Source organism: Streptomyces aurantiacus, from assembly GCF_001418335.1.
In the GTDB taxonomy this organism is placed as follows: domain Bacteria; phylum Actinomycetota; class Actinomycetes; order Streptomycetales; family Streptomycetaceae; genus Streptomyces; species Streptomyces aurantiacus.
In genome coordinates this window covers 489-58,159 of record NZ_LIPP01000110.1, presented here as the reverse complement: position 1 = coordinate 58,159, position 57,671 = coordinate 489, and the positions used below count along the sequence as shown (strand labels likewise).

The 57,671-nt window shown below is 69.9% G+C and carries 45 protein-coding genes, 1 tRNA gene and 1 pseudogene (1 of these 47 only partly in view); 34 read left to right on the top strand and 13 right to left on the bottom strand.

The annotated features are described in order from the left end of the window. From AOK01_RS15940 to AOK01_RS15855, 18 genes and pseudogenes are all read left to right on the top strand, one after another. On the top strand, positions 1 to 767 hold the 3' portion of the coding sequence (locus AOK01_RS15940; RefSeq protein ID WP_055512075.1) for a beta-ketoacyl-ACP synthase III. 172 nt of this gene lie to the left of the window's left edge; the window shows 767 of its 939 coding nt (coding positions 173-939); the start codon falls outside the window, past its left edge; it ends in the stop codon at positions 765 to 767. Positions 768 to 905: 138 nt separating this feature from the next. Next, entirely contained in the window at positions 906 to 1,583 is a 678-nt protein-coding gene (locus AOK01_RS15935) for a GntR family transcriptional regulator (RefSeq protein ID WP_055512073.1), read from the top strand. A 293-nt stretch (positions 1,584 to 1,876) separates the two neighbouring features. Continuing rightward, positions 1,877 to 3,058: an ROK family protein gene (locus AOK01_RS15930; RefSeq protein WP_055512071.1), complete on the top strand. Its 1,182-nt coding sequence runs from the start codon at positions 1,877 to 1,879 to the stop codon at positions 3,056 to 3,058. A gap of 210 nt (positions 3,059 to 3,268) precedes the next feature. Beyond that, the gene (locus AOK01_RS15925; RefSeq protein WP_055512069.1) at positions 3,269 to 4,786 is read left to right on the top strand and encodes a sugar ABC transporter ATP-binding protein; all 1,518 of its coding nucleotides are present in this window, start codon (positions 3,269 to 3,271) and stop codon (positions 4,784 to 4,786) included. Then, positions 4,783 to 5,802, top strand: a complete 1,020-nt coding sequence (locus AOK01_RS15920) for an ABC transporter permease (RefSeq protein WP_055512067.1) — start codon at positions 4,783 to 4,785, stop codon at positions 5,800 to 5,802. Before AOK01_RS15925 ends, AOK01_RS15920 begins: the two co-directional genes overlap by 4 nt. Positions 5,803 to 5,901: 99 nt before the next feature. Continuing rightward, a complete protein-coding gene (locus AOK01_RS15915) occupies positions 5,902 to 6,942 on the top strand; it encodes a substrate-binding domain-containing protein (protein WP_055512065.1) in 1,041 nt (346 codons plus the stop codon). A 144-nt stretch (positions 6,943 to 7,086) separates the two neighbouring features. Continuing rightward, positions 7,087 to 8,319, top strand: a complete 1,233-nt coding sequence (locus tag AOK01_RS15910) for a Gfo/Idh/MocA family protein (protein ID WP_055512063.1) — start codon at positions 7,087 to 7,089, stop codon at positions 8,317 to 8,319. A gap of 14 nt (positions 8,320 to 8,333) precedes the next feature. Further along, on the top strand, positions 8,334 to 9,338 hold the full coding sequence (locus AOK01_RS15905) for a sugar phosphate isomerase/epimerase family protein (RefSeq protein WP_055512061.1): 1,005 nt from the start codon (positions 8,334 to 8,336) through the stop codon (positions 9,336 to 9,338). A 162-nt stretch (positions 9,339 to 9,500) separates the two neighbouring features. Continuing rightward, positions 9,501 to 12,017 carry a PQQ-dependent sugar dehydrogenase gene (locus AOK01_RS15900; RefSeq protein ID WP_055512060.1) on the top strand — a complete coding sequence of 839 codons (2,517 nt, stop codon included), beginning with the start codon at positions 9,501 to 9,503 and terminating at the stop codon, positions 12,015 to 12,017. 141 nt (positions 12,018 to 12,158) lie between these two features. Then, positions 12,159 to 12,776 (top strand): annotated as a pseudogene (locus tag AOK01_RS45110) (3-keto-disaccharide hydrolase); the annotation flags it as partial. 176 nt (positions 12,777 to 12,952) lie between these two features. Next, complete coding sequence (locus AOK01_RS15890; RefSeq protein ID WP_055512058.1) at positions 12,953 to 14,149, top strand: inositol-3-phosphate synthase; 1,197 nt, start codon at positions 12,953 to 12,955, stop codon at positions 14,147 to 14,149. Between the two features lie 290 nt (positions 14,150 to 14,439). Next, the gene (locus AOK01_RS15885) at positions 14,440 to 15,420 is read left to right on the top strand and encodes an SCO3242 family prenyltransferase (protein ID WP_055512056.1); all 981 of its coding nucleotides are present in this window, start codon (positions 14,440 to 14,442) and stop codon (positions 15,418 to 15,420) included. Continuing rightward, a complete protein-coding gene (locus AOK01_RS15880) occupies positions 15,417 to 16,376 on the top strand; it encodes a sugar phosphate isomerase/epimerase family protein (RefSeq protein ID WP_055512054.1) in 960 nt (319 codons plus the stop codon). Before AOK01_RS15885 ends, AOK01_RS15880 begins: the two co-directional genes overlap by 4 nt. Further along, positions 16,373 to 17,098 (top strand): EboA domain-containing protein, encoded by a 726-nt coding sequence (locus AOK01_RS15875; protein ID WP_055512052.1) that lies wholly within the window; start codon positions 16,373 to 16,375, stop codon positions 17,096 to 17,098. The genes AOK01_RS15880 and AOK01_RS15875 overlap by 4 nt, the downstream gene beginning before the upstream one ends. Continuing rightward, on the top strand, positions 17,098 to 18,036 hold the full coding sequence (locus tag AOK01_RS15870; RefSeq protein ID WP_055512050.1) for a TatD family hydrolase: 939 nt from the start codon (positions 17,098 to 17,100) through the stop codon (positions 18,034 to 18,036). The genes AOK01_RS15875 and AOK01_RS15870 overlap by 1 nt, the downstream gene beginning before the upstream one ends. A 3-nt stretch (positions 18,037 to 18,039) precedes the next feature. After that, entirely contained in the window at positions 18,040 to 19,209 is a 1,170-nt protein-coding gene (gene eboE, locus AOK01_RS15865) for a metabolite traffic protein EboE (protein WP_055512048.1), read from the top strand. Then, entirely contained in the window at positions 19,206 to 20,645 is a 1,440-nt protein-coding gene (locus AOK01_RS15860; protein ID WP_055512046.1) for an alkaline phosphatase family protein, read from the top strand. Before eboE ends, AOK01_RS15860 begins: the two co-directional genes overlap by 4 nt. A 152-nt stretch (positions 20,646 to 20,797) precedes the next feature. Further along, a complete protein-coding gene (locus tag AOK01_RS15855; protein ID WP_055512044.1) occupies positions 20,798 to 21,982 on the top strand; it encodes a sugar phosphate isomerase/epimerase family protein in 1,185 nt (394 codons plus the stop codon). A 200-nt stretch (positions 21,983 to 22,182) separates the two neighbouring features. On the opposite strand, the gene AOK01_RS15850 is transcribed toward AOK01_RS15855, so the two are convergent. From AOK01_RS15850 to AOK01_RS15835, 4 genes are all read right to left on the bottom strand, one after another. Continuing rightward, on the bottom strand, positions 22,183 to 23,571 hold the full coding sequence (locus AOK01_RS15850) for an OFA family MFS transporter (RefSeq protein ID WP_055512042.1): 1,389 nt from the start codon (positions 23,569 to 23,571) through the stop codon (positions 22,183 to 22,185). 122 nt (positions 23,572 to 23,693) lie between these two features. Beyond that, positions 23,694 to 25,838, bottom strand: a complete 2,145-nt coding sequence (locus AOK01_RS15845; protein WP_055512176.1) for an acetate--CoA ligase family protein — start codon at positions 25,836 to 25,838, stop codon at positions 23,694 to 23,696. Positions 25,839 to 25,841: 3 nt separating this feature from the next. Next, entirely contained in the window at positions 25,842 to 27,113 is a 1,272-nt protein-coding gene (gene frc / locus AOK01_RS15840; protein ID WP_055512040.1) for a formyl-CoA transferase, read from the bottom strand. 10 nt (positions 27,114 to 27,123) lie between these two features. After that, the gene (locus tag AOK01_RS15835; protein ID WP_055512038.1) at positions 27,124 to 28,809 is read right to left on the bottom strand and encodes a thiamine pyrophosphate-binding protein; all 1,686 of its coding nucleotides are present in this window, start codon (positions 28,807 to 28,809) and stop codon (positions 27,124 to 27,126) included. A gap of 226 nt (positions 28,810 to 29,035) precedes the next feature. On the opposite strand from AOK01_RS15835, the gene sucC reads away from it, so the two are divergent. From sucC to AOK01_RS15810, 5 genes are all read left to right on the top strand, one after another. Beyond that, positions 29,036 to 30,166, top strand: coding sequence for an ADP-forming succinate--CoA ligase subunit beta (sucC, locus tag AOK01_RS15830; protein ID WP_055512036.1), 1,131 nt, complete (start codon positions 29,036 to 29,038; stop codon positions 30,164 to 30,166). An 11-nt stretch (positions 30,167 to 30,177) separates the two neighbouring features. Beyond that, positions 30,178 to 31,077, top strand: a complete 900-nt coding sequence (gene sucD / locus AOK01_RS15825) for a succinate--CoA ligase subunit alpha (protein WP_055512035.1) — start codon at positions 30,178 to 30,180, stop codon at positions 31,075 to 31,077. 88 nt (positions 31,078 to 31,165) lie between these two features. Further along, on the top strand, positions 31,166 to 32,755 hold the full coding sequence (locus AOK01_RS15820) for an aldehyde dehydrogenase family protein (protein WP_055512033.1): 1,590 nt from the start codon (positions 31,166 to 31,168) through the stop codon (positions 32,753 to 32,755). Positions 32,756 to 32,981: 226 nt separating this feature from the next. Continuing rightward, a tRNA-Leu gene (locus AOK01_RS15815) sits at positions 32,982 to 33,066 on the top strand. Between the two features lie 762 nt (positions 33,067 to 33,828). Beyond that, the gene (locus AOK01_RS15810) at positions 33,829 to 35,004 is read left to right on the top strand and encodes a DNA-binding protein (RefSeq protein ID WP_245702274.1); all 1,176 of its coding nucleotides are present in this window, start codon (positions 33,829 to 33,831) and stop codon (positions 35,002 to 35,004) included. Between the two features lie 86 nt (positions 35,005 to 35,090). Here the strand turns inward: AOK01_RS15810 and AOK01_RS15805 are convergent, their stop codons facing one another. From AOK01_RS15805 to pqqB, 5 genes are all read right to left on the bottom strand, one after another. Further along, positions 35,091 to 35,639, bottom strand: a complete 549-nt coding sequence (locus tag AOK01_RS15805; RefSeq protein WP_055512031.1) for a manganese efflux pump MntP — start codon at positions 35,637 to 35,639, stop codon at positions 35,091 to 35,093. Between the two features lie 101 nt (positions 35,640 to 35,740). After that, on the bottom strand, positions 35,741 to 36,838 hold the full coding sequence (pqqE, locus tag AOK01_RS15800) for a pyrroloquinoline quinone biosynthesis protein PqqE (protein ID WP_055512028.1): 1,098 nt from the start codon (positions 36,836 to 36,838) through the stop codon (positions 35,741 to 35,743). Beyond that, positions 36,831 to 37,160 carry a pyrroloquinoline quinone biosynthesis peptide chaperone PqqD gene (gene pqqD / locus AOK01_RS15795; RefSeq protein WP_055512026.1) on the bottom strand — a complete coding sequence of 110 codons (330 nt, stop codon included), beginning with the start codon at positions 37,158 to 37,160 and terminating at the stop codon, positions 36,831 to 36,833. The genes pqqE and pqqD overlap by 8 nt, the downstream gene beginning before the upstream one ends. Next, entirely contained in the window at positions 37,132 to 37,851 is a 720-nt protein-coding gene (gene pqqC, locus AOK01_RS15790) for a pyrroloquinoline-quinone synthase PqqC (protein WP_055512024.1), read from the bottom strand. The genes pqqD and pqqC overlap by 29 nt, the downstream gene beginning before the upstream one ends. A gap of 7 nt (positions 37,852 to 37,858) precedes the next feature. Then, positions 37,859 to 38,740, bottom strand: a complete 882-nt coding sequence (pqqB, locus tag AOK01_RS15785; protein ID WP_245702278.1) for a pyrroloquinoline quinone biosynthesis protein PqqB — start codon at positions 38,738 to 38,740, stop codon at positions 37,859 to 37,861. Between pqqB and AOK01_RS45105 the strand changes: the two genes are divergently transcribed. Continuing rightward, entirely contained in the window at positions 38,628 to 38,912 is a 285-nt protein-coding gene (locus AOK01_RS45105) for a hypothetical protein (RefSeq protein ID WP_055512019.1), read from the top strand. The two genes, pqqB and AOK01_RS45105, sit on opposite strands and share 113 nt — an antisense overlap. Before the next feature lie 4 nt (positions 38,913 to 38,916). Here AOK01_RS45105 and pqqA read toward each other — a convergent pair whose 3' ends face one another. Then, entirely contained in the window at positions 38,917 to 39,003 is an 87-nt protein-coding gene (gene pqqA / locus AOK01_RS46555; protein WP_063792805.1) for a pyrroloquinoline quinone precursor peptide PqqA, read from the bottom strand. Positions 39,004 to 39,795: 792 nt separating this feature from the next. Here pqqA and AOK01_RS15775 point away from each other — a divergent pair. From AOK01_RS15775 to AOK01_RS15760, 4 genes are all read left to right on the top strand, one after another. Next, positions 39,796 to 40,449 (top strand): MBL fold metallo-hydrolase, encoded by a 654-nt coding sequence (locus AOK01_RS15775; RefSeq protein WP_055512016.1) that lies wholly within the window; start codon positions 39,796 to 39,798, stop codon positions 40,447 to 40,449. 127 nt (positions 40,450 to 40,576) lie between these two features. Beyond that, positions 40,577 to 42,820 carry a catalase/peroxidase HPI gene (katG, locus tag AOK01_RS15770; RefSeq protein WP_079103452.1) on the top strand — a complete coding sequence of 748 codons (2,244 nt, stop codon included), beginning with the start codon at positions 40,577 to 40,579 and terminating at the stop codon, positions 42,818 to 42,820. Between the two features lie 328 nt (positions 42,821 to 43,148). After that, positions 43,149 to 43,610 (top strand): MSMEG_3727 family PQQ-associated protein, encoded by a 462-nt coding sequence (locus AOK01_RS15765; RefSeq protein WP_055512013.1) that lies wholly within the window; start codon positions 43,149 to 43,151, stop codon positions 43,608 to 43,610. A 30-nt stretch (positions 43,611 to 43,640) separates the two neighbouring features. Further along, a complete protein-coding gene (locus AOK01_RS15760; RefSeq protein ID WP_055512010.1) occupies positions 43,641 to 45,326 on the top strand; it encodes a PQQ-dependent dehydrogenase, methanol/ethanol family in 1,686 nt (561 codons plus the stop codon). 75 nt (positions 45,327 to 45,401) lie between these two features. On the opposite strand, the gene AOK01_RS15755 is transcribed toward AOK01_RS15760, so the two are convergent. The 3 genes from AOK01_RS15755 to AOK01_RS15745 are packed head-to-tail and all read right to left on the bottom strand — an operon-like array spanning position 45,402 to position 47,640. After that, entirely contained in the window at positions 45,402 to 46,517 is a 1,116-nt protein-coding gene (locus tag AOK01_RS15755) for a DUF5954 family protein (RefSeq protein ID WP_213862103.1), read from the bottom strand. Between the two features lie 59 nt (positions 46,518 to 46,576). Continuing rightward, the gene (locus AOK01_RS15750) at positions 46,577 to 46,780 is read right to left on the bottom strand and encodes a DUF397 domain-containing protein (RefSeq protein ID WP_055512007.1); all 204 of its coding nucleotides are present in this window, start codon (positions 46,778 to 46,780) and stop codon (positions 46,577 to 46,579) included. Next, positions 46,777 to 47,640: a helix-turn-helix domain-containing protein gene (locus AOK01_RS15745; protein WP_055512004.1), complete on the bottom strand. Its 864-nt coding sequence runs from the start codon at positions 47,638 to 47,640 to the stop codon at positions 46,777 to 46,779. Before AOK01_RS15745 ends, AOK01_RS15750 begins: the two co-directional genes overlap by 4 nt. A gap of 192 nt (positions 47,641 to 47,832) precedes the next feature. Here AOK01_RS15745 and AOK01_RS15740 point away from each other — a divergent pair, with 192 nt between their 5' ends. The 6 genes from AOK01_RS15740 to AOK01_RS45100 form a co-directional block, all read left to right on the top strand. Further along, a complete protein-coding gene (locus AOK01_RS15740) occupies positions 47,833 to 48,294 on the top strand; it encodes an ATP-binding protein (RefSeq protein ID WP_055512002.1) in 462 nt (153 codons plus the stop codon). 199 nt (positions 48,295 to 48,493) lie between these two features. Next, positions 48,494 to 50,080: a serine/threonine-protein kinase gene (locus AOK01_RS15735; RefSeq protein ID WP_055512000.1), complete on the top strand. Its 1,587-nt coding sequence runs from the start codon at positions 48,494 to 48,496 to the stop codon at positions 50,078 to 50,080. Further along, positions 50,081 to 50,884 carry an N-formylglutamate amidohydrolase gene (locus tag AOK01_RS15730; RefSeq protein WP_055511997.1) on the top strand — a complete coding sequence of 268 codons (804 nt, stop codon included), beginning with the start codon at positions 50,081 to 50,083 and terminating at the stop codon, positions 50,882 to 50,884. It begins immediately after the preceding gene. 379 nt (positions 50,885 to 51,263) lie between these two features. After that, the gene (fusA, locus tag AOK01_RS15725) at positions 51,264 to 53,465 is read left to right on the top strand and encodes an elongation factor G (RefSeq protein WP_079103461.1); all 2,202 of its coding nucleotides are present in this window, start codon (positions 51,264 to 51,266) and stop codon (positions 53,463 to 53,465) included. A gap of 1,429 nt (positions 53,466 to 54,894) precedes the next feature. Beyond that, positions 54,895 to 56,901 (top strand): bifunctional polysaccharide deacetylase/glycosyltransferase family 2 protein, encoded by a 2,007-nt coding sequence (locus AOK01_RS15715; protein ID WP_079103460.1) that lies wholly within the window; start codon positions 54,895 to 54,897, stop codon positions 56,899 to 56,901. A 64-nt stretch (positions 56,902 to 56,965) separates the two neighbouring features. Then, on the top strand, positions 56,966 to 57,671 hold a 706-nt coding region (locus AOK01_RS45100; RefSeq protein ID WP_245702276.1), incomplete at its 3' end, for an LCP family protein.

Below are 57,671 nucleotides of genomic sequence, written 5' to 3'. Positions count from 1 at the left end.
ACGCCGCCGCCAAGGCCCTCGCGGCGGCCGGCCTCGTCCCCGAGGACATCGACCTCGTCCTGGTGGCCACCTCCACCGCCGTCGACAAGTCGCCGAACATGGCGGCCCGGGTGGCGGCCCGCCTCGGCATCCCGTCACCGGCCGCCATGGACATCAACGTGGTCTGCGCGGGTTTCACCCACGCGCTGGCCACCGCCGACCACGCCGTACGGGCCGGCGGCGCGACCCGGGTACTGGTGATCGGCGCCGACAAGATGTCCGACGTGGCCGACTGGACGGACCGTACGACCTGCGTACTCGTCGGGGACGGGGCGGGGGCCGCCGTCGTCGAGGCCGCCGAGGAGTCCGCCATCGGGCCCGTGCTCTGGGGCTCGGTGCCCGAGATGGGGAACGCGGTACGCATCGAGGGCACCCCCTCGCGGTTCTCCCAGGAGGGCCAGAGCGTCTACCGGTGGGCGACCACGAAACTGCCGGCCATCGCGCGCAAGGCCTGCGAGCGCGCCGGGCTCACCCCCGAGGACCTCGCCGCCGTCGTGCTGCACCAGGCGAACCTGCGCATCATCGAACCCCTCGCCGGGAAGATCGGCGCCGTGAACGCCGTCGTCGCACGCGACGTCGTCGAATCCGGCAACACCTCCGCCGCCAGCATCCCGATCGCCCTCTCCAAGCTCGTCGAACGAGGCGAGATCTCCACCGGCGACCGCGTCCTCCTCTTCGGCTTCGGCGGCAATCTCTCGTACGCGGGCCAGGTCATCCACTGCCCGTGACCTGCGCGTTCGCCTGATGTGACAAGGCCAACTCCCTCTCGGCCTGGTCACTGTGCGCCGTAGACTGTAGACGAAAGACAATTGATACTGGCTTGGGAGGCTGCCGTCACGGCGCCGCTGCCCAGGAGGGGGACCGCGATGTTGTCGACCGGACTGCCGCAGGGGTCGGTGCCGAAGCTCGAACGGCCGGGTCCGCTCAGGGACCGCGTCTACGAGGCCCTGCTCGAACTGATCACGACGCGCGCCCTCCAGCCCGGCCAGCACCTGGTCGAGAGCGAACTGGCCGGGCACCTCGGGGTCTCCCGGCAGCCCGTGCGCGAGGCGCTGCAGCGGCTCAACACCGAGGGCTGGGTGGACCTGCGGCCCGCGCAGGGTGCTTTCGTGCACGAGCCGACCGAGGCGGAGGCGGACCAACTCCTCACGGTGCGTACGCTGCTGGAGGCCGAGGCCGCCCGGCTCGCGGCGGCCAACACGGGCACGTCGGGCATCGCCGCCCTGGAGAAGCTGTGCGCCGAGGGCGAGGAGGCGGTCGCCGCCGACGACGTGGACGCCGCGGTCGCGACGAACGCCCGCTTCCACGCCAAGGTCATGGCCCTCGCGGGCAACACGGTCCTGGCCGAACTGGCCGCACAGGTCGACCGCCGCGTGCGCTGGTACTACACACCGGTCGCCCGCCAGCGCGGCCGGCAGTCCTGGATCGAACACCGCGACCTGATCGCCGCGATCGCGGCCCGCGACGAACAACGCGCGACGGACGTGATGCGCGCCCACACGGAACACACCCGTCGGACGTACCACGCGCGGCCGCGGGACTGACACCCCCGGGGCTGCCGCTGCCTCCGGGGGTGCGGCCCTTGTGGGTTCGGTGACGGTCGGTGGGGGTTGAGCGCGCAGTTCCCCGCGCCCCTGAAAGACGAAAGCCCGCGCAGTTCCCCGTGCTCCCTGACACTCGCTCCCCGGTACTCCTGCGCCACTCTTTGTCCTCTGAGTGGAAGAAGTCGTAGGTAATTCGTGCGCAACTTCTTCCCAGGTTCGGCAGCCACTGCTACGTTCCACTCGAAAGACAACGACGGCGGTGCCGATGAGGCGGGGAGGGGCTCGTGAGACGTATGACAGCGCGACCCGGGAACGCCCACCAGGCGCGGCTGCTCACGCTGCTGCGTGACGGAGGCCCCAACTCGCGGGCGCAGCTGGGGGACCAGGTCGATCTCTCGCGGTCCAAGCTGGCCGTGGAGGTCGAACGGCTCCTGGAGACGGGCCTCGTCGTGGCCGACGGACTCGCCGCCTCCCGCGGTGGACGCCGGTCCCACAACATCCGGCTCGCCCCCGCGCTGCGCTTCCTGGGCGTCGACATCGGGGCCACCTCGATAGACGTAGCCGTCACCAACGCGGAGCTGGAGGTGCTGGGGCACATCAACCAGCCCATGGACGTACGCGAGGGCCCGGTCGCGGTCTTCGAGCAAGTGCTGTCCATGGCCGCGAAGTTGAAGGCATCGGGGCTCGCGGAGGGGTTCGACGGCGCCGGCATCGGCGTCCCCGGGCCCGTCCGCTTCCCCGAGGGTGTTCCGGTCGCCCCGCCGATCATGCCGGGCTGGGACGGATTCCCGGTGCGCGAGGCGCTGAGTCAGGACCTCGGCTGCCCCGTCATGGTCGACAACGACGTGAACCTGATGGCGATGGGGGAGCAGCACGCGGGCGTGGCCCGTTCCGTGGGCGACTTCCTCTGCGTCAAGATCGGTACCGGTATCGGCTGCGGGATCGTCGTCGGCGGAGAGGTCTACCGCGGTACGACGGGCAGCGCGGGCGACATCGGCCACATCCAGGCCGTACCGGACGGCCGCCCGTGCGCGTGCGGTAACCGGGGCTGCCTGGAGGCCCACTTCAGCGGGGCCGCGCTGGCCCGCGACGCCACGGAGGCCGCCCAGCAGGGGCTCTCCGAGGAACTCGCGGCACGTCTGGAGGCGGCGGGCGCACTCAGCGCCGTCGACGTCGCCGCCGCGGCCGCCGCGGGCGACGCCACCGCGCTCGATCTGATCCGCGAGGGCGGCAACCGTACCGGCCAGGTCATCGCGGGACTCGTCAGCTTCTTCAATCCGGGCCTGGTGGTGATCGGCGGCGGAGTGACCGGCCTCGGCCACACCCTGCTCGCCGCGATCCGCACCCAGGTCTACCGCCAGTCGCTGCCTCTCGCGACCGGCAACCTACCCATCGTGCTGGGGGAGTTGGGCCCCACCGCCGGAGTCATCGGCGCGGCCCGGCTCATCAGCGACCACCTGTTCTCACCCGCGTAACGCCTGCTTCCGAGCCGCACCGACGCCACATCTCTCAGAGCCGCCACACCACGTCACGCACCAGCCTCATCACAGCAAGCCACAGGTAAATCACGCGGCGTCACTGTCCGCCGTGCCGCGCCACATCAGCCCACCTGACACCACGCCCTGCTCCGCCCTGCCTCACTCAGCCCTGCCCTCAGACCGGCCCGTACGCCGAGGGGAACCGTCATGGCACCCGAACCACCCCTTCTCACGATGTCCGGCATCACCAAGTCGTTCCCCGGTGTCCGGGCCCTCGACGGCGTCGACCTCGACGTCCAGACCGGTGAAGTGCACTGCCTCCTCGGCCAGAACGGCGCCGGAAAGTCCACGCTCATCAAGGTCCTGGCCGGCGCCCACCAGCCGGACGACGGCACCATCGGCTGGCGCGGCGAACAGGTCACGCTCCGCTCGCCCATCGCCGCCATGCGCCTCGGCATCGCCACCATCTACCAGGAACTCGACCTGGTGGAAGGCCTGTCGGTGGCCGAGAACGTCTACCTCGGCCACGAACCGACCTCCGCCGGATTCGTCGTACGCGGCAAGGACGCCCGAGCGTCAACAGCCGCCCTGCTCAAGCGACTCGGCCACTCCGAGATCGACCCGTCGCGCCTCGTGGGCGAGTTGTCCGCCGCCCACCGGCAGATCGTCTCCATGGCACGGGCCCTCTCCCACGACGTACGCCTCATCGTCATGGACGAACCGTCCGCCGCCCTGGACCCGGACGAGGTCGACAACCTCTTCCGCACCGTCGGGGACCTCACCGCCGAAGGCGTCGCCGTCGTCTACATCTCGCACCGCCTGGAGGAGATCCGCCGCATCGGCGACCGGGTCACGGTGCTCAAGGACGGCCGGGCGGTGGCCAACGGCCTGCCCGCGAAGTCGACACCGACCCGCGAGGTCGTCGCGCTGATGACCGGACGCAACGTCGAGTACGTCTTCCCCGAGCGGCCCACGCACCAGTCGCTGCCCGACCCGGTGCTCGAAGTCCGGGGCCTCGCCCGGGACGGCGAGTTCGAGCCGCTCGACCTCACCCTGCGCCCCGGCGAGATCGTCGGCCTCGCGGGACTCGTCGGCTCCGGACGCTCCGAGATCCTGGAGACCATCTACGGCGCCCGCAAACCCAGCGCGGGCCAGGTCCACGTCGGCGGAAAGCAGTTGCGGCCGGGCAGCGTCCGGGCCGCCGTCAACGCCGGACTCGGCCTCGCACCCGAGGAGCGCAAGGCACAGGCCCTGCTGATGCTGGAGTCCGTCACCCGCAACGTCTCCGTGTCCTCCATGTCCCGCTTCTCGTACGGAGGCTGGCTGGACAGGACCGCCGAGCGGGACGCGGCGCGCAAGGCGACGCGCGAGCTGTCGCTGCGCCCCGACAACCCGGCCGCCCTCATCCGGACCCTCTCCGGCGGCAACCAGCAGAAGGCGGTCCTCGCCCGCTGGCTGCTGCGCGGCTGCCGGGTCCTGCTGCTCGACGAACCGACCCGCGGAGTCGACGTGGGCGCCCGCGCCGAGCTGTACGCCGTCATCCGCCGCCTCGCCGACGAAGGCCTGGCCGTCCTCATGGTCTCCAGCGAAGTACCCGAGGTCCTCGGCCTCGCCGACCGCGTCCTGGTGCTCCGAGAGGGCCGCGTCGTCCATACGGCGCCGGCCCAGGAGCTCGACGAACACCGCGTACTCGACCTCGTCATGGAAGGAAGCCCGGCGTCATGACGCAGCCCGTGTCCCCGCCCAGGGACGACACCCCGAAGCTGTCACCGCAGGTGGAACCCAGTCCGTGGCGGGCGGTCGTGGCCCGCGCCGACGTCCGCACCCTGTCACTGCTCGGTGTCCTCGCCGCCCTGATCCTCATCGGAGGCATCACCAAACCCGACGAGTTCCTCGACACCCGCAACCTCCAACTCGTCCTCACCCAGGCCTCGGTGATCGGTGTCGTCACCGTCGGGATGACCTTCGTCATCACCTCCGGCGGCATCGACCTGTCCGTCGGCGCGATCGTCGCGCTCGCCTCGGTGTGGGCGACCACCGTCGCCACCCAGGAGTACGGCTTCGCCGGCATCTTCTTCACGGCGGTCGTCGTCGGAGTCGGCTGCGGCCTCGTCAACGGGCTGCTGATCGCGTACGGCGCCATGGTGCCGTTCATCGCAACGCTCGCCATGCTCGCCTCGGCCCGCGGCCTCGCACTCCAGATCACCGACGGCAACACCCAGGTCGTCTCGGTCGAGGGCGTCCTCGACCTCGGCGAGCGGGACTCCTACGTCCTGGGCATCCCGCCGCTCGTCATGATGTTCGCGGTCGTGACGGTCATCGGCTGGCTCGTGCTCAACCGCACCACCTTCGGGCGGCGCACGGTGGCCGTCGGCGGCAACGCGGAGGCGACCCGGCTCGCCGGCATCGACGTACGCCGCCAGCGGCTCTACCTCTACCTGCTCTCCGGACTGTGCTGCGGCATCGCGGCCTTCATGCTGATCATCCTGTCCGGCTCGGGCCAGAACACCAACGGCAACCTGTACGAACTGGACGCGATCGCCGCCGCCATCATCGGCGGCACCCTCCTCAGCGGAGGGCGCGGCACCATCACCGGCTCGGTGCTCGGGGTCCTGATCTTCACCACGATCACGAACATCTTCGCCCTGAACAACCTGCAGAGCGACGTCCAGCAGATCGCCAAGGGCGCGATCATCGTCGCCGCCGTGCTCGTCCAGCGCCGCACCGCGAACACCACGTAGCGCCTCACGCATCACACCTCACGCCTTACGCGTCACGCGCTTGTACAGCATCACCCTGCACGACCCGAGGGACACGCCTTGAGGAAAGGGACCACCGCCATGCCAGAGCTCACGAGCCGCAGAGGACTGCTCTTCGGTACCGCCGCCGTCTCGGCCGGTGTTCTGCTCGCCGGTTGCACCAGCAACGACACCGACGACGAGCCGGCCGCCAGCAACCAGCCCGCCGGCGCCGACGACAAGCCCGGCAAGCAGGTCACCATCGGCTTCGCGGGCCCGCAGGCCGACCACGGCTGGCTCAACGCGATCAACGACAACGCCAAGAGCCGCGCCAAGAAGTACCAGGACGTGACGCTGGAGATCACCGAGGGCTCCAACGACACCGCCGCCCAGATCGGCCAGATAGAAACGCTGATCAACAAGAAGGTCGACGTCCTGGTGGTGCTGCCCGCCGACGGCAAGGCCCTGACCCAGGTCGGCCTGCAGGCCATGCGCGCCGGCATCCCGGTGGTCAACCTCGACCGGATCTTCAACTCCCCGCAGGCGTACCGCTGCTGGATCGGCGGCGACAACTTCGGCATGGGCCTCAACGCCGGTCACTACATCGGCGAGCAGCTCAAGGACAAGAAGAACGCCAAGGTCATCGAACTGGCCGGACTCGACAACCTGGAACTCACCAAGCAGCGCACGGCGGGCTTCGACGCGGCCCTCAAGAACTACCCGAACATCAAGAAGGTGGCCCGCCAGGCCGCCGACTTCACCGTCGAGTCGGGACAGGCCAAGATGTCCCAGCTCCTCCAGGCCCAGTCGAAGTTCGACGCGCTGTGGAACCACGACGACGACCAGGGAGTCGGCGCCCTGCGCGCCATCGAGCAGGCCGGACGCGACGACTTCCTGATGGTCGGCGGAGCCGGCGCGCTGTCGGCCATGCAGGCCATCGAGTCGGACAACAGCGTCCTCAAGGCCACCGTTCTCTACCCGCCGACCATGGCCGCGTCGGCGATCGACCTCGCCCGCGCGCTCGGCCAGGCCAAGGGCGTCAGCGGCCTCGCGGAGTTCGAGATTCCCACGTCCCTGACGCTCTACTCGGCCGTCGTCGACAAGGAGAACGTCAAGACGTACCTGCCGACGGGCTTCAAGTAGGCCGTGACCTTGCCGGGGGCGCCTCTCAGGGGCGCGGGGAACTGCGCGGCCGGCCACAACGGACCCGCAGTCTCCGGACCGCCGCGACCCGGCGGAGCGCCCCCACACCCCCCACCGCGCCACGACGAAGAGGAGGACCTCCGCATGGCACAGCCGCAGCAGCCCGACGAGGCACAGGCCGGGGCCCAGGCCGAGGCACAGGCCGGCCGGCCCCCGCTGGGCGTGGGCATGGTCGGATACGCGTTCATGGGTGCCGCCCACTCCCAGGGCTGGCGCACCGCGGGACACGTCTTCGACCTCCCGCGCCGACCCGTCCTCGCCGCCGTCTGCGGCCGTGACCCAGGCGCCGTGAGAGCGGCGGCCGACCGGCTCGGCTGGGCGGCCACCGAGACCGACTGGCGGGCCCTGATCGCCCGCGACGACGTCGACCTCGTCGACATCTGCACCCCAGGCGACAGCCACGCCGAGATCGCCGTCGCCGCGCTCGCCGCCGGCAAGCACGTGCTGTGCGAGAAGCCCCTCGCCAACACGGTCGAGGAGGCCGAGGCGATGGCCGAGGCCGCCGAGGCCGCCGCCGCACGCGGCCAGGTGGCGATGGTCGGCTTCAACTACCGCCGGGTGCCCGCGGCGGCACTCGCCCGGAAGATGGTCGCCGAGGGCCGCCTCGGCGCCCTGCGCCACGTCCGGGTGACATACCTTCAGGACTGGCTGGTCGACCGGGAGTTCCCGCTGACCTGGCGGCTGCGCAAGGAGACGGCGGGCTCGGGCGCGCTCGGCGACCTGGGCGCCCACATCGTCGACCTCGCGCAGTACCTCGCGGGAGAGCCGGTGACCGGGGTGTCCGCCATGACCGAGACGTTCGTACGGGAGCGGCCACTGCTCGCCGGAGCGTCCAGCGGCCTCTCGGCGGCCGGCGGCGGCGAACTCGGGGCCGTCACGGTCGACGACGCCGCCCTGTTCACCGGACGGTTCGCCTCCGGAGCCCTGGCGTCCTTCGAGGCCACCCGGTTCGCGACCGGCCGCAAGAACTCCCTGCGCATCGAACTCAACGGCGAGAACGGCTCGTTGGCCTTCGACCTGGAGCGCCTCAACGAACTCTCGTACCACGACGGCACGGAGCCCGCCGCGCACGCCGGCTTCCGCCGCATCCTCGTCACCGAGCCCGACCACCCGTACCTGGAGGCCTGGTGGCCGCCGGGCCACGGCCTGGGCTACGAGCACACCTTCGTGCACCAGGCCCGCGACCTGGTCCACGCGATCGCGGACGGCGGACAGCCACTGCCGTCCTTCGCCGACGGGCTGCAGGTGCAGCGCGTCCTGGCGGCGGTCGAGGAGAGCGCCGAGAAGAACTCCGTCTTCACCCCCATAGCGAGCTGAGGAGGGCCAGTCACATGCCGCGCACCTTCACCCTGTTCACCGGCCAGTGGGCCGACCTGCCGCTCGAAGAGGTCTGCCGCCTCGCCCGCGACTTCGGCTACGACGGCCTCGAACTCGCTTGCTGGGGAGATCACTTCGAGGTCGACAAGGCTCTCGCGGACCCCGCGTACCTGGACTCCCGGCGCGAACTCCTCGACAAGTACGGCCTCAAGTGCTGGGCCATCTCCAACCACCTGGTCGGCCAGGCCGTCTGCGACGCCATCATCGACGAACGCCACCAGGCGATCCTCCCCGCCCGCATCTGGGGCGACGGCGAGGCCGAGGGCGTACGGCAGCGGGCGGCGGCCGAGATCGCCGACACCGCGCGCGCCGCGGCGGCCTTCGGCGTCGACACCGTCATCGGCTTCACCGGCTCCGCGATCTGGCACCTGGTCGCGATGTTCCCGCCGGCCCCCGAGTCGATGATCGAGCGCGGCTACGAGGACTTCGCCATGCGCTGGAACCCCATCCTCGACGTCTTCGACACCGAGGGCGTGCGGTTCGCGCACGAGGTCCACCCCAGCGAGATCGCGTACGACTACTGGACGACCCAGGCGGCGCTCAAGGCGGTCGGCCACCGGCCCGCCTTCGGGCTGAACTTCGACCCGTCGCATTTCGTGTGGCAGGACCTCGACCCGGTCGGCTTCCTGTGGGACTTCCGCGACCGGATCTACCACGTCGACTGCAAGGAGGCGCGCAAGCGTCTCGACGGCCGCAACGGCCGTCTCGGCTCGCACCTTCCGTGGGGCGACCCCCGCCGCGGCTGGGACTTCGTGTCCGCGGGCCACGGCGACGTCCCCTGGGAGGACGTGTTCCGGATGCTGCGCTCCATCGACTACACGGGACCGATCTCGGTCGAGTGGGAGGACGCGGGCATGGACCGCCTCCAGGGCGCACCCGAGGCACTCACCCGGCTCAAGGCCTTCGACTTCGAACCGCCGACGGCCTCGTTCGACGCGGCGTTCGGCGGCAACGACTAGCCGCCACACCACCAACAGGCCGCCACACCACCACCAACAACCGCCACGCCACCCAGCCGTTCCACGACCAGCCACCCCCCTCGCAGAGTTCACTCCGGGATGACGGCGCACCCCGGCGTATCGCACCCGCATGTACCACCAGCCCCAACTCTGGAGGCACCCGTGCACGCGAACGACCCCACCAGCACCACCAGAACCGGAAGCCGCGGTCGACGCCCGCGGTTGCGACTGCGCAAGTCGCTCGCCCTGCTCACCGGCGCACTCCTCGCCGGTGCCTCGCTCACCCTCGCCACGCCCTCGGCGGGCGCCGCCGTCGCGGAACCGGACGCCGCCCCCGCCGCGGCAGCCGCCGCCGAGGACTTCCAGCAGGTCACCCTCGCCAAGGGCGAACCCGAGGTCGGCGAGCCCATGTCGCTGGCCGTCCTCCCGGACCGCTCGGTGCTGCACACCTCACGCGACGGCGAGCTGCGGCTCACCGACAGCGCCGGCAACACCGAACTGGCGGGCAAGCTCGACGTCTACTCGCACGACGAAGAGGGCTTGCAGGGCGTCGGTGTCGACCCCGGCTTCGCCGACAACCGCTTCATCTACCTCTACTACGCCCCGCCGCTCGACACCCCGGCGGGCGACGCACCCGAAACGGGCACCGCAGCCGACTTCGCGCCCTTCGACGGCGTCAACCGGCTCTCCCGCTTCGTCCTGAAGGCCGACGGCACCCTCGACAACGCCAGCGAGAAGAAGATCCTCGACGTCAAGGCGACCCGCGGCATCTGCTGCCACGTCGGCGGCGACATCGACTTCGACGCGGCCGGCAACCTCTACCTGTCGACCGGTGACGACTCCAACCCGTTCCAGTCGGACGGCTACGCGCCCATCGACGAGCGTGCGAACCGCAACCCGGTCTTCGACGCCCAGCGCACCTCCGGCAACACCAACGACCTGCGCGGCAAGATCCTGCGCGTCAAGGTGAACGCCGACGGCTCGTACGCGATCCCCGAGGGCAACCTGTTCGCGCCCGGCACGGACAAGACGCGCCCCGAGATCTACGCGATGGGCTTCCGCAACCCGTTCCGCTTCAGCGTCGACAAGAAGACCGGCATCCTCTACATCGGCGACTACGGCCCGGACGCCGGCGCCGCCGACCCCAAGCGCGGCCCGGCCGGACAGGTCGAGTTCGCCCGCGTGACCAAGCCCGGCAACTTCGGCTGGCCGTACTGCACCGGCGACAACGACGCCTACGTGGACTACGACTTCGCGACGGGTACCTCGGGCGAGTCCTTCGACTGCTCCGCGCCCAAGAACACCTCGCCGAACAACACCGGTCTGACGGACCTGCCCCCGGCCCAGGCCGCGTGGATCCCCTACGACGGCGCGTCCGTGCCCGAGTTCGGCACCGGCTCCGAGTCCCCGATGGGCGGCCCGGTCTACGACTACGACGCCTCGCTCGACTCGCCGGTCAAGTTCCCCGAGGCGTACGACGGGGACTTCTTCGCCGGCGAGTTCGGCCGCCAGTGGATCAAGCGGATCTCGTCGGACGACACCGGCACCGTGCAGTCCATCAGCGACGTGCCGTGGACCGGCACCCAGATCATGGACATGGCCTTCGGCCCGGACGGCGCGCTCTACGTCCTCGACTACGGCCTCGCGTGGTTCGGCGGCGACGAGAACTCCGCCCTGTACCGCATCGAGAACGCGACCGACGGTCACTCGCCCGTGGCGCAGGCCGCGGCCGACCGTACGTCGGGTCAGGCGAAGCTCAAGGTGAAGTTCTCCTCCGCCGGCTCGACCGACGCGGACGGTGACGCCCTCACGTACAGCTGGGACTTCGGTGACGGCGGCACGTCGGCCTCGGCCAACCCGACGCACACGTACAAGAAGAACGGCACCTACACGGCGACACTGACGGCCAAGGACCCGGACGGCCGCACCGGCAGTTCGAGCGTGCAGATCGTCGTCGGCAACACCGCGCCCAAGGTGACGCTCCAACTCCCCGGAGATGGCCAGCTGTTCAGCTTCGGTGACGCCGTGCCCTTCACGGTGAGGGTGACCGACCCGGAGGACCGCACCATCGACTGCGCCAAGGTGAAGGTCACCTTCGTCCTCGGCCACGACAGCCACGGCCACCCGGTGACCACGGCGAACGGCTGCTCCGGCACCATCCAGACCAGCGCCGACGGCGGTCACGACGAGGACGCGAACATCTTCGGTGTCTTCGACGCGGAGTACACCGACGGCGGAGGCGGCGGCCAGCAGGCACTCACCACGCACGACCAGGCCGTCGTGCAGCCCAAGCACCGGCAGGCCGAGCACTTCGGCAAGTCCGAGGGCGTCACGATCATGACGAAGGCCACCGCACACGGCGGAAGGACCGTCGGTGACATCAACAACGGCGACTGGATCTCCTTCGAGCCGTACGTCCTGAGCAACGCCAAGAAGCTCACGGCCCGCATCTCCTCCGGCGGCACGGGCGGCAAGCTTGAGGTCCGCGCCGGCTCGCCCACCGGACGTGTGCTGGGCAGCGCGACCGTCCCGGTGACCGGCGGCTGGGAGACCTTCCAGGACGTCAACGCCTCCCTGTCCAAGGCACCGCGCGGCACGACCACGCTCTACCTCGTCTTCAAGGGAACCGGCACCGGAGCCCTGTACGACGTGGACGACTTCACCATCACCACCGGCTGAGGAAGGTTTGCCATGCGAGTAACAGGTCGCACGGCGACCGCTGTTCTCGGCGCCGCCCTCCTCATCGGGGGCGCGTCGGGACCGGCCGCCGCGAAGGGATCCTCCGATACGGCGTCGGGTTCGTCGGCGTCTTCCGCGTACGCCGATGCCCACTGCCGTCCGGGTCCGGAGAAGGGGTACAAGCCGCTCTTCGACGGGACCGCCAAGTCGCTGGCCCGCTGGAAGCAGGCGGGACCGGGCTCGTTCTCGCTCTCGGACGACGGAACACTCACGTCGTCCGGTGGCCTGGGCCTGCTCTGGTACTCCGCCAAGCAGTTCGGCTCGTACTCCCTGAAGCTCGACTGGAAGATGTCGAGCGCCGGCGGTGACGACAACTCCGGTGTCTTCGTGGGCTTCCCGGCCTCCGACGACCCCTGGTCGGCCGTCGACAACGGCTACGAGGTCCAGATCGACGCGTCCGACGCCCCCGACCGCACCACCGGGGCCGTGTACAGCTTCCAGTCCGCCGACCTGGAGAAGCGCGACCGTGCGCTGAACCCGCCGGGGGAGTGGAACAGGTACGAGATCCGCGTGGAGGGCGAACGACTCCGCGTCCGGCTCAACGGCGTGCAGATCAACGACTACACCAACACCGATCCGGCGCGGAGCCTGCGGGACGGTCACGTCGGCCTCCAGAACCACGGAGCCGAGGACCAGGTCACCTTCCGCGACGTCCGGATCAAGCAACTGCCGGTGAGATCCACCGCGCAGGGCCATTGAGCGGCGGCGGGCGGGGGACGCCGGACCCCCGCCCGCCGTCTTGACCCCTCCGACACTCCGGCACCGTCGTTCCCCACATTCTCATCCCCCACATTTTCCGTCCCCCGCATCTTTCTTGGATTTCCCGGACCGCGTACGACCGCGCCTCCGGTTCGCACACGAGAGGGAGGCTGCTCATGCCCGCCGAACCGTCCGTTTCCCCTTCTCGGGTCGGAGTGTGGCTGATCGGAGCGAGGGGCTCCGTCGCCACGACCGCCGTCGCGGGCTGCGCGGCCGTCACAGCCGGGCTCCATCCACCGACCGGCATGGTGACCGAGACCGGCGTCTTCCACGAGGCGGGCCTGCCCGCCTTGTCCTCGCTCGTCTTCGGCGGCCACGACGTGGTGGACTGCCCGCTGCCGAAACGGGCGGAGTCGCTCGCCGCCGGCGGTGTCCTGCCGCACGACCTGCCGTCGGCCGTGACCGCCGAACTGGCCGCCGCCGACCGGGAGATCAGGATCGGCGGCCCGCTGCGCGGCGACACACGCAGCGAGGAAGAACTGGTCGAGGACCTCGCCCGCGACATCCGCGACTTCGTCCGCCGGTCCGGTCTGGCCAGGGCCGTCGTGGTGAACGTGGCGTCCACGGAGCCCGTCCCCGAGGGCGACGCGCTCCCCGCCAGCTCGCTGTACGCGGCAGCCGCGCTGCGGGCCGGCTGCCCGTACGTCAACTTCACACCCTCCATGGGCCTGCACCACCCGCGCCTCGCGTCGGCGGCGGCCTCGTCGGGACTGCCGTACGCGGGCCGGGACGGCAAAACCGGCCAGACCCTGTTGCGGTCGGTCATCGGCCCGATGTTCGCGCAGCGCGCCCTGGCGGTCCGGGCCTGGTCCGGTACGAACCTGCTGGGCGGCGGCGACGGCGCGGCCCTCGCCGACCCGGCCGCCGCGGCGGCGAAGAACGCGGGCAAGGAACGCGTCCTCGCCGACACCCTCGGCACGGTCCCCGAGGGCGAGACCCACATCGACGACGTACCGTCCCTCGGCGACTGGAAGACAGCCTGGGACCACATCGCCTTCGACGGCTTCCTCGGCACCCGGATGGTCCTCCAGACGACCTGGCAGGGCTGTGACTCGTCCCTCGCCGCGCCGCTGATCCTGGACCTGGCCCGGCTGGTCGCCCGCGCCCACGAGGTCGGCCTTTCGGGCCCGGTGGGCGAGCTCGGCTTCTACTTCAAGGACCCGGTGGGGGAGGGGCCCGCCGCCCTGGGAGAGCAGTACGCGGACCTGGTGGCCTTCGCCGGCCGCCTGCGGCAACTCGCACAACCGCCGGGCTCCGTCGAACCCCGAGCGGAACGCGGCGACCCGGAAGACCTCCCGGGGGAAGACCGGTGAGCGGCCTGCGCGGGTCGAACAGGCCGAGCGCGCTGGGCGTACTGGGCGTGCTGGGTGCGCTCGGCGTGCTGAGCGGGCTGGGTGTGCTGAGCGGGCTGGGTGTGCTGAGCGGGCGGATACGGCGTCCCGGTACCGGAGCACCGCGACAGCCCGGCACCGGGACCTCGCCGCAATCCGATGCGACAGCACCGCGGCTGCCCGACACGACAGCACCGCGCCCACTCGACGCGAAGCCGGAGTTGAAGCCGACGCCAACGCCGACGCCGACGCCGACGCCGAGTGCTCCCGCGGTGGGTGCGCGCGCCGCGGGTGCGGGACTGCGTGCCTGGGTGGAACTCCTGCGCCTGCCCGCCCTGTTCACGGTTCCCGGCGACGCGCTCGCGGGCGCCGCCGCGGCCGGGGCCCGCCCGAACCCCCGAACCCTGTTGGCCATCGGCTCCTCCCTCTGCCTGTACGAGGCCGGTATGGCCCTCAACGACTGGGCCGACCAGGCCGAGGACGCCGTGGACCGCCCGCACCGCCCCCTGCCGTCCGGCCGCATCAGGCCGGCCGCCGCGCTGGCGGCGGCCGGGGGCCTGACGGTGGCCGGTCTGGCCCTGGCGTCCCGTGCGGGCCGTCGGCCGCTCGCGGTCGCCGGCGCCCTGGCGGCCATGGTCTGGTCGTACGACCTGGTCCTCAAGCGCACTCCCGCGGGCCCCTTGGCGATGGCCGCGACCAGGGGCCTGGACCTCCTCCTCGGCGGGGTGACCTCGGGCGGCGACACCCGCAAGGTGGTGCCGTCCGCCCTGACCCTGGCCGCCCACACCCTGGCCGTCACCACGGTCTCCCGCCACGAGACACAGGGCGGCTCCCCGTGGGCCCCACTGACCGCCCTGGCCACGACAACGGCCCTGACCTGGTCCCTGACACGTGACAACGACACGAGCAAGGTCCACACGAGCGAGATCCACACGAGCGAGATCCATACGAGCGACGTCCACCCGAGTGGTGGCCGTACGAGTGTCGACCCCAAAGACGCCGCCCCGAACACCGCGCCCCTGGTCGGAGCGCTCGCCGCCCTGTACGCCGCGACATCGGCCCGCCCCCTCCTGCATGCCGCCCTCAATCCGTCACCTCCGCTCACGCAAAGAGCCGTCGGCGGCGGTATCGGAGCCATGATTCCGCTCCAAGCGGCACTCGCCGCCCGCTCCGGAGCCCCCGTCACGGCCCTGCTGACGGCCGCCCTCGCTCCGGCCGCGCGCAGGTTCAGCCGAAAGGTGAGCGTGACATGACCCCTCAGTCGAGCCCTCACCCCGCCGGCCGTCCTGCCCTCCACCCCCTCCGCTTCTCGTACGGCACCAACGGCCTGACCGACCTGCGCCTGGACGACGCCCTCTCCCTTCTCGCCGACCTCGGCTACGACGGCGTGGGCCTGACCCTCGACCACATGCACCTCGACCCGCTCGCCCCCGACCTCGCGGCCCGCACCCGTCGGCTCGCCCGCAGGCTGGACGAACTCGGCCTGGGCGTCACCCTCGAAACCGGCGCCCGCTACGTGCTCGACCCGAGGCGCAAGCACGGCCCGTCCCTGCTCGACCCGGACCCGGACCGACGAGCCCGGCGCGTCGACCTCCTCATCCGTGCCGTCCGGATCGCGGGCGACCTCGGTGCCCACGCGGTGCACTGCTTCAGCGGCATCCTCCCGAAGGAAGAGGCGGGCCGGCCGGATGCCTCGGATGCCTCGGGCGACGCCGCCTGGAAGCGGCTGGCCGAAGCCCTCACCCCCGTCCTGGACGCCGCCACCGACGCCGGAATCCCGCTCGCCGTCGAACCCGAGCCCGGTCACCTCCTCGCCACACTCGACGACTTCCACCGCCTGCGCACCACGCTCGGCAGCCCGGACGCCCTTGGACTCACCCTCGACATCGGCCACTGCCAGTGCCTCGAAGAGCAGTCACCCGCCGACTGCGTACGGGCCGCCGCACCCTGGCTGCGGCACGTCCAGATCGAGGACATGCGCCGCGGTGTCCACGAACACCTTCCCTTCGGCGACGGGGAGATCGACTTCCCGCCCGTACTCGAAGCCCTCGCCGCCACCGGCTACCGGGGACTGGTCTCCGTCGAACTGCCCCGCCACTCCCACGCCGGTCCTCAACTCGCCCAGCAGTCCCTCCCGTTCCTCCAGCGCGCCGCCCGGCCGACCGTCCCCGGTGGGGGCCCCACCGCCTCCGAGGGGAGAACCCCGTGAACGACCTCCACGACGCCCCCGGCACCGGCCCGGCACAGACCCCGCCCGTCCTCACCCTCCTGCACACCCGCCTGAACTCCGCTCTCGGCGGCGCCGCCCGGGCCTGGCTGGACCAGGCCCTCGACGAGGCAGCCGCCGCCCCGGGCACCCACGGCCCCATCTCCGTGTGGGAGCTGCGGATCGCCGAGGCGGGCCGGCGCTGCGGACCCGAGCACGCGGAGGCGGCCCGCGTCCTGCTCCTGCACGCGGCCCGGGCCGACGCACCGACCCTCGCCCGTGTCTACCGCCAGGGCACCGCCGACGAACGCCGCGCCGTCCTGGAGGCCCTGCCCCACCTCGTGGCAGGACCCGAGGCGCTGCCGGTCGTCGAGGACGCCCTGCGCACCAACGACACCCGGCTGGTGGCCGCCGCCGTCGGCCCGTACGCCGCCCGGCACCTGGACGCCCACAACTGGCGGCACGCCGTCCTGAAGTGCCTGTTCACCGGCGTCCCCGTGGACGCGGTGGCCGACCTTCCCCGCCGAGCCGGCGCCGACGCCGAACTGGCCCGCATGCTCGGCGACTACGCCGACGAACGCCGGGCCGCCGACCGCCCCGTCCCCGACGACCTGTACCGCGTCCTGGCCCTCACCGGGCACCCGGCCACCCCCACCGGAACCGACGCGTCGAAGGGCCCGACCGCCCCCGACGGCACGTACGGCCCCGACGGCAAGGAGTCCTGATGCGCATCTTCGACCCCCACATCCACATGACGTCACGGACCACCGACGACTACGAGGCCATGCACGCCGCCGGTGTCCGCGCCGTCGTCGAACCCGCCTTCTGGCTCGGCCAGCCCCGCACATCCCCCGCCTCCTTCTTCGACTACTTCGACGCCCTCCTCGGCTGGGAGCCCTTCCGGGCGGCCCAGTACGGCATCGCCCACCACTGCACCATCGCCCTCAACCCCAAGGAGGCGAACGACCCCCGCTGCGTGCCCGTCCTCGACGAACTTCCCCGGTATCTCGTAAAGGACCACGTGGTGGCCGTCGGCGAGATCGGCTACGACTCGATGACACCGGCCGAGGACACCGCCCTGGCCGTCCAGCTCCAGCTCGCCGCCGAGTACGCGCTGCCGGCCCTGGTCCACACGCCGCACCGCGACAAACTGGCGGGCCTGCGCCGCACCCTCGACGTGGTCCGGGAGTCCGCACTGCCCCCGGACCACGTCCTGATCGACCACCTCAACGAAACCACGGTCAAGGAGGCCAAGGACGGCGGCTGCTGGCTCGGCTTCTCCGTCTATCCGGACACCAAGATGGACGAGGAGCGGATGGTCGCGGTCCTGCGGGAGTACGGACCGGAGAAGGTACTGGTCAACTCCGCGGCCGACTGGGGCAAGAGCGACCCGTTGAAGACCCGCAAGGTCGCCGACGCCCTGCTGAAGGCAGGGTTCACCGAGGACGACGTCGACCGGGTGCTGTGGCGCAACCCCGTCGCCTTCTACGGCCTCAGCGGCCGCCTCGACCTCGACGTCGCCGACACGGACGCCACCCACGAGGGCAACTCCATCCTCCGAGGTATCCCGAAACCGCGGACCGGCGCGAGCACCGCGGAGACCGGCCTTCAGCCCGGCGCTCAGGCCGACCCGCAGTCCTCCCCCACGACGACGGAGGCGTGACGCATGCGCTTTCGTCACCCCGACGGCTCGACCGTCCACCTCGCCTACTGCACCAACGTCCACCCCGCCGAGACGCTCGACGGCGTCCGCGCCCAGCTCCGCGACCACTGCGAACCCGTGCGCAAACGGCTCGGCCGCGACCGCCTCGGCATCGGCCTGTGGCTCGCCAAGGACGCCGCCCACGCCCTCGTCAGCGACCCGTCCGCCCTGCGCGGCCTGCGCTCGGAACTCGATCAGCGCGGCCTGGAGGTCGTCACCCTCAACGGTTTCCCCTACGAGGGATTCGGCGCCGAGGAGGTCAAGTACCGCGTCTACAAGCCGGACTGGGCCGACCCCGAGCGGCTCGACCACACGACCGCCCTCGCCCGCCTGCTCGCCGGACTCCTCCCCGACGACGTCACCGAGGGCACCATCTCCACGCTCCCGCTCGCCTGGCGCACCGCGTACGACGACGACCGCGCGGCCCTGGCCCACGCCGCCCTCCGCACCCTCGCCGAACGCCTCGACGCGCTGGAGGAGCTGACCGGACGCTCCATCCGCGTCGGCCTTGAACCGGAACCCGGCTGCACCGTCGAGACCACGGCCGACGCCATCGCCCCGCTGACCGCCATCGGCCGTGACCGCATCGGCGTCTGCGTCGACACCTGTCACCTCGCCACCTCCTTCGAAGATCCGCACACCGCCCTGGACCGGCTGGCCACCGCTGGCGTCCCCGTCGTCAAGTCCCAGCTGTCGGCCGCCCTGCACGCCGAACACCCTCACCTCCCCGAAGTCCGCGAGGCCCTCGCCGCCTTCGACGAACCCCGCTTCCTGCACCAGACCCGCACCCTCACCGCCGCCGGACTCCGCGGCACCGACGACCTCGGCGAAGCCATCAAGGAGGACGCCCTGCCCGACGCCTCCCCGTGGCGCGCCCACTTCCACGTACCGCTGCACGCGGCCCCCGCCGCACCCCTCACCTCCACGCTGCCCGTACTCAAGGACACCCTGACCCGGCTGGTCGGCGGCCCGCACCCGCTCACCCGCCACCTTGAGGTCGAGACCTACACCTGGCAGGCCCTCCCACCGGAACTGCGCCCCCGCGCCCGAGCCCAGCTCGCCGACGGCATCGCCGCCGAACTCACCCTCGCCCGCGATCTGTTGACGGACCTCGGCCTGAAGGAGCTGCCATGAGCACCCCCGAGACCCCGGCCGAGCCGGCCACTGCCGAGGGCCCCTCGTCCCCTACTCCCTCGTCGCCCACCCCCCTCCTCGTCCTGGACGTCGTGGGCCTCACCCCTCGTCTCCTCGACCACATGCCGCACCTCAAGTCCCTGGCTCAGTCCGGCTCGCGAGCCCACCTCGGGACCGTCCTGCCCGCCGTCACCTGCGCCGCCCAGTCGACGTTCCTGACCGGCACCCACCCTTCCGAGCACGGCATCGTCGGCAACGGCTGGTACTTCCGCGACCTCGGCGACGTGCTCCTGTGGCGCCAGCACAACGGCCTGGTGTCCGGGGACAAGATCTGGGACGCCGCCCGACGCGTCCACCCCGGCTACACGGTCGCCAACATCTGCTGGTGGTACGCCATGGGCGCCGACACCGACATCACCATCACCCCCCGTCCGGTCTACTACGCCGATGGCCGCAAGGAACCCGACTGCTACACCCGGCCCCCGGCCCTGCACGACGAACTCACCGAGAAATTCGGCACGTTCCCGCTCTTCCACTTCTGGGGCCCCGGCGCCGACCTCGTCTCCAGCCAATGGATCATCGACGCCACCCGGCACGTCATCCGCACCCGCCGTCCGGACCTGACCCTCTGCTACCTCCCTCATCTCGACTACGACCTGCAGCGCTTCGGCCCCGACGACCCGCGCTCCCTGAAAGCGGCCGCCGACCTGGACACGGCCATGGCTCCACTGCTCGACGACGCGCGCGCGGAGGGCCGTACGGTCGTCGCCCTGTCCGAGTACGGCATCACCCGCGCGGACCGCCCCGTCGACATCAACCGCGCACTGCGCCGCGCCGGCCTCCTGGAGGTGCACACCCAGGACGGCATGGAGTACCTCGACCCGATGACGTCACGTGCCTTCGCCGTCGCCGACCACCAGATCGCCCATGTCTACGTACGCCGCCCCGAGGACATGGAGGCCACGAAGGCGGCGCTCGCCGAGCTGCCCGGCATCGAGCAACTCCTCGACGACGAGGGCAAGAAGACCCATCACCTCGACCATCCGCGCTCCGGCGAACTTGTCGCCGTCGCGGAGCCGGACGCCTGGTTCACGTACTACTACTGGCTCGACGACGCACGCGCGCCCGATTTCGCGCAGCTCGTCGAGATCCACCGCAAACCCGGCTACGACCCGGTCGAGCTCTTCATGGATCCGCTCGACCCGTACGTCAAGGTCAAGGCCGCGGGCGCGCTGGCCCGCAAGAAGCTCGGCATGCGCTACCGCATGGCGGTCGTGCCCCTCGATCCCTCACCTATTCGAGGCAGCCACGGCCGCCTCCCACTGAGCGACGACGAAGGTCCGCTCATCATCTGCTCCACCCCCCGCGCTGTCGGTGACCGCGTCGCGGCCACCGATGTGAAATCCCTGTTGCTCGACCTGGCCGGCCTCGGGTGACACCACCCGGGAAAGACCGGACGAGCGATGACGAAAAGTGAAACACACGGCACTGACAGTGTGCCCGGCCTGTGGATAACCGACGTACGGCACGGCACCCGCCACGGCTGGACGCCGCCCACGGCCGGACACCTACCCGAAAGAGAGACACCGTGACCGCGTTCAACGACGAATCCGGAACCGGCGACGCCCTGCGCCGCACCCTCGGCGTCAACCGCCGCCGCTTCCTCAGCACCTGCACCGCCGTCGCAGCAGGGGCGATCGCCGCCCCGGTGCTGGGCGCCTCACCCGCCCTGGCCCAGGACCGGGGCAGAGGCCACGAGCACGACCACGACCACGACCACGGCCGGGGCGGCCACGTCCTCGTTCCGCCGGGCAAGCGCGGCATCATCCTCTACACCGTCCGCGACGCCACGGCCCGCGACCCGCTCGCGTCGGACCTGCCCTCCGGCTTCCGCGAGGTCTTCAAGCAGCTCTCGCGCCACGGATACAGCCAGGTGGAGTTCGCCGGCTACAACCAGCACGCCAACGCGCCCGGCGGCGCCAGTCTGGAGTCCGTCGCGGGCGCCCGGCTGCTGCGTTCCTGGCTCGACGACTACGGTCTGCGCGCCCAGGGCAACCACGGCTTCATCCCGTCCTCCTGGCCGCTGACCAGCACCGACCTGGACACCTTCAAGAAGCACCTGGAGATCGCCAACATCCTCGGCCTGGACCACATGGGCACCGGTGGCGACCCCACCGGCAGCGCATACCGCGCCGATTGGGACGTGGCCGCCGACAAGTGGAACGCCCTCGGCGCGATCGCCCACCGCGAGGGGCTCAAGCTCTACACCCACAACCACGACGCCGCCTACGGCTTCCTGCTCGACGGCGGCCCGCTGGACGACCAGGGCCGGCCGACCCGCAGCTCGGGCATCCGGAAGCTGGAGTACTTCCTCAAGGTCACCGACCCGCGGGTGGTCTGGCTGGAGATGGACATCTTCTGGGCGCACGTCGCCCAGTACAAGTTCTCCACCTACACCGCCCACGACGGCTCCACCCGCAAGAACGTCTTCGACCCGGCAGGACTGGTCGTCCGCAACAACAAGCGCTACCCGCTGTTCCACGCCAAGGACGGCGTCGTGAGCACCACCAACGGCATGGGCTACGACATGGTGCCCTTCGGAACAGGCGTCATCGACTACACCACGTTCTTCTCGCGGGTCGGGAAGCGCAACTACCACAACCCGATGATCGAGGACGACAACTCGCCCAGCGCCACCGACCCCGCGCAGTCGCTGCGCGAGGCCAAGATCAGCTACGACAACCTGGCGGCCCTCCGCTCGAAGCGCCACTGAGCCAGGACGCACAGCAGGTGGTCCTCCCCACGCGGTGTGGGGAGGACCGCCGTCGTTCTCAGGGACCGGAACCGGCCTCGGAAGCCGGTTGTGGGGGTTTCCAGGATGTCGGGGATGTCGGGGTGTCGGGGACGTCGGGGACGAGCGCGGCGAACAGAACAGGGGAGAACTCAGGGGAGAACTGGGGAGAGAGGCTGGTGTCAGGCCATCTCCTCGCCGATCGGGTGCGGATTGGGCACGACGCGCTTGGCGCTCGGCCGGCCAGGAGCGCGCAGGAAGAGCGCCAGGACCGCGGAACCGAGTCCGATGCTGCCCGCCAGCGCGAAGGCGCCCCCGTAGCCCCAGGCGCTCACCACGACGGCTCCCACGCCGGAGCCGACGAGGCCCGAGATGAGCTTGGAGCTGTAGACCATGCCGTAGTTGGAGGCGTTGTTGTTCTCACCGAAGTAGTCCGCGGTCATCGCCGCGAACAGCGGGAAGATCGCGCCGCCGCCGAAGCCGGAGACCATCGAGCAGATCAGGAAGAACGGCATCGAGCCCATGTTCCCGGAGAAGAACACGCCGAACTGTGAGCAGCCGAGCACGATGCAGACGATGACGAGCGTGTTGCGGCGGCCGTAGCGGTCCGAGATCCAGCCGATGACGCCACGTCCGGTGCCGTTCACGATGGCCTTGAGCGACATGGCGGTGGCCACGATGCCGCCCGCGAACCCCATCTCCTTTCCGAAGGGGACCTGCATGGCGATGCCGAAGATGTTGATGCCGGCGGTGCACAGCAGGCAGAACCACATCATCCACAGCACGGGCGTCCTCGCCGCCTCGCGCGGTGTGTACTGCTTGACCGCCGGCGGGTTCTTCGCGAGTGCCCGCACGATCCGCGGGTCGTCGGAGACCTTCAGCGGGTCGACGTGCGCGGGCCACCAGTTCTTCGGCGGGTCCTTGAAGAACCAGCCGGCGACGGCGACGACCGTGCAGCAGGTCACGCCGACGAAGACCAGCACGGTCTCGTAGTTGGACAGGTCCATGTACGAGGTGAACAGGAACACGAAGGGCACGGAGCCGTAGGCGAAACCGCCGTTGACCATGCCGGTCTTGCCGCCCTTGCGCTCCGGATACCACTTGCCGACCATGTTCACGCAGGTCGCGTAGACGAGGCCGGCGCCGATGCCGCTGAACATGCCGAAGCCGATGTACGCGACGATCACATGCGGTGCGAACGCCAGCGAGAGATAGCCCAGGAGCGTACCGAGTGCGCCGAGCATCATGGCGTACCGCGCGGGCAGTTTTCCGCTCTCGCGCAGCTGGCCGGCCGGGAAGGCCACGGCCGCCTGGAAGAAGATCCAGACACCCATCAGCCAGAAGATGTGCCCACTGTTCCAGAGGTGGGCCTCGTGCAGTGTGTCCTCGGCGGATGTGAACGCGTATTCCGAGGAGCTGATGCCCAGCATGCCCATCCAGGGGAAGAGCACCATGGTCCAGCGTGGTCGCCCCATGATGTCCCGGTCGGTTTCACCGATCCGGTACAGACGGCCGTTGCGGTCCGGCACCTCCCTGTAGGGGACCGATGTCGTGAAGTCGGTGGTTGTCATGTCGCGTAGCACCCCTTGCGTCGAAAGATCTGGCCAGCGCCCCCTGTCCAATGCCTTTCGTGTGCGCACGGGTCCCGGGCGGGCCGACGCGCACCGTCGGCCCGCCCCTTCGCCGGGTCACGTCATGAACCGCCCCCCAACAGTCCCGCCGCCCGCGCCCAGCGGTACTTCGCGCCGAGCACCGCCACCGGCTTCTCGGTCGTGTACGGGTAGGCCACGACCCCGTGCTCGAAGAGGTACTGGCAGGCCTCCTCGACCTCGACGTCACCCGCGAGCGACGCCACGACGGGCTTCTCGATCCCGCGCTCCCTGAATTCGGCCACCACGCGCGCGGTGAGCTCGGCGAAGACCATGGGAGGGGTCACGATGGTGTGCCAGTAGCCGAGGACCAGCGAGTGGATCCGCGGGTCCTCCAACCCGAGCCGGATTGTCGCCTCGTACGTCGACGGCGGCTCGCCGCCCGTGATGTCCACGGGGTTGCCGGCGGCCCCGAAGGGCGGGATGAACTCGCGGAAGGACGCGTCCAGGTCCGGCGGGATCTCCATCAGGGAGAGGCCGTTGTCGGTCACCGCGTCGGACAGCAGTACGCCACTGCCGCCGGCGCCGGTGATGATCACGATGTTGTCGCCCCGGGGCGTCGGAAGCACCGGCAACGCGCGCGCGTACTCCAGCATTTCGTTCAGGCCGGGTGCCCTGATGACACCGGCCTGCTTCAGGATGTCCTCGTACACGGCGTCGTCGCCCGCGAGAGCGCCCGTGTGCGAGCCCGCGGCCCTCGCCCCGGCCGCCGTACGGCCCGCCTTCAGGACGACCACCGGCTTCTTGGGGACGGTCGCCCGCGCGGCTTCCACGAAGGCACGCCCGTCCTTGAGGTCCTCCAGGTGCATGGCGATGCACTTGGTGTGGGGATCCTCGCCGAACCAGGTCAGCAGGTCGTCCTCGTCCAGGTCCGACTTGTTGCCGAGGCCCACGATCGCGGAAACACCTGTCTTCGTAGTGCGCGCGAAACCCAGGATGGCCATCCCTATGCCACCGGACTGCGAGGTGAGCGCGACGCCGCCCTTCACGTCGTACGGCGTGCAGAACGTGGCACACAGGTTCTGCCACGTCGAGTAGTAGCCGTAGATGTTCGGCCCGAGCAGCCGGACGCCGTACCGCTCGCCGATGGCCACGATCTCGTCCTGGAGTTCGTGCTCGCCGGTCTCCGCGAACCCGGAAGGGATCAGTACGGCGTTGGGGATTCCCTTGCGTCCCACCTCCTCCAGGGCCGAGGCCACGAACTTGGCCGGGATGGCGAAGACCGCCACATCCACCTCACCGGGAACGTCGGTGACACTCTTGTACGCCTTGCGGCCGAGAATGTCATCGGCCTTGGGGTTCACCGGATGGATCTCTCCGGAGAAGCCGCCGTCGATGAGGTTGCGCATGACCGAGTTGCCGATCTTGCCCTGCTCGTTGGAGGCGCCGATCACGGCCACCGACGAAGGCTCCATCAGCCGGCGCATCGAGGTCAGGATCTCGTCGCGGGTGTACGTGCGGCGGGGCTTGGCGACCGACTCGGCGAGGATGACCCGGATGTCCGCGGCCATCGCGCCCTCCGGGGTGGCGATCACCGGGTTCAGGTCCACCTCGGCGATCTCCGGGAAGTCCGAGACCAGTTCGGAGACCCGGCGGATCTGCTCGGCGATCGCCCACCGGTCCACCGCCGGAGCGCCCCGCACCCCGCGCAGGATCTCCGCGGCCCGGATCGAGTCCAGCATCGACAGCGCCTCGTCGGGATCGACGGGCGCCAGCCGGAACGTGACGTCCTTGAGGACCTCGACCAGCACACCGCCGAGCCCGAAGGCCACGACCTTCCCGAACGTCGGATCGGTCACCGCGCCGACGATCACTTCCTGCCCCTGGGGGAGCAGTTCCTGCACCTGTACGCCGTCGATGCGGGCCGCGGAGTCGTACGCCCGGGCGTTCTCGATGATCTTGTGGAAGGCCGTGCGTACGTCCGCCGCGCCCGCCACGCCGACGATCACGCCGCCCGCGTCGGTCTTGTGGAGGATGTCCGGAGAGACGATCTTCATCACGACGGGGCCGCCGAAACGAGCCGCGTACGCGACCGCCTCGTCGACGTCGGTCGCCAGTGCCTCACCGGGGACGGCGATCGCGTACGCGTCGGCGACCACCTTGCCCTCGGGCGCGGTCAGCGCCGTCCGCCCCTCGGCCCGCACGGAGTCGAGGAGTGTACGGACCCTCAGCACCCGGTCTTCGGCCATCAATCAGATCACTCCGTTCGACTTGAGCAGGCGCAGCTCCTCGTCGCCGAGACCGAGCTCGCCGACGTACACCTCTTCGTTGTGTTCGCCGAGCAGCGGCGAACTGGTCACGTCCACGGGGGAGTCGGAGAGCTTCAGCGGGCTGCCCACGGTCACGAAGTCGCCCCGCTCGGGGTGCGGCACCGTCACGACCATCTCGTTGGCGACCAGCGACTCGTCCTCGATGATCTCCTTGGTGGAGAGGATCGGGCCGCACGGGATGTTGTGGGCGTTGAGCTTCTCCAGCACCTGCCACTTGGGGAGCGTGGCCGACCACTCCTCGATCAGCTGGAACATCTTGGTGAGCTGCGGCAGGCGCGCCTCCGGCGTCGCCCACTCGGGGTCGGCCGCCAGCTCGGGCCTGCCGATCAGCTCGGTGAGCGGCTGCCAGCCGACGGGCTGGACGATGACGTACACGTAGTCGTTGGGGCCGCCCGGCGCGCACTTGACGGCCCAGCCGGGCTGGCCGCCCCCGGACGCGTTTCCGGACCTGGGAACTTCCGTGCCGAAGTCGTCGTTGGGATATTCAGCCAGCGGCCCATGCCCGAGGCGCTGCTGGTCCCGCAGTTTCACCCGGCACAGATTCAGCACCGCGTGCTGCATCGCCACGTTCACGCGCTGCCCGCGCCCCGTGTTCTCCCGCTGGAACAGGGCGGCGAGGATCGCGGCCACCGCGTGGATGCCCGTGCCCGAGTCACCGATCTGGGCCCCCGTCGCCAGCGGCGGTCCGTCCTCGAAGCCGGTGGTCGACATCGACCCGCCCATGGCCTGAGCGACGACCTCGTACGCCTTGAATTTGGTGTACGGGCCGTCCCCGAACCCCTTGATGGAGGCATAGACGATCCGCGGATTGATCTCCTGGATGCGGTCCCAGGTGAAACCCATGCGGTCGACCGCGCCCGGTCCGAAGTTCTCGACCATGACGTCGGAGCGCCGGATCAGCTCGGTGAGGATCTCCTTGCCGCGCTCGGTCTTGGTGTTGAGGGTGATGCTCCGCTTGTTGCAGTTGAGCATCGTGAAGTAGAGGGAGTCGACGTCCGGGAGGTCGCGCAGCTGCTTGCGCGTGATGTCTCCGGTCGGCGCCTCCAGTTTGACGACGTCCGCGCCGAGCCAGGCGAGCAGCTGGGTGGCGGAGGGACCGGACTGGACGTGCGTCATGTCGAGGACGCGGACGCCTTCGAGGGCTTTGGTCGCGGTGGCGGGCGTCGATGCCGTGGCGGTCGTCACTGCTGTCATCGGGGACACCTCACTTGTACATCGTCTGGTTCATGGTTCCGGGGGCGTACGCGTCCGGGTCGACCCAGACGTTGATGAGCGACGGCTTGCCCGACTCACGGGCGCGCTGGAGCGCCGGGCCGATGTCGGCGGGGTCGCGGACCTCCTCGCCGTAACCGCCCAGCATCTGCGCGAACTTGTCGTAGTGGACGTCGCCGAGGGTGTTGCCGACCCGCTCGCGCTCCGGGCCGTACTTGGCGGCCTGGCCGTAGCGGATCTGGTTCATGGAGGAGTTGTTGCCGACGATGCCGACGAAGGGGAGGTCGTAACGGACGAGGGTCTCGAAGTCCCAGCCGGTCAGTGAGAAGGCGCCGTCCCCGAAGAGGGCGACGACCTCCTTGTCGGGCCGTGCCTTCTTGGCGGCGAGCACGAAGGGGACGCCGACGCCGAGCGTGCCGAGCGGTCCCGGGTCCATCCAGTGCCCGGGTGACTTGGGCTGCACCACCTGCCCGGAGAAGGTGACGATGTCGCCGCCGTCGCCGATGTAGATGGAGTCCTCGGTCAGGAAGTCGTTGATCTCGCTGACCAGCCGGTACGGGTGGATCGGTGAGGCGTCCGACTTCAGGCTCGGCAGCCGCTTCTCGATGGCGGTCTGCTCGGCGGCGCGCAGTTCGTCGAGCCACTCCTTGCGCTTCGACGCACCCCCGTTGAGGCGTCCGGAGGCGGCCTCGGTGACCGACTTCAGGACGAGCCCCGCGTCTCCGACGATGCCGAGGTCGATGTCCCGGTTCTTGCCGACGGTCCGGTAGTCGAGGTCGATCTGCACCACGGTCGCGTCGGGCGACAACCGCTTGCCGTAGCCCATGCGGAAGTCGAAGGGGGTACCGACGATGACGATGACGTCGGCGTTGGAGAAGGCGTACCGGCGCGAGAGCTGGAAGTGGTGCGGGTCCCCGGGCGGCAGCGTGCCGCGGCCGGCGCCGTTCATGTAGGCGGGGATGTTGAGGGTGCGTACGAGGTCGATGGCGGACTCGGTGCCGCGGGTCGTCCACACCTGGCTGCCCAGCAGGATCGCCGGCTTCTCGGCGTGCACGAGCAGGTCGGCGAGCTTCTCGACGGCCTCGGGGTCACCGGCGGAGCGGGTGGAGGCCCGGTAGTGGCCGGCGGCGGGGATCCGTGCCTTGTCCACCGGCACCTTGGCGTCAAGGACATCGCGCGGAATTTCCAGGAAGGACGGTCCCGGCGCCCCGTGGTAGCACTCGCGGAACGCCATGGACACCATGTCGGCGGCCCGTGCGGTGTCCGGCACGGTCGCGGCGAACTTGGTGATCGGCGTCATCATGTCGACGTGCGGCAGGTCCTGAAGGGACCCCATCTTGTGCTGCGAGTGGGCTCCCTGGCCGCCGATGAGCAGCATCGGGGACTCCGCGCGGAAGGCGTTGGCGACACCCGTCACGGCGTCGGTCGTGCCGGGACCCGCGGTGACGACGGCGCAGCCGGGCTTGCCGGTGATGCGCGCGTATCCGTCGGCGGCGTGGGCGGCGACCTGCTCGTGGCGTACGTCGACCACCTCTATGCCTTCGTCGACGCAGCCGTCGTAGATGTCGATGATGTGGCCGCCGCAGAGCGTGTAGATGACCTCCACACCCTCCGCTTTGAGTGCCTTGGCGACCAGGTGCCCACCGGAGATGAGGTTCTGGCTGTTGTCGTCGGGCATGGCGAAGTCCTGTCCCTTCGTAGGGGATTGGGCGCGCGGAAGTGCAGCTCATACGTGGTGCGCGCACTGTTCGTGGATGCCGTCGCGGTACATTGCATACAGTCGACGAATACTGTATGAAGCTTGTTATCCCGCATCCGGTGGGTGGTGTCCAGGGGGCGTGCGGCACTTTTCAGAGAGATCAAAGGGATCCGCAGAGGGACCCAAGGGATCAGAGGGAGCCCAGATGGACCTGTTCGAGTACCAGGCAAGGGAACTCTTCGAAGAACACGGCATTCCGGTGCCGAGGGCGGAGATCACCGACTCGTCCAAGGAGGCACGCGAGATCGCCCGCGGGCTCGGCGGCCGCGTCGTCGTCAAGGCGCAGGTCAAGACCGGCGGCCGGGGCAAGGCGGGCGGCGTGAAACTCGCCGCCGACCCGGCCGCCACCGAACTGACCGCACGTCAGATCCTCGGCATGGACATCAAGGGCCACACGGTCCGCAAGGTGATGCTGGCCCAACCGGTCGACATCGACAGCGAGTTCTACGTCAGCTACGTACTCGACCGCGCGGCCGGCCGGTTCCTCGCGATCGCCTCGGCCCAGGGCGGCATGGACATCGAGGAGGTCGCCGCCACCCGGCCGGACGCGGTGGCGCGTATCCACATCGACCCGGCCGTGGGCGTCACCTCGGCGAAGGCCACCGAGATCGCCGAGGCCGCAGGCCTGCCCCCGCAGACCGTCGACACCCTGGTCAGGCTCTGGGGCGTACTCGTCCGCGAGGACGCCGTCCTCGTCGAGGTCAACCCCCTCGTCCGTACGGCCCAGGGACAGATCCTCGCCCTCGACGGCAAGGTCACCCTCGACGACAACGCCCGCTTTCGGCAGGCACGGTGGGGCGACCAGGAGGTGGCGCACGACGACCCGCTGGAGGCGGCCGCCGCGGCCAAGGGTCTCAACTACGTGAAGCTGGACGGCGAGGTCGGCATCATCGGCAACGGCGCGGGCCTCGTCATGTCGACCCTCGACGTGGTCGCCGGCTGCGGCGCCCGCCCCGCCAACTTCCTCGACATCGGCGGTGGCGCCTCAGCCCAGATCATGGCCGACGGGCTCTCCGTCATCCTCTCCGACCCGGCCGTCAAGTCGGTCTTCGTCAACGTCTTCGGCGGCATCACCGCCTGCGACGCGGTCGCCGACGGCATCGTACGGGCCCTGGACACCGTCCAGTTGACCAAACCGCTGGTGGTCCGCCTCGACGGCAACAACGCCGTACGCGGCCGCACGATCCTCGACGACCGCGCACACCCCCTGGTCCAGCAGGCCACCACCATGGACGGCGCCGCGCGCCGCGCCGCACAACTCGCCAACGCAGGCTGAAGGAGCGGGACATGGCCATCTACCTCACCAAAGAGAGCAAGGTCCTCGTCCAGGGCATGACCGGCGGCGAGGGCATGAAGCACACCCGGCGCATGCTCGCCGCGGGCACCGACGTCGTCGGCGGCGTCAACCCGCGCAAGGCGGGCCGCAGCGTCGACTTCGACGACCGTGCCGTTCCCGTCTTCGGCTCGGTACGCGAAGGCGTCGAGGCGACCGGCGCCGACGTCAGCGTCGTCTTCGTCCCGCCCGCCTTCGCCAAGGCGGCAGTCGTGGAGGCCGCCGACGCCGGCATCGGTCTGGCCGTCGTCATCACGGAGGGCATCCCGGTCCACGACTCGGTCGCCTTCACCACGTACGCGCGGGCGAAGGGCACCCGGATCGTCGGCCCCAACTGCCCCGGACTGATCACCCCGGGCCAGTCCAACGCGGGCATCATCCCCGCCGACATCACCAAGTCCGGCCGCGTAGGACTGGTCTCCAAGTCCGGCACACTCACCTACCAGCTCATGTACGAGCTGCGGGACATCGGCTTCTCGACCTGCGTCGGCATCGGCGGCGACCCCGTCGTGGGCACCACCCACATCGACTGCCTGGCCGCCTTCGAGGACGACCCCGACACCGAACTCATCGTCCTCATCGGGGAGATCGGCGGCGATGCGGAGGAACGCGCGGCCGCGTACGTCCGCGACCACGTCACCAAACCCGTCATCGGTTACATCGCCGGCTTCACCGCCCCCGAGGGCAAGACGATGGGCCACGCGGGCGCCATCGTGTCCGGCTCGTCCGGCACGGCCCGGGCGAAAAAGGAAGCCCTGGAAGCGGCCGGCGTCCAGGTGGGCGACACCCCGACCGAGACGGCCCGACTGGTACTGGCCAGGCTCGAAGCGGCACGTGATGTCACTCATGGTTGACGCCTGGCTACTTGCGGGTGCCGCCGAGTCCTGCTGACGTCCCGTACGACGACCGCCCCCGACTGTGCACCGAGAGCGGAGCAACCGAATGGCACCGACACCAACACCGACATCCACTCCCACCCCCACTCCCATCTTCACCCCCACCCTCACCCTCAAGTCCCACACCTCGTGGGCCGACGCCTGGCAGCGCTGTCTGGCCGTGGCGCCCGAGGCCTTCCGGGACGACCGTGTCCTCAATCTCTGGGGCGCCGCCTGGCAGGCGGATGGCCGGGCACTGCCCGCCACCAGCCCCGTCGACGGGAGCCCCATCGCCGGGCCGCCGCGACTGGACGGCGCCACGGCCCAGCAGGCCGTCCGCGCCTGCCTCGACCACCACCGTGCCTGGCGGCACGTACCCCTCGAAGAACGCCGGGCCCGTGTCGCGGCCACCCTCGACGCCCTCACCCAGCACCGCGAACTGCTCGCCCTCCTCCTCGTCTGGGAGATCGGCAAGCCCTGGCGCCTCGCGCAGGCCGACGTCGACCGTGCCATCGACGGCGTGCGCTGGTACGTCGACGGAATCGAACCCATGGTCGCGGACCGGACCCCGCTGGACGGTCCCGTGTCCAACATCGCGAGCTGGAACTACCCGATGAGCGTGCTCGTTCACGCAATGCTGGTACAGGCATTGGCAGGCAACGCGGTCATCGCCAAGACCCCGACCGACGGCGGCGTCGCGTGCCTCACCCTGGCCTGCGCACTCGCCGCCCGCGAGGGAATACCCGTCACCCTCGTCAGCGGCAGCGGAGGCGAGCTGTCAGAGGCGCTCGTGCGCGCGCCCGAGATCGGCTGCGTCTCCTTCGTCGGCGGCCGTGACACGGGCGCCGCGGTGGCCACGGCCGTCGCCGACCTCGGCAAGCGGCACGTACTGGAACAGGAGGGCCTGAACACCTGGGGCATCTGGAACTACACAAACTGGGACGCGCTGACGACCGTCATCCCGAAGCTCTTCGACTACGGCAAGCAGCGCTGCACGGCATACCCGCGCTTCGTCGTCCAGCGTGAACTGTTCGACGAGTTCCTGACGGCGTACCTCCCCGCGGTCGACACCCTCCGCGTCGGCCACCCCCTGGCCGTCGAGCAGCCGGGCGATCCGTACCCACGGCTGGACTTCGGACCGGTGATCAACGCGGCCAAGGCGAAGGAGCTGCACGACCAGGTCGCCGAGGCGATCGACCGGGGCGCCGTCCCCCTGCACCGCGGCAAGCTCGCCGACGCCCGCTTCCTGCCGGGCCAGGACACCTCGGCGTACGTCCAGCCGGTCACGATCCTCAACCCGCCCCCGTCCTCCCCGCTCCACCACGCGGAACCCTTCGGCCCGGTCGACACCATCGTCCTGGTCGACACGGAGGCGGAACTGCTCGCTGCCATGAACGCGTCGAACGGCGCGCTGGTCGCGACCCTGTCCACGGACGACGAGGCCACGTACAGCCGCCTGGCCCCGCAGATCCGCGCCTTCAAGGTCGGCCACGGAAAGCCCCGCTCACGCGGCGACCGCGACGAACTGTTCGGCGGCTTCGGCGCGTCCTGGCGCGGCGCGTTCGTGGGCGGCGAACTGCTGGTGCGCGCGGTCACGCACGGGCCGGCGGGGGAGCGGCTGCCGGGGAACTTCCCGGAGTACCACTTGATGCCGTGACGTGATGCCGTGACGTGATGCCGTACGGCGAGGCGGGCGACGCCGCGTGATCGGCGCCGCTCGTCTCGTGATCGTACGGTCACTCATGGTGAGTTCTGGTCGTGCTCTCCTCGCCCCGCCAGGCACGCGTCGGGGCGAGGAAACGCAGGTGAAAGCCACTCCGAAAGCTTGGTATTGTTGTCCATGTCGCCGCGGGGAGCACCTCCGTCCAGGCGGCAGACACCTGGTCCGGGTGGCGGAATGGCAGACGCGCTAGCTTGAGGTGCTAGTGCCCTTTATCGGGCGTGGGGGTTCAAGTCCCCCCTCGGACACTTTTTGACAATGCCTGCTCAGCGCGCTGAGCAGGCATTTTGCATGAGGTGCCGATCGCGTGGCCACAGCGGATGCAGCCGAGGTTCCGCCAGTGCCCGCAGCGTCCGCAGCGTTCGCAACGCCGTGGAGCGCGCCCGGCCGCGGACCGTTGACCCTGTTCACCTGTCGACCGTATTCTGACTACACAACACACACCGCACCGCAACTACCCATGGGGCAGGGCCAGTTTGCGCACTTGACTGGCTATCACCCGGCCTGGGTGACCCTGGCGTGAAACACGTTCGAGGGTGCCGTGAGTGGGATCGGTCATTTTTCGACCGGTCGAACGTGCTGCTCGCCTACCGGGTCCTCGGGACCTGACCGAGATGTCTTTCGGCTGTAGAGACGGACAGGGTGGTGGTGATGTTGTTGAGCTCAATCACAGTGCGTGACGGCATGTCCCGTTTGCTGTTGGCTGTGACCAGCGGTCCGGCCACTGGCGTGTACCGGGCGCAGGCGACGCGGCGTTGGTTATGGATGGACCAAGGGCGGTTCTCCTCGTGAAAGATCTGCGTCGGCCCGAGCCCACGTCCGTAACCGTCGGCAGAGGCACGGTGCTGGCCGCATGGGAAAGGTTCATGCAGGGCGAGGACGATGTCCGCGGTGTCCGGCCCGAGGTGGCGATCTCCTGGCATCGCTGCCGGGAGCAGTACCGGGTCGACCCACATCTCACGGAAGCTCCCTCAGCTCTCGGGAGCGTCGACCATACGCTTGAGCATGACGTGATCTTCACTGAACTGGGTGGTCTCGCCGCGTCCGTGGCGCACGAGGTGGACGGGCTCAACGGCATCGTCACCGTCGCCGACGCCGCCGGCCGGATCCTGGCCTCCTGGGGTGACCGTGCCACTCTCGTCAGAGCCTCCGACGCCAATCTGGCGCCTTGGGGCTGCTGGAGCGAGTGCGCAGTCGGCACGAACGGGATGGGCACGGCTCTTGAGGCGCGCGGCCCGGTACTGATCAGGGGTGCGGAGCACTGGTGCAGGGCCTTCCACGACTGGGTCTGTGCCGGCGTGGCGGTGCGCCACGTGGTGACCGGCGAGCCGATCGCGGTGATGAACATCTCCTGCTGGCGCACCCAACTTCCGGAGGCCGCAACCCGGTGGCTGAGTAACGCGGCCACCACGGCGCAGGGGACGCTGAACCGGCGCGCTCGTGACAGCGGCGCAGAGTTGGCCGCCGCATTCACCCAGGCCAAGGCCCTCTCCGGCACCGGAGTAGCCGCGGTGGACACGGCGGGCAAGGTGGTGATCGCTGACGAGCCGGCGAGCCTTCTGATGGGCGTTCGCCCCTACGTCTCGGCAGTCGACCCGGACCAGCGATGGGACTCCGGGCTGCCTGACCTCACCCGCATCGTGCGTTACGCCAGTAAGACGGCCGCCCACACCCCGGACTGGGTCGGTTCGACACAGATCTACGCCCACCTCCGCGACGAACCGACGCCGATCACGATCCGGCCCGTGTTCCTCCGCGGTGGCCTCGTCGGGCACCTGATCTGGCTCGGCGGCGCCTCCGAGGGGGCACAAACCCTCCCAGCGACGGGGCCCGGCCATCCGTGGATGAAGCCGCGCCGGCTGGTAGCGGTGCGCGAGGACCGGACGGTGCTGCTACGGCTGCCGGAGGTGTGCTTCGCCGAGTCGGACGGCAACAACGTGTGGCTCTTCACCGACCAGGGGCGGTTTCGTTCCGCCTCCCAGGGCTTGGACAAGCTTGACGAGGAGCTGACCGATGCCGGCTTCCTGCGGGTCCACCGCCGGTACGTGGTCAACCTCAGCCGGGTCCGGGAGATCGAGCGCGGGTTCAAGGGGGAACTGTTCCTGGTGATGGACAACCGGAAAGACGACATGGTGCCGGTCTCACGGCGGCATGCGTCAGCCGTGCGTCGGGCACTGGGCCTGTGAATCGGGGCTGGACCGCCCGGGGCCGTGTCCACAGGTGACATCGAGGCGCTCTTCCGCCAAGTGCTGTGGGGCGCGGCGCCGTCGCGTCAGTTGGGCAAGAGGGGCAGGGTGACGGCCGCGAGCATGAGCGCGACACCGCTGAGCAGGTCGGAGCGGATACGTATGAGGTGTGCGGCGAACCTCCCCATGTGCAGCCCGATCAACGTCATCACCGCGGTAGCGGCACCGAACACGATGGCCGTGACCCAGGGGGCGAATCCGAGCAGTCCGAGACTCGCGCCGCCGACCAGGTTGTCCAGGCTCAAGGAGAGCGGGATGCCGAAGAGCGTCACCCACGGGTTGTCGATCTCGTCGGGGGACTCCGGGTTCCGCAAGGCCTGGATGAGCAGGTACAGGCCGTAACCGCCCAGCGCGATCGAGGCCGCAATGGTGGAGATCGGGCCGATCGCCTGGCCGGCATAACGACCGAGCAGCAGGCCCATCAGCGGCATCACCCCGTCCCACACGCCGAATATCAGAGCGACTTGGAATGCACGGCGGAGGCTGAACGGAACCGTGCCGAGCACGATCGCGACCCGGAAATTGTCCAAGCCGAGGACGAAGCCGGCGCCGAGGAGCAACCAGATCGAGTGCATGTGTCAGGGCCTCCTGCGTCTGGACCCGCTGTGGTCGGTAGCCGGCGCGGTGGGTTGCAACGATGGCGGTCGTGGAGCCACTGGCACCGGGAACCGCCGTACTACCGCCGGCCCGGGCGGCCGCGGTGCGGCCGGGGGACGAGAACGCCGTCGCCGAGCCTGTTCTCCTCGTTGGCGGCCCGCACCCTCTCGGCCACGATCCCGTGGTCGGGAGAGAGGTGGCAGACCGGATCGGTGCGCGACGCGTCGCCGGTGAGCTGGAAGGCCTGGCAGCGGCATCCGCCGAAGTCGATCTCGCGGCGCTCGCAGCTTCGGCACGGCTCCGGCATCCAGTCCGTACCGCGGAAACTCTGGAACAGCGGAGATCGGGCCCATATCCGTGCCAGGGAGTCCTCGTGCACGCTCGCGCGCGGCAAAGGCAGCGCGTGCGCGGCCGGGCAGGGCAGGACGTCGCCGTTCGGGGTGACAGTCAGCTGCCGCTTCCCCCACCCGCCCATGCAGGGCTTGGGGTACTGGCTGTAATAGTCGGGAAGGACATAGACGATGTCCATCCGTCCCTTGAGCCGCTTCCGCGCGGCACGCACCACTGCTTCCGCTCGATCGAGCTGCGCCCTGCTGGGCAACAGCGCATCACGGTTACGCCACGCCCAGCCGTAGTACTGGGTGTTGGCCAATTCGAGGTGGTCGGCCGCCAGTTCCTCGGCCAGATCCAGCACGGCGGCGACCCGGTCCATGTTCCGGCGATGCAGAACCACGTTCAAGGTGAGGGGCCAACCCAGCTCCTTCACCAGGCGAGCCGCCTCGATCTTGCCCGCGTAGGACGGAGTACCGGCGATCCCGTCGGACAGGGTCGCCTCGTCGGCCTGGATGCTGATCTGCACGTGATCGAGACCGGCCGCTCTGAGCTGCTCCGCGCGGCGCCGGGACAGGCCGACGGCACTGGTGATGAGGTTGGTGTACAGGCCCAGGTACCGCGCGCTGGTCACCAGGTCGACCAGGTCACGACGGAGCAGCGGCTCTCCGCCCGACAGGTGGAGTTGCAGCACGCCCAGCTCCTGGGCCTCGATCAGCACGCGCTGCCACTGCGCCGTGGTCAGTTCGTCGTGGTAGTCGCCGAGGTTGACCGGGTTGGAGCAGTACGCACACGACAACGGGCAGCGGTAGGTGAGTTCGGCCAATAAACCGAAGGGGCTATCCATCGCTCATCTCCAGGCACCGCTTGGTGGCCAGCCGGTCGAGGAAGCGCCGCACCTCGTCGTCGACCACCCCGTCATACCGGTCCTGGAGTGTCGCCACGATCTCCGCCACCGTGTGGCGACCGTCGCACAGGCTGAGGATGTCCGCGCCCGTCGGGTTGAGGACCATGACCGACTCCGGCCCCAGCAGGACATGTTGTTCCCGCGCCGCGTCGAACCGCAGGCGAACGTGGGACGTCAGTTTCGGACGGCTCGACGACGTCGTTGCGGTACGGCGTCGGTCGGCCGCGCGCCGGTCACTCCGGGTAGGTTTCACCGATGGCATCCAGCATCCTCCAGAGCAGATCGCACTTGAACGTCAGCGCTGCCACGGCGCGCTGCTGTGCCTCAGCCGATCGACAGTGCGCGGTCACGACCTCCAGAGCGTGTTCGGCGTCGCGGGGCGCCTGCTCCAGCCGAGTTCGGAAGTAGGCCAGGCCGTCCCGGTCGATCCAGGGGTAGAAGCGCTCCAACGCGACGATGCGCTGGGCCATCAGGTCCGGGGCGAAGAGTTCGGTCAACGAGGACGCCACCGCCTCGGGCCAGGGCCGGGTGCGGGCGAAGGTGACGTAGTCGTCGACGGCGGCCCTGACCCCGGGGGCGACATGGCGTTCGTCCTGCACTTCTTCGCGGGTCAGCCCCACCGCGTCACCCAGACGCAGCCATGCTTCGATCCCGCCCTCGCCGCTTCGGGTGCCGTCGTGGTCGTGGATACGACGGATCCACCGACGGCGCACGTCGATGTCGGGGCAGTTGGCGAGGATCGCGGCATCCTTGCGGGGGATGTTCACCTGGTAGTAATAGCGGTTCGCCACCCAGCCCTGGATCTGGTGCCGGCTCAGCCGACCCTCGTTCATCCTGAGGTGGAAGGGGTGCTGATGGTGGTAACGGCGCGACTGGGCGCGCAGCGCCTCCACCAGATCAAGCGCCTCCACCAGATCGTGGGTCACTTCTGTTTCGACCTCGGTTGACGTCATCGCAGCTCTACACCCGTATCTCTAGCCCGTCCATGGCCACTTCCATGCCCTGCTTCTCGACCAGACGTCGTTCAGGCGCGTCCTCCAGGAGAATGGGATTGGTGTTGTTGATGTGCACGTAGATCTTGCGCTCGACGGGAAGAGGTGAAAGCTGTTCGAGGCTGCCGTCCGGACCGTCGATCGGTAGGTGGCCCATCTCTCGTGCCGTCTTGCCGGCCAAGCCGAGCCGGATCAGCTCGTCGTCGTGCCAACAGGTTCCGTCGACGAACAGACACGCGCAGTCGTCCAACTGCTCGCGTATCGCCGGAGTGAGCTGCTGCAGCCCCGGGAGGTACACCGCTGACCGGCCGCTGCGCTCATCCGTCAGGCGGTAACCCACCACCCGGCCCTGCCCGCTGGTGGGCCCGAAGCGCGCCTGCTTGGTCGTGGGTACGTCGAAGGCCCGGTAGCTGAGGCCGTCCCCCAGGGACACGTCGGCGCCTGGAACGACCGGTCGCCACTCGACCGCGCAGTAGCGCTCCAAGGTTCGGAGCAGCGATGTCCCGTCGTACAGCGCCTCGTGCGCTGCTTGAGTGGCGTGCACTTCGAGGGCCCGGCCCTCGCGCAGGAGCAGCAGGCCGAGTGTGTGATCGAGCTCGGCGTCGGTGAGCAGTACCGCTGCCAGCGGCGTCGTCCGGCCCTTGCTCGACTGCGGGGCCGACAGGGACTCGATGTGGGCGTGGATGTCGGGGGAGGCATTGAGGAGGAACCACCGCTGGTGATCGGGGCTCACGGCGATGGAGGACTGGGTGCGGGGCCGGCAGGGCCGAGAACCGTCCCGTACCGCGCGGCATCCCGGGCAGCCGCAATTCCACTGCGGAAATCCGCCGCCCGCCGCCGAACCCAGCACCCGCAGCCACATCCTGGTCCTTCTTCCGCTCCTGGTCGACTTCGCGGTCGACTTCGAGGTCGACTTCGACGGGGTGTCGCCCGGTGCTGGAGGCCGGGGGCGCCGAACACGTGGATCCGGCACCGCACCGACCGACCAGCTGTGCGTCCGACCGACCGGCCGGACCGACTAACCGACTAGTCGTCCAGCTCGGCGAAGTAATACATGGTGACTTCGGCTCCGCAGCCGATCTCTTCGAATTCGGGCGTTTCCCACGATGTCATTTGTTTATCTCCTCTCGGTCGATCTCATGACGGAGGGATGGGCAGGCTCAGGCCCACCCCTGGCGCGCACCCGGTGATGGCACCGGATTCGGAGAGCTTTTAGCCGTCGGCCGAGATCCGGTGGTGCCGGGCGGTCGAGGCGAGTGGCCAGGGGCGCTATTGGGCTCGTACTGTACGCAGCCGATAACGCACCCACAAGGGTGCCCGTTCATTTCTTCCCGGCCTCTGCCGTTCGTTCGCCAATGGCTACCGTTCAAGCCCCGATTAACGCCGTTGGCGGCTGAGCCGTTGCGGATCACGTGATACGCGCACGAGTATCTGGGCTCGATTCGTCCGGCTCTGCCGCCTCGGCACACGTGGCCGAGGGGGTGCTCGGCCGGGAAACGCCCGTGCGGCGCACGCCCGTCGTGGCGCTGTCCTCCAGGGCCGAATCGAATCGATCCGACTCGCTGATTTACGTTCCGGCAAGGTAGGCGAAGAAAGGGGCCGGCGAGATTTTCTGCAAGTCCGAATAAATCCTTGCCTCTTTCTCTGCGATCGACGATTGCCTTGTCGAAGTGGCACTCAGCACCCAAGGTGCCAACGAGGCGGACGACATGACGTACGGATGTCGCGGCGGTGGTCCGGGAGCTTTTTCTGACGGATCGAACGGACCCGATCGACAAGGGAGTGGGAAATGGCGCAGCAGGTAAGCGGAGTGGTTTCGCACAGCAGGGGCAAGCCGGTGTCGGTGGAGACGATCACGGTTCCGGACCCGGGACCGGGCGAGGTACTGCGCTCGGTGGTGGTGCTGTGAGCCGGCGCGAGGTCCACAGCCACGAGCCGGCGGTCCAACGCGTCGTGACCTCCGGGACGTTCTCGCTGGACGGCGGGGTCTGGGAGGTGAGCAACAACGTCTGGATCGTCGGTGACGACGTCGAAGTGCTGGTGATCGACGCTGCGCACGACGCCGACGCGATCGCGGCGGCGGTGGGGGACCGGCGGGTGGTCGCGGTGGTGTGCACCCACGCACACGACGACCACGTCAACCAGGCACCCGCGCTGGCCGATCGATACGGCGCGCCGATCGTGCTGCACCCGGCCGAGGCGCCGCTGTGGGAGATGACCTGGCAGGAGCGCACACCCGACCGGGCTATGGCCGACGGCGACGTGCTACGCGCAGGCGGAGTCGAGCTGCGCGCGCTGCACACTCCGGGGCACTCGCCGGGATCGACCTGTCTGTACGCCCCTGAGCTGGGCACACTCTTCAGCGGGGACACCCTCTTCTTCGGCGGCCCCGGCGCTACCGGACGGTCGTTCTCCTCGTTCGACACGATCATCGAGTCGGTCCGGGACCGGCTGCTCACCCTGCCGCCGGAGGTCGAGGTGCGCACCGGGCACGGCGAGGCGACCTGGATCGGCGCCGAGGCACCACACCTGCTGGATTGGGTGGCCCGGGGGCACTGAAACATGTGGCCGTGCCGGCCATGCGTCGGCGCGACGCCGTAGTAGAGGGTGACCGGCCGTTTCGTGCACACCGGCGACCACCTCCTGGAAATATCTGAGGGGCTTCGAGGCCCCGGAAGGAGCTGCCGTGCCGGAGAACCCTGACGCCGTCGTCATCAGCAGGACGTACGACCAGATCCTGGGCACACGCCGTGCGGCCGACCGCCGTGGTCACCCGGCTGCCGGTGGGGACAATCGTGACTGGTGGCCCAACCGGCTCAACCTGAAGGTGCTGACCAAGCATCAGCCCGCAACGGGCGCCATGGGCGAGGAATTCGACTACGCCGCCGAATTCCGGACCATCGACCTGGACGCTCTGGCACACGACATCGACGAGGTGCTGACGACCTCGCAGGACTGGTGGCCCGCCGACTTCGGCCACTACGGACCGCTCGTGCTCCGGATGGCGTGGCACTGCGCCGGCACGTACCGCGTCGGCGACGGCCGTGGCGGTGCGAGCAGGGGTATGCAGCGCTTCGCACCCACCAACAGCTGGCCGGACAACCGCAACCTCGACAAGGCGCGCCGATTGCTGTGGCCGGTGAAGCGGAAGTACGGCCGCAAGATCTCCTGGGCCGACCTGATGGTGTTCGCGGGCAACCGCGCGCTGGAGACGATGGGCTTCGACACCTTCGGCTTCGCAGGCGGCCGGGAGGATGTCTGGGAGTCCGACGAGGACGTCTACTGGGGTCCGGAACGTACCTGGCTCGGCGACGAGCGGCACACCGGTGTCCGGGACCTGGAGGAACCGCTGGCCGCCGATGAGATGGGCCTCATCTACGTCGACCCGCAGGGCCCGGGCACCCTGCCGGACCCCGTAGCGGCTGCCCGCGCCATCCGGACCACGTTCGGGCGCATGGCGATGAACGACGAGGAGACCGTCGCGCTGATCGTGGGCGGGCACACGTTCGGCAAGACGCATGGCGTGGCCGACCCGGGCCGCCACCTCGCCGCCGAGCCCGAAGGCGCCCCGATCGAGGAGCAGGGATTGGGCTGGCAGAACAGCTACGGCACCGGCAAGGGCCCCGACACGATCTCCAGCGGGCTGGAGGGCATCTGGACTCCCACCCCCACCACGTGGGACAACAGCTTTCTCAAGACCCTGTTCGCCTACCAGTGGGACGTCGAGCTCAGCCCCGCCGGATTGTGGCAGTGGATTCCCGGCGACGGCCAAGGGCGAGGCACTGTGCCGGATCCCCATGACCCGTCGAAGACCCACACCCCGAGGATGCTCACGACGGACCTCGCGCTGCGGGAGGACCCTGTCTACGGGCCCATCGCCCGACACTTCCTGGAGAACCCGGACCGGCTGGCGGACGCGTTCGCCCGCGCCTGGTTCAAGCTCACGCACATCGACATGGGCCCGGTCCAGCGCTACCTGGGGCCGCTGGTCCCCTCCGAGCGGCTGATCTGGCAGGACCCGGTGCCCGAGGTGGCCGGCGAGCTCGTCGACGCCGCCGACGTCGCCGAACTCAAGAGCCGGATCCTCGTCTCGGGACTGTCGGTGTCCCAACTGGTGGCCACCGCCTGGGCGTCCGCCTCGACGTTCCGCAACAGCGACAAGCGTGGCGGGGCGAACGGAGCGCGTATCCGGCTCGAACCACAGCGCAACTGGGACGCCAACGGCCCGGAAACGCTCACGACCGTGTTGAGCACCCTGGAAGGGATACAGGAGCAGTTCAACGCCGAGCAGCGCACGGACAAGAGGGTCTCGCTGGCCGATCTCATCGTGCTCGGCGGATGTGCTGCCGTGGAACACGCCGCAGGCAGAGCCGGGCACGCGGTCCAGGTGCCTTTCACCCCGGGCCGTACCGACACCACGCAGGAATGGACCGATGTGGAGTCGTTCGCGGTGCTTGAGCCGGCCGCGGACGGGTTCCGCAACCACGTCGGAAAGGGAAACCGGCTGCGGGCGGAGTACCTGCTGGTCGAGCGCGCCAACCAACTGACGTTGAGCGCTCCCGAGATGACCGTCCTCGTCGGCGGGCTACGCGTCCTGGGCGCCAACCACGGGCAGTCTCCGCTGGGCGTGTTCACCGCGACGCCGGGGTCGTTGACCAATGACTTCTTCGTCAACCTGCTCGACATGAATACGGAGTGGGTGGCGAATTCGGCGAACGACGCGGTCACGAAGACCTTCGAGGGCCGTGACCGGCGAAGCGGTGAGATCAGGTGGACCGCCAGCCGGGTCGACCTCGTCTTCGGGTCTAATTCCGAACTGCGTGCGCTGGCGGAGGTCTATGCGAGCGAGGACGCCGGAGAGAAGTTCGTACGCGACTTCGTGGCCGCGTGGGACAAGGTCATGAACCTCGCCCGGTTCGACCTGTGTTGACCATCTGGCTCGACTCGACCCGACCCGCCCGATATCGGTCCGAGCGGTAGGTCATACCGTGCGAACGGTGTCGCCTGCCGGACCGGCGGTCATCCCTTTCGGGGTGGCCGCGGTGAGCGTAGAGTCCGGTCTCGTTGCGGGACATTGATCGGTGCTCGGTTCATCGGAATTCGGGAAGCGCCATCGGCTCGGATGTGTGTATTGACTCGGACTTGTGTGTTGCATCGCTCCGCCGCCGCCTGATGGGGCGGCAAGGTATTCAGCGCGTTTTCCCGGTTACGCCGGATTTTCGTCCGCATGTGGATTCGCAATGAGGAGGTGGAGTCCAATGGCGACAGTTCAGGAACGTGCTGATTTGCTGAACAAACTCGGCTTGGACGCACAGAACCAGGCAGCGATCGGTCGCGTACTTGGAACCGGAAGCATCGCGAGGGCCACGGAGCGAGCCGACGGCACCATGGAGGCGACGATCCGGATCAAGGAGGACGAGATCGCCTGGGATCCCGCGATCCTGGTCCTGCCGCACGGTGGTGACGTCGAACTGACGATCATCAACGACGACAAGAACACGCATGCCTGCCTGCTGCCGAGCAACGGCGACAAGAAGTTCATCTGGCTGCTGAACCACTCGAAGGGCCGGGCCAGGCTCAACCTGGACGGCCCTGGCTACTACTGGTACAGCTCGCCGGGCGGCAACGACGAGGGCCGTGGCCTGACCGCCGCCATCGTCGTCCTCGGAGAGGTGCCGCCGGAAGCCCGTCTCGACCGTCCCGACCAGCCGCGCCGGTAGACCGGTAGACCGGTAGAGAGGAACGAACCCATGACAGTCGAGTACGTGGACGCGGGTGAGGCGATCGACCACGGAGCGCTGAGCGCCGCCTCCGGCACCGCGCCCGCAGTGGCCAACAACGTCAACTACAAGCGCCTCCTCGACGCGCGTTCGGAACCGGAGAACTGGCTCACCTACTACGGCGACTACGACGGCAAGCGGTACAGCCTGCTGGACCAGATCAACACGGAGAACGTCAAGCGCATCGGGCCTGCCTGGATCTTCCAGGCAGGCTCCTCCGGCCAGATCGCGGGTGCTTCGACCTACGCGTTCGAGGCCTGCCCCATAGTCGTGGACGGCGTCATGTACGTCACCGGCTGGGACGGCTGGTTCTGGGCTCTGGACGCGAAGACCGGCGAGCAGCTCTGGCGCTACAAGCACGCGGTGCCGTTCGACGTCTCGCTCTGCTGTGGGAACGTCAACCGCGGCTGCGCGGTGGCGAACGGCAAGGTCTACTTCGTCACGCCGAACGCCCACCTGCTGGCGCTGGACGCCACCAACGGCAAGAAGGTCTGGGAGAAGACCACCGGGGACGTGCGCGCGGGCGAGAGTGCCACACTCGCTCCGCTGGTCGTCAAGGACACGCTCATCACCGGCAGCTCCGGCGGCGAGTTCGGCGTGCGTGGCCACATCGACTGCTGGGACCTGGAGACCGGCGAGCACCGCTGGCGCTGCTACACCGTGCCCAAGCCCGGCGAGCCGGGCTCCGAGACCTGGCCCGCCGACGGTGAGGCCTGGGCGCGGGGCGGCGCGAACCACTGGGTCACCGGGAGCTACGACCCGGAGACGAACCTGTACTACGCGGGCACCGGCAACCCGGCGCCCGACTTCGACGGTGAGGTCCGTGAGGGCGACAACCTCTACACCGACAGCGTCGTCGCGGTGGACGTGGATTCCGGTCGGATCGTGTGGCACTACCAGTTCACCCCGCACGACCTGTGGGACTACGACTCCACGATGGAGATGATCCTGTTCGAGCGGGACGGGAAGAAACTGCTCGCTCACTTCGACAAGAACGGCTACTTCTTCGTGCTGGACCGCACCAACGGGCAGCTGCAGCACGTCACCCCGTTCGTCGACCGGATCGACTGGGGCACCATCACCCGTGACGGCAGGGTTACGGCCCGGAAGTACCCGGACAAGGAGGGCGAGCCCGTCCACTTCTACCCCGGCCCGGCGGGCGCGAAGGAGTGGACGCACGCGGCGTACAGCCCGCGTACCGACATGTTCTACGTGCCGGTCGCCGACGTGGGCGCCACCGCCACCCGGCGGCGCCGTGAGTTCAAGGAAGGCATGCCGTACTGGGGTGCTGCCGTGCAGGTGGACATCGACAACATGGCCGGGTCGGTCAGCGCGTTCGACTCCCACGGTGAGGAGAAGTGGCGCTGGCGAAACCCGCACCCGATGGCCTCGTCGGTGCTCGCCACCGCGGGGGACCTGGTGTTCTCCGGCACTCCGACGGGCGAGTTCATCGCGCTCGACGCCCGCACCGGCGACGAGCTGTGGAAGTTCCAGTGCGGTAGCGGCCACCACGGCAGCGCGATGACCTACAGCGTCGACGGCAAGCAGTACGTCGCCGTGCCGGTCGGCTGGGGTGGCTGGCTGGAGGGCATCATCCCCGGCATGCTCGGCGCGGGCCACGGAGACGCGTTGATCGTGTTCGCTCTGCCGGAGTGATCAGGACCGCATGACTGCAACATGACAGCACCCGATCTCAGTCTCAGGCCGAGATCGGGTGCTTTTGCTGTCTGCTCAGTGCGACCGCCCGCCGTCCGGCCCGTCGCCGACGCCCGCGCTCATGCTGTCGGACTCGGACTCGGGCTCGGGCTCTGACTCGGGTTGGATGTTGCCGTGTTCGTCCATGGGCGGGCGGATACGCATCGGCTCGGTGTTCTCCGGGTCGGAGCTGCGGGGCGGTTCGGGGCCGTCCGGGCCGGTGCGCAGCATGCGTTCGACGCGGCAGATGCGGTAGGTGTCGCCCAGGACCGTCACCTCGTTCGCGTGCGGCGTGGCTTCCAGGTCTTCGGCGGCGCGCGTGTACGCCTCCCGGGTCGCGGTGTCCAACTCGTACATCTCGGCCCACAGCCAGGACAGGCCGTTGTGTACGACGCGGCGAGCGTCGTGCGGGGTCGGCTGGAGGCGGCTGGCCGGGGTCCAGCCGGCCCCGGCGCGCTTGATGACGCCGAATCCGACCGGGAGCAGGATGAGTTCGGGGTAACGGTGGACCGCCTGCTGGGATTCGGCACGCATGGCGGGCGGGACGTGCTCGCCCTCGTAGGTGAATTCCCGAAGCGCTTGGCGGTTGCCTTCAGCCATGACACCGAACGGCGCCGCGGGATCGTCCGGCCGGGTGTCGAGCAGATGGCCGATGTCCGGCAGGTCCCGGTCGCGGCCCGGCTGGTGGCCCCAGGAGAGGTCGGCCGGTTCGGGGTCGGACGGGCGGGGCGGCTCCGGGCCGTCGGTCAAGCTGCAGCGTGCGTACTCGTCGCCCCGTACGACGCGGTAGCGGCTGCCCAGCACCATGAGCTCGTCGATCCGCTCGCACTCCAGGCGGCGCACCGCCGCGAGGAGTTCGCGGCGCTCGGCGACGGTCTCGGCCTCGTCCTTCGCCCGCAACCACAACAACGAGTTGAGGGCGTCCCGGGCCTCCTGCGGGGTGCCGTCGGTGGCCTCGGACACCAACCGCCACCGGGCACCGGGCTCCGGACCGAGTGCGGCCACGCCGAACACCGGGCCGCGCGGCCACACATAAGGGCACCGGGTCGAGGCGTCGAGTGCGTCAGCCTCGCGGACGAGGGCCACCGGGTCGTCCTGCCGCAGCAGTTCGGCCGCGGCCCGCTCCATTCGTCGCTTCCAGTCATCACTCATGCACACATTGTGGCCGCGAGTGGTGTGCGGTGTCGCACGGTTCCCGGAGATCGCCGCGGTCAGTGGGACGGGTCGCGGCCGAGGTCGGTGACGAATCCGGCCCACGCGGCCCGGGTGAACGCGAGCTGCGGGCCTGTGTGCTTCTTGGAGTCCCGTACATGGATTGACGCGTTGTCGGCAGCGACTTCAAGGCACTCGCCGCCTTCGTCGCCGCTGTACGTGCTCTTGAACCAGCTGAGCTGTATGGGGCGTTCGGTGTTCATAGGTCCTCCAGCATCGTCTCGATCAGGCGCAGGGATTCTCGGGTGGTGAGCGCCTGCCCACGGATGCTGCCATATTTCGCGGTGAGAACCCTTACGTCCTCCGGATCGGTGATCAGGCGGCTCGTGTGCTGGACCTCCAGGTAGGCCATGCGCGGCCTGCCTTTGATTTCGAGCAGGGTGAATGGGCCGCCCATCCCGGCGTGGTCCTGACTGAGCGTGGGCATGACCTGGATCTCGACATGCCGCAAGTGAGCCACTTCCACGAGGCGTTGCAACTGCTCGCGCTGGACCTTCGGGCCGCCGAACGGCTGTCTCAGTACGGCTTCCTGCACGATCGCGGTCACGGTCGGCGGGGGCCGGCGGACCAGCAGCTCCTGCCGAGCGAGCCTTGACGTGACGCGCTGTTCGATCGACTCCTCGTCGAAGAACGGTTGCCTGCTGGCGAACACGGAGCGTGCGTACGACTCCGTCTGGAAGAGGCCAGGTACTGCCTGGTTGGCGAAGTAGCACAGCTCGACGGCCTGCGCCTCCAGCTTCGCGAAATCCCGGAACCACTCCGGATGCCGCACCCGCCTCCGCGCCTTCGCCCGCTCCACGTCCTCCGCCGTCACCGCCAACAGCCCATCGCACCCCAGCAGCTCATCCACTGCCGCCAGAAACTCCGGTTGCGGTGTCCGGCGCCCCCGCTCGACCGACGAGATCTGCTCCTCGCCGTAGCCGACCCGGCGGCCCAGTTCCTTCTGACTGAGCCCGGCCCGCTCCCGGGCGGTCTTGATCTGCCGTCCGACCGCGCGGAAGAGGTCCGACACCTCCTCCGTACCGTCCGTACCGTCCGTGCTCGGCTCCGGTCGTCCCGTCATCCCGCACCACCGTTCTCGTCCTGGTCACCGCTCCGCCCGGAGTTCACCGATGGGCGGTGCCCGAGGCCACGGCCGTACGCCCGTACAACCGCGTCGGCCACCGGTACAGCCCGACTTGTACGGCCGGACAGTGACCCTCCGTACGCGCACCGTCACTCACGAGAGTAGATCGGGTCGGCCACGCTCTGTGAGGTGAACCAAGAATCAGTCGCCGCGACCCGCGAACCGCTCGCGCACACCGGCCACTTCAGCTTCAGCAGCCTCTTCACCACCACCGAGTACGGCGCGCACCAGGTCCGTCACGAGGCCGAGCGCTGGCTCGCGGAGCACCTGCCACTGGTTGGCCCGAGCGGGGGCGAGGACGCGGACATGGACGCCGCGAGTCTGCTCATCGCCGAACTCACCGCCAACGCAGCTCTGCACGGCCGGGTGCGAGGTCGTGACGCCCGCCTGGACCTCACGCTCGGCGCCATGTCACTGCTCATCGAGGTGACGGACGCCCGGGGTGACCGTCTCCCCGGGCGGCCACCGGCGACGGCCGCCGACGGCGAGTCGGGCCGGGGCCTGCTCCTCGTCGAGTCCCTCGCCGACGACTGGGGGGCTCGGTCCCACCATCCCGGCGGCAAGACGGTCTGGGCCACGATCGGACTGTGACCGGCGGTGGCGTCAGCGCGCGCCCAGACACGTACACCAGGAATCGTCGGCCATGTCCCAGCGCTATGCTCACCGGTGTTCGAGTGCGACATGGGACCGGTGGCAAGGAAGCCATCGGGAGGGGCGTGAGGCGGGCGTGTTGTCCGGCAGTGATGATCAGCAGCATGCGGCGGCGCACGCGGCACGAGGTGCCGGGCGTGTGATCGCTGGTCGGTATCGGCTGACCGACCAGCTCGGCAGGGGCGGCATGGGCACGGTCTGGCGGGCCCACGACCAACTGCTCGCCCGGGACGTCGCGGCCAAGGAACTGCACGTCTTCACCCAGGGCGACGAGGACCACCGCGTGTGGCTGCGCCGTGCGGTCCGTGAGGCGCGCGCGGTCGCCCGGGTGCCGCACCCGCACGTGGTGGGCGTCCATGACCTGGTCGAGTCCGAGGACCGGCTGTGGATCGTCATGGAACTCATCGACGGTCCTTCGCTGGCTCAACTCATCGCCCGGTCCGGCCCGTTGGAGCCGACGCGGGTCGCCGCCCTGGGGCTGCAACTGCTCGGCGCGCTGGACGCCGTACACGCCGTGGGAGCCCTGCACCGCGACGTCAAGCCGGCCAACGTCCTGCTGCGCCGCGACGGCAGCGCGGTCCTGACCGACTTCGGTATCGCCGTCCTCGACGACGGGGAACTGCACACCAACTCCGGGGAATTCGCCGGCTCCGCCGAGTACATGGCGCCCGAGCGCATCAACGGCGGTGACGTCGGCCCCGCTTCGGACCTGTGGTCGCTGGCCGCGACACTCGTCACCGCCGCCACCGGCGCGTCGCCGTTCCGCCGGAAGGTGAACGTCGCCACCCTGCACGCGGTGGCGTACGAGGAGCCCAACCTGCCACCGCAGTTGGGCCCGCTGCTGCCGGTCGTCGAGGCGCTGCTGCGCAAGGCGCCCGAGGAGCGGCTCTCCCTCCCCGACGCGACGACCGCGCTGCGGTATGCCGCCGACGGGGGCGCGGAGCTGCGGTCGCTGCCGTCGGCCGCCGTCCGGGCGGCGATCCCGGCGGCGACCCCGGCAGCCGTCTCCCTCGCGGACGCGGAGACCCGCACCCACCACCACGCCCTGTGGGCCGACCAGGCGGCGCCCACCTCCCGGTACGACGCCGAGACCGCGTCCGCGTTGATGAGGAGGGACACGAGACGGCGTGACCAGCGCGTCCTGGGATGGGTCGTCTCCGCGGTCGCCCTCCTCGTCGCGGGCACCGGTGTCGGCCTCTTCCTCGCCGAGGCCCCGCCCTTCGACCGGACCGCGCAGGCCGACGCGGGGGACCCCGCGGGCCAGGGGGACGGGGCCGTCTCCCCGCCGGCCGGTACCCCCCTGCCGCCGACGCCCGTCGCCAACGACTCGGTGGTCCATGGCACCGAGGGCTGGCAGCGGGCCACCGAAACGCCCATCGAGGCCGGCGACACCGTCACCGTCCGCTTCACGTCGGGCCAGTGGACCGTGGACGACCCCGAGATGCCGCTGACCGGACCGGACGGCTACGACCCCGAGACCGACCAGAAACTGACCTTCGCGGCAGCGGACTGCAAGGTCAACGAGTCGGCCCCCTTCGGCGTGCTCCTCGGTCGGTTCACGGAGGGTGGGGAGGGCGAGGAGAGTCACATCGTGGGGAACCAGTGGACCTTCGAGGCGACGGCCGCGGGCACGCTCGAACTGCGCATCAACGACGGCGACGACGGCTGCGTCACCGACAACGCGGGTGACCTCTCCGTGACGGTGTCCGTCGCCAAGGGTGCCTGAATGAAGGGCGCTTCGGCCGCGTACCGGCTGGTGCCGGGCGCGCCCGGGTCACCGGTGATCCTGCACGTGCCGCACTCCTCGCGGACCGTCCCCGCGGACGCGCGGAGCACCATCGTGCTCGACGACGCCGCTTTGGAACGGGAGTTGGACCACATCACCGACTCGCACACCGCCCGGATCGCCGCGGAGGCCGCCGCCCGGTCCACCGAGGAACCCTGGCGGTTCGTCAACCAGCTGTCCCGGCTGGTCGTCGACCCCGAACGCTTCCCGGACGAGCGGGAGGAGATGCGGACCGTCGGCATGGGAGCGGTCTACACACGCACCACGCACGGCGACCACCTCCGAGCCCTGGGCGCAGACGCCGAACAGTTGCTCCTCGACCGCTACTTCCACCCGTACACAGCCGCCATGACCGACGCCGTGACGCGGCGACTGGCAGCGGTCGGGCGGGTCGTGATCATCGACGTGCACTCCTACCCCAGCGAGCGACTGCCGTACGAGCTCCACGGCGACGGCCCCCGACCGCCCGTGTGCCTCGGACACGACCCCTTCCACACCCCGCCCGGCCTGCTCGCCCACGCCGAGAAGGCGTTCGCGGGCTTCGGCGGTACGGGCATCGACAGCCCCTTCGCCGGCACGTACGTCCCGCTGAAGCACTACGGCAACGACCGGCGGGTCAGCGCCCTGATGATCGAGATCCGGCGGGATGTCTACATGACCGAGCCGGGCGGTCCTGCGGGGCCGGGCCTCGACCGGGTGGCGGCGGCACTGGCGGAACTCGTCGACGCGGTGACCGGCGCGTAAAACCCCATGCCTCGGCCTGGTCCCGTTCCCTACACTCACCACACGACGCGCACCGCCCACCACCGCGGCGCGCGCCGTGATCAGTGACCAGTGGACCAGTGACCAGTGAGGGGAGCCCGGCCATGCGGTACCGCACCGCTGTTGTCGTTCCCCTGTCGAGGTACGAGGTGATCCTCGTGTCTTCGGGGACCCGGTGCGGGCTGCGCGGCTCGCACCGGACGCCCGTGACGAACGCCTGACCCCTGAGTCCCTTCCTCTGCGGACCTCAGGTCACGTATGGCTTCGTACGGGAATTCGCGCCGACCCCTTCTGGATCAGCCTTGAAAGGCCATGGGCCGTGCGTACCGAACTCAACCGTCATGTCACCCACTCCGCGCAGATCGACCAGCCCGCGCGTCTCGCCGGTCTCACCGACCCGCTGGCTGCCGTCCGCAATCTCGGCATTCTCGCTCACGTCGACGCGGGCAAGACCACCGTCACCGAGCGGATCCTGTATGTCACCGGGACCACCCACAAGCGGGGCGAGGTGCATGACGGGACGACCGTCACCGACTTCGACTCCCAGGAGCGTGACCGTGGGATCACCATCTTCGCCGCCGCCGTCAGCTGTGCCTGGGACGGCCGTCGGATCAACCTGATCGACACACCGGGGCACGTCGACTTCTCCGACGAGGTCGTACGTTCGCTGCGCGTGCTCGACGGGGCTGTCGCGGTGTTCGACGCCGTCGCGGGGGTCGAACCGCAGAGCGAGTCGGTGTGGCGGCAGGCCGACCGGTTCGGTGTGCCGCGGATCGCCTTCGTCAACAAGCTGGACCGGGCCGGGGCCGACCTCGACGCGGCGGTCGCCTCCATCCGGGAGCGGCTGCATCCGGCGCCGCTGGTCGTGCAGTTGCCCATCGGCTCGGAGGACGGGTTCGACGGAGTCGTCGATCTGCTGCGTATGCGGGCGTTGATCTGGGCCGACGGAGGAGACGGAGGAGACGGAGTCGAGGAAGGGCCCGTACCCGAAGCCCTGCGTGCGGAGGCGGAGCGGCGTCGACGGCTGCTGGAGGAGGCCGTGGCGGAACTCCATCCCGGCGCGTTGGACGAGTTCTGTACGCGGTCCACCGTCTCCGCGCCGACACTCGCGGGCGCGCTGCGCGACCTGACCCGTACCGGTGACGGTGTGGTCGTGCTGTGCGGCTCCGCCTACCGCAACCGGGGGATCGAGCCGCTGCTGGACGCCGTGGTGGCGTACCTGCCCTCGCCGTCGGACGTGCCCGCCGTACGCGGCACGCTGGACGGCGCCGAGCAGGAGCGGGCCGCCGATCCGGACGCGCCGTTCGCGGCCCTGGCGTTCAAGGTGACCGCGACCGCCACCGGGCGGCTGACGTATCTGCGGGTGTACTCGGGAACGATCCGGAAGGGAGAAGCCGTGGCCGTACTGGACGCGAGCGCGACGCGTACCGAGCGGGTCGGCCGCATCCTGCGCGTCCAGGCCGACCGGCACGCCCAGTTGGACCGGGCGGTGGCCGGGGACATCGTCGCCGTGGTCGGACTGAAGTCCGCCCGCGCGGGATCGACCCTGTGCGCACCGGACGCTCCGCTGGTCCTCGAACCGCCGGCGACGGCCGAACCCGTGGTCTCCGTCGCGGTCGAGGCACGTACGGGCACGGACACCGACCGGCTGGTGTCGGCGTTGGCGCGGCTCGTCGAGGAGGACCCCTCGCTGGTCGTCAGGACCGACGACGAGACCGGCCAGACCGTGCTGTCGGGCATGGGCGAACTGCACCTGGAGGTGGCGGTGGAGAAGATCCGCCGCGCCCAGGGTCTTGACGTCCGGGTCGGCCGGCCGAAGGTGGCGTACCGGGAGACGGTCGTACGCCCAGTCGCCGGGCTGGTCTACCGACACGTCAAACAGGACGGTGGGGCAGGGCAGTTCGCCCATGTGGTCCTCGCTGTGGAGCCGCTGGAGGCCATGGTCGAAGGTACTGACAGTGCGCACGGCGGCAGTGCGACCGGGTTCGAGTTCCGGTCGGCCGTCGTCGGTGGCCGGGTTCCGCAGGAGTACGTGCGGGCCGTGGAGGCCGGTTGCCGGGACGCGCTGGGTGAGGGGCCGCTCGGCGGTCATCCCGTGACCGGGCTGCGGGTCGTCCTGAGGGACGGGGCGACCCATCCCAAGGACTCTTCCGAGATGGCGTTCCGGACAGCCGGCCGGCTCGCCCTGCGCGAGGCATTGCGAGCGCGTGCGAGTGCCGGTGCGATGGCGCTGCTGGAGCCGGTGGTCGAGGTCACGGTCACCGCTCCCGACGAGGCCGTGGGCGGGGTCCTCGGTGACCTGGCGGCACGGCGGGGCCGGGTCACCGGCTCGACCACGCGAGCGGGTGCGGCCGTCGTCACCGCCACCGTGCCGTTGGCCGAACTGTTCGGCTACGCGACACGGCTGCGGAGCCGCACGCAGGGCAGGGGCGTCTTCACTGCCCGGCCCATCGGGTACGCGCCGGCGCCGGGGCCGGCCTCGGGACGTGCGCCGGGTTCGGCTTCGGGGCGTGCGCCGGGTTCGCTGCCGGGTTCGGTGCGCGACGGGACAGCGGGCCGGTAGTCCGGAAGGGCACCGGCTGGTCGTCCGAACGGCGGTCCCGCCCCACGTGGGCGGGACCGTCCTCGGTGCGTGTGCCGGGCGCCGGCAGGCCCGCCTCGGCCAGCCGGGCCAGGACCTCTCGGGCGTACGCGGCCACCGGCAACGACCCGTCGAGCAGCGCCAGATAGTCCCGTACCCGGAGCGCTTCTTCGGGCGGTGTGGGCTTCAGGGCGCGCAGAAACGCCAAGAGCGGTGCGGTCTCCGAGAGCCGTGCGGGCTCCAGGAGTGGTGCGGTCTCGATACGTGTGCCCTCGTGCAGTAGACGCCCGAGAAGGTGCTCGATCAGTGCGGCGCGTTCGGGGGCCACACTGGCGTGTTCGGCCGGGGTGAGCGCGAGTGCTTCCAGTACGGCCACCGCCTGGGCCTCCCCAGGCGGTGCGGCGGCCATGTCCGCGAAGAGGTTGTGGATCAGTTCGGCCCGGTCGGCGACACCTTCGGCGGCGAAAGCGAGGAGCGCTTCCAGGAGCCACGCCGGCCGGTCGAAGACGAGGCGCCCCGGCCGCGCCACGGCCAGCGGGATGAGTTTCGGGGTGAAGGGGTCCGCGCGCAGCCGCTCCAGGAGGTCGGCCCCCGGTGCTCCACCCAGCATCCGCGCGGGCCGCTGCCGGTTGTTGGCGCGGTTGAACAGCCAGGCCAGTACGAACTTCTGCGAGGTCGGCAGCGGACAGCCGGTGTCGTGGACGAGGTGTTCGGTGAGCGTGTACACCGTGTCCGAGGCCGTCGCCCGTTCGCCGAGCAGTGCGGCCAACTCGGTCCGCCATGCGACGGAATGCAGGTTCAGGACGTCCACCGTCCAGGTGTCCATCTTGAAGTACCGGTAGGTCAGGAGCCAGGCGGTCGCGGCTTCGGGGGTGACCTGACACCCCAGTTCGGCGGCGAACAGGGCGGCCTTCACCTCCGCGGTGAGTTCACGCCGGGGGACGCTCCCGCGGTCGGCCGACAATTCGACGGCACCTGCCCGACGTTGGGCAGGTGGCAGCGCGGCCAGTTTCCGGACGACTCCCGCGACGTCGCCGGCCTGCACAAGTTCGACCAGCTTCGTGTCTGAGCGGGTGAGTTGGGTCACACGCACACGCTACGGCCGAGCACCCGCAGAACGAAAAGAACGTTCAAGTGGCAACCAATAGTGGGTACTTGGGGTATCTGCGTCGGTCCCTGCAATCGCAAACCTGTGGCTAGACTCGCGCCCCATGCGTAACTCCGGCCCCGCCAGCCAACGGCAGCAGACGTTCCCCAGCGCATCGGCCACGGACGCCCGGGGCCGGAGAAGAGCGGGTCGGCCCCCGGCTGCCTCGGAGGAGAGGGGGGACGACGTTCCGTGAGGGCCCGGCACAAACAGTCCCGTGATCCGCGAGGGCACTGGCTGCTCCTGATACTCGTCCTGCCCGCGATGTTCGCGGCCCTCCTCTTCGAGGGCTGGACCAACCACGAGGTCGACGCCGCGGACACCCGGTCCGCCTGCACCTCACCCGCACCCGACGCCGTCACCCGCGGCGGCCCCGTCATCGGCATCAACGGCAGCGGCGTACAGACCGCCTCGATGCCCGCCCGCACCGTCGCGCTCACCTTCGACGGTGGCCCCGACCCCGTCTGGACCCCGCGCCTGCTCGACCTGCTGAAACAGCACCGGGCCCGCGCGACCTTCTTCCTCCTCGGCTCCCGGGCGGCCCGCCACCCGGACCTCGTGCGGCGGATCCGCGCCGAGGGGCACGAGATCGGCTCCAACACCTATACCGGAGCCGCTCTGGGCGAGACCTCCTCGCTTCGCTTCGCCGCCGAACTTGGCCTGACACAGAGCGTGTTGGCGGGCACCGCGAACCTGCGCACCAACCTGCTGCGGATGCCGCGGACCACCTCGCCCGACACCCTGTGCGGCCGCGAGTGGGCGTCGGCCAGGCGCGCCACCGCCCAGGGCTATGTGCTGGTCGCCGCCGACAGGGCGTCCCGCAAGCCCGCGCAGGGCCTGGTCCGCCAGTTCAGCCAGACGGCGACGGCGTACCGGGAGACGGAGAAGCTGCTCGGGAACCCGGGGGTCGACCGCTTCACCACCGTCTCGGCCGGGCTCCGGCTGACCCCGTACGCGCGGGTGTCGGCCGCCGAGCGGTGGCGTGGCACCGCGCTGATCCGGGCCACCACTCTGGGGCGCGCGTTCTCGAACGCGATGACCTGGACGCTCGGCATCGCCGGCGCCCTCGGCATGTTGCGGCTGATCCTGCTCGTCTTCTTCGCCCGCGCCCATGTTCGCCGGCTCGAACGCTCCCGGCCCGGCGCGCCCTGGCTGCGGGAGGTGACGCAGCCGGTCACCGTGCTCGTGCCCGCCTACAACGAGGAGGCCGGAATCGAGGCGACCGTCCGCTCGCTGCTCGCCTCCGACTACCCCCGGCTGCAGATCGTCGTCATCGACGACGGCTCGACGGACCGTACGGCGGAACTCGCCGAAGGCGTCGGTGACGCGCGGGTACTGGTGGTGCGCAAACCCAACGGGGGCAAGGCCGCCGCCCTCAACACCGGCCTTGAGTACGCCAGTCACGACATCCTCGTCATGGTGGACGCCGACACCGTCTTCGAACCGGACGCCGTCCACCACCTCGTCCAGCCGCTCGCGCACCCGGCGGTCGGCGCGGTCAGCGGCAACACCAAGGTCGGCAACCGGCGCGGGCTGCTCGCCAAGTGGCAGCACCTGGAGTACTGCTTCGGCTTCAACCTCGACCGCAGGATGTTCGAGGTGCTGGAGTGCATGACCACCGTTCCCGGCGCCATCGGGGCCTTCCGCCGGGACGCGCTGGTGGGGGTCGGCGGGGTCAGCGATGACACCCTCGCCGAGGACACCGACCTGACGATGGCCCTGTGGCGGGCGGGCTGGCGCGTCCTCTACGAGGAGTCCGCCGTCGCCTGGACCGAAGTACCCACCTCGCTGCGGCAGTTGTGGCGTCAGCGTTACCGCTGGTGCTTCGGCACGATCCAGTCCATGTGGAAGCACCGCGGCGCCGTCCTGGAGACGGGCGTCGCCGGACGCTTCGGCCGGCGCGGACTCACCTACCTCGCCCTCTTCCAGGTCGCCCTTCCGCTGCTCGCGCCGGTCATCGACGTCTTCGCCCTGTACGGCGTGCTGTTCCTCGACCCACTGAGTTCGGCCGCGGTGTGGTTCGCCTTCATGGGCGTCCAACTGGCTTGCGCCGCGTACGCGTTGAAGCTGGACGGGGAGCGCGTACGGACCCTGTGGTGGATGCCGTTCCAACTCGTCGTCTACCGGCAGTTGATGTATCTGGTCGTCATCCAGTCCGTGGTCGCCGCCCTGCTCGGCAGCCGGCTCACGTGGCACCGCATGAAGCGTTCCGGCACGGCCGCTGAACAGATCGGCGACCCCGCTCCGTATAAGAGCCTGCCCACGAGATGACCCCGTGATGATCCTGTGACGGGGTGACGCCATGTGCTGAGGGACTGAACAGGCCGATGAACCGATGAGCGGCGGGACCGACCACGCAACAGGCCACGACCCGAGGACGGGCGCGGTCCGGTCGGCAGGCGTCGACGGGCCGTGGTCGGGGCGGCGTGGGAGCGGCGCCCCGCCCTCGACGCGCACGGCACCCCTGCCCGGCATGCCCTCACCCGCCACACCGGGCCGTACGGGCGACGGAAGCCAGTCCCGCAGGGACGCGGGCGGCGGCAGGTCGCCGAAACCCCGCCTCAGCGGGCGCCGCCGGGCGGTACGGCTGACGGCCCTGCTGCTCGCGGCGCTGGTCGCCTCCTCCGTCGGCACCTACGTGTGGGCCGACACCGAGCTGGACCAGGAGGTCGACCTCGGCGCGCTCCCGGACCGCCCGCGGGACGGCAAGGGCACCAACTACCTGATCGTGGGCTCCGACAGCCGCGCCGGCCTGTCCGAGCAGGCCAGGAAGGACCTGCGTACCGGCTCGGCCGAGGGCCGCCGCACCGACTCGATGATCCTGCTGCACACCGGCGCGAACGGCACCACCATGCTGAGCCTGCCGCGCGACTCCTGGGTGACCATCCCGCCGTACGTCCGCCCCGAGACCGGCAGGAGCTACCGCGCCGAGCCGGACAAACTCAACGCCGCGTTCTCGCTCGGCGGCCCCGACCTGCTCGTACGGGCCGTGGAGCGCAACACCGGGCTGCGCGTCGACCACTACGCGGAGATCGGCTTCG

Excerpts from the sequence above, each read along its gene's own strand:
- AOK01_RS15890 (WP_055512058.1), top strand. The coding sequence starts at position 12,953 with ATGCCCGCCGAACCGTCCGTTTCCCCTTCTCGGGTCGGAGTGTGGCTG.
- AOK01_RS15860 (WP_055512046.1), top strand. The coding sequence starts at position 19,206 with ATGAGCACCCCCGAGACCCCGGCCGAGCCGGCCACTGCCGAGGGCCCC.
- pqqC (WP_055512024.1), bottom strand. The coding sequence starts at position 37,851 with ATGACGTCAACCGAGGTCGAAACAGAAGTGACCCACGATCTGGTGGAG.
- AOK01_RS15745 (WP_055512004.1), bottom strand. The coding sequence starts at position 47,640 with ATGACGGGACGACCGGAGCCGAGCACGGACGGTACGGACGGTACGGAG.
- AOK01_RS15755 (WP_213862103.1), bottom strand. The coding sequence starts at position 46,517 with ATGAGTGATGACTGGAAGCGACGAATGGAGCGGGCCGCGGCCGAACTG.
- AOK01_RS15910 (WP_055512063.1), top strand. The coding sequence starts at position 7,087 with ATGGCACAGCCGCAGCAGCCCGACGAGGCACAGGCCGGGGCCCAGGCC.
- AOK01_RS15850 (WP_055512042.1), bottom strand. The coding sequence starts at position 23,571 with ATGACAACCACCGACTTCACGACATCGGTCCCCTACAGGGAGGTGCCG.
- AOK01_RS15835 (WP_055512038.1), bottom strand. The coding sequence starts at position 28,809 with ATGCCCGACGACAACAGCCAGAACCTCATCTCCGGTGGGCACCTGGTC.
- AOK01_RS15925 (WP_055512069.1), top strand. The coding sequence starts at position 3,269 with ATGGCACCCGAACCACCCCTTCTCACGATGTCCGGCATCACCAAGTCG.
- sucD (WP_055512035.1), top strand. The coding sequence starts at position 30,178 with ATGGCCATCTACCTCACCAAAGAGAGCAAGGTCCTCGTCCAGGGCATG.
- eboE (WP_055512048.1), top strand. The coding sequence starts at position 18,040 with ATGCGCTTTCGTCACCCCGACGGCTCGACCGTCCACCTCGCCTACTGC.
- frc (WP_055512040.1), bottom strand. The coding sequence starts at position 27,113 with ATGACAGCAGTGACGACCGCCACGGCATCGACGCCCGCCACCGCGACC.
- AOK01_RS15915 (WP_055512065.1), top strand. The coding sequence starts at position 5,902 with ATGCCAGAGCTCACGAGCCGCAGAGGACTGCTCTTCGGTACCGCCGCC.
- AOK01_RS15750 (WP_055512007.1), bottom strand. The coding sequence starts at position 46,780 with ATGAACACCGAACGCCCCATACAGCTCAGCTGGTTCAAGAGCACGTAC.
- sucC (WP_055512036.1), top strand. The coding sequence starts at position 29,036 with ATGGACCTGTTCGAGTACCAGGCAAGGGAACTCTTCGAAGAACACGGC.
- AOK01_RS15920 (WP_055512067.1), top strand. The coding sequence starts at position 4,783 with ATGACGCAGCCCGTGTCCCCGCCCAGGGACGACACCCCGAAGCTGTCA.
- AOK01_RS15730 (WP_055511997.1), top strand. The coding sequence starts at position 50,081 with ATGAAGGGCGCTTCGGCCGCGTACCGGCTGGTGCCGGGCGCGCCCGGG.
- AOK01_RS15930 (WP_055512071.1), top strand. The coding sequence starts at position 1,877 with ATGACAGCGCGACCCGGGAACGCCCACCAGGCGCGGCTGCTCACGCTG.
- pqqA (WP_063792805.1), bottom strand. The coding sequence starts at position 39,003 with ATGACATCGTGGGAAACGCCCGAATTCGAAGAGATCGGCTGCGGAGCC.
- pqqE (WP_055512028.1), bottom strand. The coding sequence starts at position 36,838 with ATGGATAGCCCCTTCGGTTTATTGGCCGAACTCACCTACCGCTGCCCG.
- AOK01_RS15935 (WP_055512073.1), top strand. The coding sequence starts at position 906 with ATGTTGTCGACCGGACTGCCGCAGGGGTCGGTGCCGAAGCTCGAACGG.
- pqqD (WP_055512026.1), bottom strand. The coding sequence starts at position 37,160 with ATGCCATCGGTGAAACCTACCCGGAGTGACCGGCGCGCGGCCGACCGA.
- AOK01_RS15765 (WP_055512013.1), top strand. The coding sequence starts at position 43,149 with ATGGCGACAGTTCAGGAACGTGCTGATTTGCTGAACAAACTCGGCTTG.
- AOK01_RS15845 (WP_055512176.1), bottom strand. The coding sequence starts at position 25,838 with ATGGCCGAAGACCGGGTGCTGAGGGTCCGTACACTCCTCGACTCCGTG.
- AOK01_RS45105 (WP_055512019.1), top strand. The coding sequence starts at position 38,628 with ATGGAGGACTGGGTGCGGGGCCGGCAGGGCCGAGAACCGTCCCGTACC.
- AOK01_RS15870 (WP_055512050.1), top strand. The coding sequence starts at position 17,098 with ATGCGCATCTTCGACCCCCACATCCACATGACGTCACGGACCACCGAC.
- AOK01_RS15805 (WP_055512031.1), bottom strand. The coding sequence starts at position 35,639 with ATGCACTCGATCTGGTTGCTCCTCGGCGCCGGCTTCGTCCTCGGCTTG.
- AOK01_RS15880 (WP_055512054.1), top strand. The coding sequence starts at position 15,417 with ATGACCCCTCAGTCGAGCCCTCACCCCGCCGGCCGTCCTGCCCTCCAC.
- AOK01_RS15760 (WP_055512010.1), top strand. The coding sequence starts at position 43,641 with ATGACAGTCGAGTACGTGGACGCGGGTGAGGCGATCGACCACGGAGCG.
- AOK01_RS15820 (WP_055512033.1), top strand. The coding sequence starts at position 31,166 with ATGGCACCGACACCAACACCGACATCCACTCCCACCCCCACTCCCATC.
- AOK01_RS15905 (WP_055512061.1), top strand. The coding sequence starts at position 8,334 with ATGCCGCGCACCTTCACCCTGTTCACCGGCCAGTGGGCCGACCTGCCG.
- AOK01_RS15715 (WP_079103460.1), top strand. The coding sequence starts at position 54,895 with ATGTTCGCGGCCCTCCTCTTCGAGGGCTGGACCAACCACGAGGTCGAC.